General features: G+C 65.7%; 54 protein-coding genes, 1 pseudogene and 1 riboswitch (1 of these 56 cut by a window edge). Of the genes and pseudogenes, 29 read left to right on the top strand and 26 right to left on the bottom strand.

Features of this window, described 5'->3' with window-relative positions; genetic code table 11:
* The 7 genes from ACQR10_RS00275 to soxX all read right to left on the bottom strand — a co-directional run.
* Positions 1–9 carry the 5' end (the start) of an MBL fold metallo-hydrolase gene (locus ACQR10_RS00275; protein ID WP_316179393.1) on the bottom strand. It extends 1029 nt beyond the left edge of the window, so 9 of the gene's 1038 nt are visible here — the first part of the coding sequence; its start codon is at positions 7–9; the stop codon falls past the left edge of the window.
* Between the two features lie 105 nt (positions 10–114).
* Positions 115–1866: a thiosulfohydrolase SoxB gene (soxB, locus tag ACQR10_RS00270; protein ID WP_316179395.1), complete on the bottom strand. Its 1752-nt coding sequence runs from the start codon at positions 1864–1866 to the stop codon at positions 115–117.
* A 137-nt stretch (positions 1867–2003) separates the two neighbouring features.
* The gene (locus tag ACQR10_RS00265) at positions 2004–2306 is read right to left on the bottom strand and encodes a hypothetical protein (RefSeq protein WP_315801652.1); all 303 of its coding nucleotides are present in this window, start codon (positions 2304–2306) and stop codon (positions 2004–2006) included.
* Between the two features lie 23 nt (positions 2307–2329).
* Positions 2330–3178 carry a sulfur oxidation c-type cytochrome SoxA gene (gene soxA, locus ACQR10_RS00260; RefSeq protein WP_316179398.1) on the bottom strand — a complete coding sequence of 283 codons (849 nt, stop codon included), beginning with the start codon at positions 3176–3178 and terminating at the stop codon, positions 2330–2332.
* Positions 3175–3486: a thiosulfate oxidation carrier complex protein SoxZ gene (gene soxZ / locus ACQR10_RS00255; RefSeq protein WP_315801650.1), complete on the bottom strand. Its 312-nt coding sequence runs from the start codon at positions 3484–3486 to the stop codon at positions 3175–3177. Before soxZ ends, soxA begins: the two co-directional genes overlap by 4 nt.
* A gap of 15 nt (positions 3487–3501) precedes the next feature.
* Positions 3502–3996 (bottom strand): thiosulfate oxidation carrier protein SoxY, encoded by a 495-nt coding sequence (soxY, locus tag ACQR10_RS00250; protein ID WP_316179399.1) that lies wholly within the window; start codon positions 3994–3996, stop codon positions 3502–3504.
* An 18-nt stretch (positions 3997–4014) separates the two neighbouring features.
* Positions 4015–4308: a sulfur oxidation c-type cytochrome SoxX gene (gene soxX / locus ACQR10_RS00245; protein WP_316218746.1), complete on the bottom strand. Its 294-nt coding sequence runs from the start codon at positions 4306–4308 to the stop codon at positions 4015–4017.
* Between the two features lie 188 nt (positions 4309–4496).
* Here soxX and ACQR10_RS00240 point away from each other — a divergent pair, with 188 nt between their 5' ends.
* On the top strand, positions 4497–5171 hold the full coding sequence (locus ACQR10_RS00240) for a DUF938 domain-containing protein (RefSeq protein ID WP_316218722.1): 675 nt from the start codon (positions 4497–4499) through the stop codon (positions 5169–5171).
* Positions 5172–5371: 200 nt separating this feature from the next.
* Here the strand turns inward: ACQR10_RS00240 and ACQR10_RS00235 are convergent, their stop codons facing one another.
* On the bottom strand, positions 5372–7438 hold the full coding sequence (locus ACQR10_RS00235; RefSeq protein ID WP_316218723.1) for a prolyl oligopeptidase family serine peptidase: 2067 nt from the start codon (positions 7436–7438) through the stop codon (positions 5372–5374).
* A 209-nt stretch (positions 7439–7647) separates the two neighbouring features.
* Here ACQR10_RS00235 and ACQR10_RS00230 point away from each other — a divergent pair, with 209 nt between their 5' ends.
* Positions 7648–8877, top strand: a complete 1230-nt coding sequence (locus ACQR10_RS00230) for an MFS transporter (protein WP_316218724.1) — start codon at positions 7648–7650, stop codon at positions 8875–8877.
* A gap of 107 nt (positions 8878–8984) precedes the next feature.
* Here the strand turns inward: ACQR10_RS00230 and ACQR10_RS00225 are convergent, their stop codons facing one another.
* Positions 8985–9530: a carboxymuconolactone decarboxylase family protein gene (locus ACQR10_RS00225; RefSeq protein ID WP_316218725.1), complete on the bottom strand. Its 546-nt coding sequence runs from the start codon at positions 9528–9530 to the stop codon at positions 8985–8987.
* A 153-nt stretch (positions 9531–9683) separates the two neighbouring features.
* Between ACQR10_RS00225 and ACQR10_RS00220 the strand changes: the two genes are divergently transcribed.
* Together ACQR10_RS00220 and ACQR10_RS00215 are read left to right on the top strand one after the other, a co-directional pair.
* Positions 9684–10868, top strand: coding sequence for an acyl-CoA dehydrogenase family protein (locus tag ACQR10_RS00220; protein WP_316218726.1), 1185 nt, complete (start codon positions 9684–9686; stop codon positions 10866–10868).
* 145 nt (positions 10869–11013) lie between these two features.
* Entirely contained in the window at positions 11014–12153 is a 1140-nt protein-coding gene (locus ACQR10_RS00215; protein ID WP_316218727.1) for an acyl-CoA dehydrogenase family protein, read from the top strand.
* Positions 12154–12466: 313 nt separating this feature from the next.
* Here ACQR10_RS00215 and ACQR10_RS00210 read toward each other — a convergent pair whose 3' ends face one another.
* The 10 genes from ACQR10_RS00210 to ACQR10_RS00165 form a co-directional block, all read right to left on the bottom strand.
* Positions 12467–12922: a fasciclin domain-containing protein gene (locus ACQR10_RS00210; RefSeq protein ID WP_316218747.1), complete on the bottom strand. Its 456-nt coding sequence runs from the start codon at positions 12920–12922 to the stop codon at positions 12467–12469.
* Positions 12923–13818: 896 nt separating this feature from the next.
* The gene (locus ACQR10_RS00205; protein ID WP_315801642.1) at positions 13819–14856 is read right to left on the bottom strand and encodes an amino acid ABC transporter substrate-binding protein; all 1038 of its coding nucleotides are present in this window, start codon (positions 14854–14856) and stop codon (positions 13819–13821) included.
* A gap of 66 nt (positions 14857–14922) precedes the next feature.
* The gene (locus ACQR10_RS00200) at positions 14923–15516 is read right to left on the bottom strand and encodes a L,D-transpeptidase (RefSeq protein ID WP_316218728.1); all 594 of its coding nucleotides are present in this window, start codon (positions 15514–15516) and stop codon (positions 14923–14925) included.
* 111 nt (positions 15517–15627) lie between these two features.
* Positions 15628–15753 (bottom strand): DUF2474 family protein, encoded by a 126-nt coding sequence (locus ACQR10_RS00195; RefSeq protein ID WP_315801641.1) that lies wholly within the window; start codon positions 15751–15753, stop codon positions 15628–15630.
* Positions 15753–16763, bottom strand: coding sequence for a cytochrome d ubiquinol oxidase subunit II (gene cydB, locus ACQR10_RS00190; protein ID WP_315801640.1), 1011 nt, complete (start codon positions 16761–16763; stop codon positions 15753–15755). The genes ACQR10_RS00195 and cydB overlap by 1 nt, the downstream gene beginning before the upstream one ends.
* On the bottom strand, positions 16760–18166 hold the full coding sequence (locus ACQR10_RS00185; protein WP_315801639.1) for a cytochrome ubiquinol oxidase subunit I: 1407 nt from the start codon (positions 18164–18166) through the stop codon (positions 16760–16762). The genes cydB and ACQR10_RS00185 overlap by 4 nt, the downstream gene beginning before the upstream one ends.
* Positions 18167–18535: 369 nt before the next feature.
* On the bottom strand, positions 18536–19147 hold the full coding sequence (locus tag ACQR10_RS00180) for a sigma-70 family RNA polymerase sigma factor (RefSeq protein ID WP_315801638.1): 612 nt from the start codon (positions 19145–19147) through the stop codon (positions 18536–18538).
* Between the two features lie 231 nt (positions 19148–19378).
* Complete coding sequence (locus ACQR10_RS00175; RefSeq protein WP_315801637.1) at positions 19379–20122, bottom strand: response regulator; 744 nt, start codon at positions 20120–20122, stop codon at positions 19379–19381.
* Positions 20119–21864 (bottom strand): ATP-binding response regulator, encoded by a 1746-nt coding sequence (locus tag ACQR10_RS00170; RefSeq protein WP_316182052.1) that lies wholly within the window; start codon positions 21862–21864, stop codon positions 20119–20121. The genes ACQR10_RS00175 and ACQR10_RS00170 overlap by 4 nt, the downstream gene beginning before the upstream one ends.
* Positions 21834–23819: a sensor histidine kinase gene (locus ACQR10_RS00165; protein WP_409997902.1), complete on the bottom strand. Its 1986-nt coding sequence runs from the start codon at positions 23817–23819 to the stop codon at positions 21834–21836. The genes ACQR10_RS00170 and ACQR10_RS00165 overlap by 31 nt, the downstream gene beginning before the upstream one ends.
* Positions 23820–24338: 519 nt before the next feature.
* Between ACQR10_RS00165 and ugpB the strand changes: the two genes are divergently transcribed.
* The 10 genes from ugpB (at position 24339) to ACQR10_RS00115 (ending at position 35264) form a co-directional block, all read left to right on the top strand.
* Positions 24339–25664 (top strand): sn-glycerol-3-phosphate ABC transporter substrate-binding protein UgpB, encoded by a 1326-nt coding sequence (gene ugpB / locus ACQR10_RS00160; protein ID WP_434863657.1) that lies wholly within the window; start codon positions 24339–24341, stop codon positions 25662–25664.
* Between the two features lie 27 nt (positions 25665–25691).
* Positions 25692–26645, top strand: a complete 954-nt coding sequence (locus tag ACQR10_RS00155; RefSeq protein WP_434863656.1) for an aminoglycoside phosphotransferase family protein — start codon at positions 25692–25694, stop codon at positions 26643–26645.
* Between the two features lie 213 nt (positions 26646–26858).
* Positions 26859–28481, top strand: a complete 1623-nt coding sequence (locus tag ACQR10_RS00150) for an ABC transporter substrate-binding protein (RefSeq protein ID WP_434911734.1) — start codon at positions 26859–26861, stop codon at positions 28479–28481.
* 196 nt (positions 28482–28677) lie between these two features.
* Positions 28678–29691 carry an ABC transporter permease gene (locus ACQR10_RS00145; RefSeq protein ID WP_434863654.1) on the top strand — a complete coding sequence of 338 codons (1014 nt, stop codon included), beginning with the start codon at positions 28678–28680 and terminating at the stop codon, positions 29689–29691.
* The gene (locus ACQR10_RS00140; RefSeq protein ID WP_434863653.1) at positions 29688–30587 is read left to right on the top strand and encodes an ABC transporter permease; all 900 of its coding nucleotides are present in this window, start codon (positions 29688–29690) and stop codon (positions 30585–30587) included. The genes ACQR10_RS00145 and ACQR10_RS00140 overlap by 4 nt, the downstream gene beginning before the upstream one ends.
* A 138-nt stretch (positions 30588–30725) precedes the next feature.
* Positions 30726–32540, top strand: coding sequence for a dipeptide ABC transporter ATP-binding protein (locus ACQR10_RS00135; RefSeq protein WP_434863652.1), 1815 nt, complete (start codon positions 30726–30728; stop codon positions 32538–32540).
* A 26-nt stretch (positions 32541–32566) separates the two neighbouring features.
* Positions 32567–32746 (top strand): DUF4089 domain-containing protein, encoded by a 180-nt coding sequence (locus ACQR10_RS00130; protein ID WP_315801629.1) that lies wholly within the window; start codon positions 32567–32569, stop codon positions 32744–32746.
* A gap of 10 nt (positions 32747–32756) precedes the next feature.
* Positions 32757–34157, top strand: coding sequence for an AtzE family amidohydrolase (locus tag ACQR10_RS00125; protein WP_316237367.1), 1401 nt, complete (start codon positions 32757–32759; stop codon positions 34155–34157).
* Positions 34138–34530: an oxalurate catabolism protein HpxZ gene (hpxZ, locus tag ACQR10_RS00120; protein WP_316182039.1), complete on the top strand. Its 393-nt coding sequence runs from the start codon at positions 34138–34140 to the stop codon at positions 34528–34530. The genes ACQR10_RS00125 and hpxZ overlap by 20 nt, the downstream gene beginning before the upstream one ends.
* Positions 34531–34532: 2 nt before the next feature.
* Positions 34533–35264: a GntR family transcriptional regulator gene (locus ACQR10_RS00115; RefSeq protein WP_315801626.1), complete on the top strand. Its 732-nt coding sequence runs from the start codon at positions 34533–34535 to the stop codon at positions 35262–35264.
* A gap of 175 nt (positions 35265–35439) precedes the next feature.
* On the opposite strand, the gene atzF is transcribed toward ACQR10_RS00115, so the two are convergent.
* From atzF to ACQR10_RS00100, 3 genes are all read right to left on the bottom strand, one after another.
* A complete protein-coding gene (gene atzF, locus ACQR10_RS00110) occupies positions 35440–37227 on the bottom strand; it encodes an allophanate hydrolase (protein ID WP_434848376.1) in 1788 nt (595 codons plus the stop codon).
* A gap of 247 nt (positions 37228–37474) precedes the next feature.
* Positions 37475–38017, bottom strand: coding sequence for a DUF805 domain-containing protein (locus tag ACQR10_RS00105; RefSeq protein ID WP_316218736.1), 543 nt, complete (start codon positions 38015–38017; stop codon positions 37475–37477).
* A 343-nt stretch (positions 38018–38360) separates the two neighbouring features.
* Complete coding sequence (locus tag ACQR10_RS00100; protein ID WP_315801623.1) at positions 38361–38867, bottom strand: MarR family winged helix-turn-helix transcriptional regulator; 507 nt, start codon at positions 38865–38867, stop codon at positions 38361–38363.
* 77 nt (positions 38868–38944) lie between these two features.
* Here ACQR10_RS00100 and ACQR10_RS00095 point away from each other — a divergent pair, with 77 nt between their 5' ends.
* From ACQR10_RS00095 to ACQR10_RS00055, 9 genes are all read left to right on the top strand, one after another.
* On the top strand, positions 38945–40180 hold the full coding sequence (locus ACQR10_RS00095; RefSeq protein ID WP_434848375.1) for a cytochrome P450: 1236 nt from the start codon (positions 38945–38947) through the stop codon (positions 40178–40180).
* Between the two features lie 8 nt (positions 40181–40188).
* The gene (locus ACQR10_RS00090; RefSeq protein WP_315801621.1) at positions 40189–40512 is read left to right on the top strand and encodes a 2Fe-2S iron-sulfur cluster-binding protein; all 324 of its coding nucleotides are present in this window, start codon (positions 40189–40191) and stop codon (positions 40510–40512) included.
* A gap of 46 nt (positions 40513–40558) precedes the next feature.
* Entirely contained in the window at positions 40559–41779 is a 1221-nt protein-coding gene (locus ACQR10_RS00085) for an ABC transporter substrate-binding protein (RefSeq protein ID WP_434848374.1), read from the top strand.
* Between the two features lie 263 nt (positions 41780–42042).
* A complete protein-coding gene (locus ACQR10_RS00080) occupies positions 42043–43212 on the top strand; it encodes an ABC transporter substrate-binding protein (protein ID WP_315801619.1) in 1170 nt (389 codons plus the stop codon).
* A gap of 145 nt (positions 43213–43357) precedes the next feature.
* Positions 43358–44275, top strand: a complete 918-nt coding sequence (locus ACQR10_RS00075) for a branched-chain amino acid ABC transporter permease (protein ID WP_315801618.1) — start codon at positions 43358–43360, stop codon at positions 44273–44275.
* Positions 44272–45219 carry a branched-chain amino acid ABC transporter permease gene (locus ACQR10_RS00070; protein ID WP_434848373.1) on the top strand — a complete coding sequence of 316 codons (948 nt, stop codon included), beginning with the start codon at positions 44272–44274 and terminating at the stop codon, positions 45217–45219. The genes ACQR10_RS00075 and ACQR10_RS00070 overlap by 4 nt, the downstream gene beginning before the upstream one ends.
* Entirely contained in the window at positions 45212–45982 is a 771-nt protein-coding gene (locus ACQR10_RS00065) for an ABC transporter ATP-binding protein (protein WP_434838128.1), read from the top strand. Before ACQR10_RS00070 ends, ACQR10_RS00065 begins: the two co-directional genes overlap by 8 nt.
* Before the next feature lie 16 nt (positions 45983–45998).
* Complete coding sequence (locus tag ACQR10_RS00060) at positions 45999–46703, top strand: ABC transporter ATP-binding protein (protein ID WP_315801771.1); 705 nt, start codon at positions 45999–46001, stop codon at positions 46701–46703.
* 38 nt (positions 46704–46741) lie between these two features.
* Positions 46742–47041, top strand: a complete 300-nt coding sequence (locus tag ACQR10_RS00055) for a hypothetical protein (protein WP_434838126.1) — start codon at positions 46742–46744, stop codon at positions 47039–47041.
* 33 nt (positions 47042–47074) lie between these two features.
* Here the strand turns inward: ACQR10_RS00055 and ACQR10_RS00050 are convergent, their stop codons facing one another.
* On the bottom strand, positions 47075–47437 hold the full coding sequence (locus ACQR10_RS00050; protein ID WP_316182025.1) for a hypothetical protein: 363 nt from the start codon (positions 47435–47437) through the stop codon (positions 47075–47077).
* 218 nt (positions 47438–47655) lie between these two features.
* Positions 47656–47757: riboswitch (guanidine-I (ykkC/yxkD leader) on the top strand.
* Positions 47758–47831: 74 nt separating this feature from the next.
* On the opposite strand from ACQR10_RS00050, the gene ACQR10_RS00045 reads away from it, so the two are divergent.
* The 5 genes and pseudogenes from ACQR10_RS00045 to ACQR10_RS00025 all read left to right on the top strand — a co-directional run.
* The gene (locus tag ACQR10_RS00045) at positions 47832–48902 is read left to right on the top strand and encodes a putative urea ABC transporter substrate-binding protein (RefSeq protein ID WP_434847335.1); all 1071 of its coding nucleotides are present in this window, start codon (positions 47832–47834) and stop codon (positions 48900–48902) included.
* Between the two features lie 146 nt (positions 48903–49048).
* Positions 49049–49870, top strand: coding sequence for an ABC transporter permease (locus ACQR10_RS00040; protein WP_315801612.1), 822 nt, complete (start codon positions 49049–49051; stop codon positions 49868–49870).
* The gene (locus tag ACQR10_RS00035; protein ID WP_315801611.1) at positions 49870–50643 is read left to right on the top strand and encodes an ABC transporter ATP-binding protein; all 774 of its coding nucleotides are present in this window, start codon (positions 49870–49872) and stop codon (positions 50641–50643) included. The genes ACQR10_RS00040 and ACQR10_RS00035 overlap by 1 nt, the downstream gene beginning before the upstream one ends.
* Before the next feature lie 40 nt (positions 50644–50683).
* A complete protein-coding gene (locus tag ACQR10_RS00030; protein ID WP_315801610.1) occupies positions 50684–51889 on the top strand; it encodes an arginase family protein in 1206 nt (401 codons plus the stop codon).
* Between the two features lie 143 nt (positions 51890–52032).
* Positions 52033–52401, top strand: a pseudogene (locus tag ACQR10_RS00025) (hypothetical protein); the annotation flags it as partial.
* A 2-nt stretch (positions 52402–52403) separates the two neighbouring features.
* Here ACQR10_RS00025 and ACQR10_RS00020 read toward each other — a convergent pair.
* The 3 genes from ACQR10_RS00020 to ACQR10_RS00010 all read right to left on the bottom strand — a co-directional run bounded on the left by ACQR10_RS00020 (position 52404) and on the right by ACQR10_RS00010 (position 54064).
* On the bottom strand, positions 52404–52661 hold the full coding sequence (locus ACQR10_RS00020; protein WP_316182020.1) for a hypothetical protein: 258 nt from the start codon (positions 52659–52661) through the stop codon (positions 52404–52406).
* 4 nt (positions 52662–52665) lie between these two features.
* The gene (locus tag ACQR10_RS00015) at positions 52666–53016 is read right to left on the bottom strand and encodes a PilZ domain-containing protein (protein ID WP_315801608.1); all 351 of its coding nucleotides are present in this window, start codon (positions 53014–53016) and stop codon (positions 52666–52668) included.
* 127 nt (positions 53017–53143) lie between these two features.
* Positions 53144–54064 carry a helix-turn-helix transcriptional regulator gene (locus ACQR10_RS00010; RefSeq protein ID WP_316218744.1) on the bottom strand — a complete coding sequence of 307 codons (921 nt, stop codon included), beginning with the start codon at positions 54062–54064 and terminating at the stop codon, positions 53144–53146.
* A 109-nt stretch (positions 54065–54173) separates the two neighbouring features.
* Here ACQR10_RS00010 and ACQR10_RS00005 point away from each other — a divergent pair, with 109 nt between their 5' ends.
* A complete protein-coding gene (locus ACQR10_RS00005; protein WP_316218745.1) occupies positions 54174–55712 on the top strand; it encodes a benzoate-CoA ligase family protein in 1539 nt (512 codons plus the stop codon).
* Positions 55713–55837 lie beyond the last annotated feature (125 nt).

Raw genomic sequence — 55837 nt, 5'->3', positions numbered from 1 at the left:
GAAGATCATCGGCGCCTCCTTTCGATCAGGATCGTCGTGGCATTAGCACGATCGGCCCGATGTCACCAATGCGGCGGACGCTCGGCAGGCCGGATTGCACCGCGCCATCCGCGGTCACGATTGCGATGCAAATCCGGGATTGCCGTCGACGCCCGAGAGCGTGACCTTGTTGGTTCCGACCAGCACCAGCTGACCGTCGCGCAGGTGGTTGGCGACCACGTCCCACACCGGCTTGCCGTCTTGCGCGTTCATCGAGGCCCAGCCGGCGACCTTGTAGCTCTTGCGCGCGTCGAGCGGGCGGCCATCGTCGCGCGTGAGATCGGAGATGCGGCGGCCGATCGGCTCGGCGGGCGCGCAGCGGTAGGACAGCCCGCCGGTGCGCACCATGTCGCCGCCCTGCTGCAGGTAGGGATCGGCGTTGAACAGATTGTCGCAGACGTCCTCGAGCACGTCTTTGATCTCTGCGCCGGTCATCCGCTGCACATAGGTCTCGGGATAGGTGATGGCGGTCTGCGCCAGCACGTCCTCCAGCAGGATGGACTGGTTGGCGAGCAAGGTCGGACCCCAGCGGAATCCGGGTGACAGCGCAATCTCGGCGTCGAGCTCGCGGCGCAGCGCCGCGCAGATCAGGTCGTCGGTCGCGCCTTCGAAATTGCCGCGCCGGTACAGCAGCCGGTCCGATGTTGCGAGCTTCTCGCTCCAGGCCGCGACCTGCGGCTGCTGCGTCTGGTCGATCAGCGCCTGCATCGCGGGATCGGGCTTCAGCAGCTCCGAGTAGATGGGCAGCAGCCGATAGCGTGCATCGGCGACGCGGCCCTTGCCGACATCGAGATCGAGCACGGCGAGAAATTTGCCGTTCGAGCCGGCATTGGTGACCAAGGTCGCGCCCTTGGCGTTGCTGACCGCGACCGGTTGCGGAACCGCGTCATGGGTATGGCCGCCGAGGATGACGTCGATGCCGGTGACGCGGCTCGCGAGCTTGAGGTCGACATCCATGCCGTTATGCGACAGCAGGATCACGGCATCGACCTTGTCGGCGCCGCGCAGGCCATCGACCAGCTTCTGCAACTCCTCCTCGCGGATGCCGAACGTCCAGTCCGGCGTGAAGCGGCGCGGATGCGCGATCGGCACGTAGGGGAAAGCCTGGCCGATCACGGCAATGCGGGCGCCGCCGATCTCCTTGATGGTGGCCGGCTTGAACACGCGCCCCGATCCGGGATCGAATGCCTTGGCGTCGTTGAACGCGGCCTCCTCGGTCAGGAACACATTCTGCGCCAGGAACTCGCCCTTGAAGCGGGCGAGGTTGGCGCGCAGCGCCTCCTCGCCATAGGTGAACTCCCAATGCCCGGTCATCGCGTCGATGCCGAGCAGATTGGCCGCGCTCACCATGTCGGCGCCGCGCATCGCATTGGCGAGGCCGGTGCCCTGCCAGAGATCGCCGCCATCGAGCAGCACCGAGCGATGGTCGCCGGCATCGGCGCGCAGCTTGTCGACCAGCGTCTTCAGATGCGCGAAGCCGCCCATCCGGCCGAAGCGGACGGCGTATTTCTCGAACTCGAACGAGGTGAAGGCATAAGCCTCCGCGCTGTCGGGCCGGATGCCGTAGCGGTCGAGGAAGGCGCGCTCGACCAGATGCGGCGGCCGTCCCCACATCTCGCCGATGCCGAGATTGACGCTGGGCTCGCGGAACAACAGCGGCCGCAGCTGCGCATGCGTGTCCGTGATGTGCAGGATGCGCGCGTTGCCGAATTTCTCGATGTCGTACAGGCTGACGGTGTCGGCGGCGGTCGCGCTGCGCAGCAGCGCCGGCGCGGCGATGGCCGCGACAGCCGATACTTTCAGAAAATCCCGGCGCCGCATCGTCATGGCCAGCGTTCTAGATCATGATGCGATTCCATGGAATCGCATCATGATCCATCCCTTTGTGTGAGCATGATCTCCGCGCAAACGCCTTCGGCGGTTGTCGCGAGGGAGAACCGGTTGCCACGTCTCCGGATCATGCTCTAGCGGATCTCCATGTCCTTCCAGCGCTGCTTCTCGCTGGTGGCCTGGACGATCGAGGCCTTGGCGAGCGCCTCGGCCTCCTGCGCCGATTTCAGCGCAGAATCGAAATTGCCGGAATCCGCTGCCTTCTTCGCAGCGGTGAGTGCGGCCTGGGTCACGGTCCATTGGTTGCGCAGACGTCCGGCTTCCTTGTTGGCGCTCTCGGCCGCCGCGACCGCCGCGAGATAGTCGGCCTCCGACGCGGCCCGCGCGGAGCCGGCGCCGACCGCGGATACCATCATGGCGAACACGATCTTTTTCATGGCGCCTGCTGTCGTGACATTTTTCATGGCCGCGCTCCCGGTCCTGAAACCGGCAGGCCGTTCGACACGTAGGACAGATAATATTCGAGGTTGCGGTATTCGTCCGACTGCGGCTCCAGCGGCACGGCGCGGGTCTGGCTGTTGCAAGTGACGAAGCGCCGGCTGATCGTGCCCATGCCGCTCCATTCCGAGCGGTAGATCGGCATCGCGTTGAGGATGCCGAGCGCCGGCGCCAGGATCTCGGCGCGGATGCGCTCGCCCGGGCTCTGCACATGGCAGCTCGCGCAGGAGAAATTCAGCTGGCCGCGGCGGGTGTAGAAATATTCCTTGCCCTTCTCGAACGCCTCGAGCGCCCGCGGGTCATCGGGGATCTTGATGTCGAAGCGCTTGCCGCGCGAGGTGAACGCCATGTAGGCGGTCAGCGAGGCCATCTCGTCCTTGACGTAGGAGTAGGGCTGCTCGCCATTGGCCTCGCGGCAGCGGTTCAGCGCCAGCTCCAGCGTGATGACCTTGCCTTCCTTGTCGTCGAAATAGGGATAGTTCTGGCGGATGCCGATGCCGCCGTTCGGGAAGCAGTCGGCATAGGTCTTGCCGTTCTTGAACGGCTTGGCGAACATCTCCTTGCCGGCGTCGAGCGCGAACTCGTAAGGAGGGAACTCCTCTTTCTCTTCCCATTGCTTGCGCATGTCGGCGTTCATCGAATACGGCCCGTTGACGAAATCATCGAACGCCACCTTCGGGAACTTCTTGACGAAGTAATCCTGGAACGCCTTGGCGTCGGCGGCCGGGTTCGGCTTGTCCGCGGCCGCGGCGCCGCAGGCGCCGAGAGCGAGCGCGGCCGCGACAGTCAGCGCGAGGCACGGCGCCCTCATTGGATCGTCGCCGTCAGGCTGTCGGTCGCGCCCTTGCTGTCGACCCAGCTCACCTTGAGCTCGTCGCCCTTGGCCGCGCCCTTGAAGGCGAACTTGACATAGGGGTCCTTCGAGACCGCGGTGCCCCAATCGGCCAGGAACACCGTCTTGTCCTTGTGCACGAAGGTGACCTGCTGGATGTAGTGCGCCGGGATCAGCTCTCCCTTGGCGTCCTTGACCAGGCCCGTATCCATCGGGTGCTGGATCAGGGTCTGGACCTCGGCGATGTCGCCGTTCAGGACGGCGCGGACGCGGATGCTCGATGCCATGATGATCTCCTGACCTTAGCCGCCGCAGCCGCCGACGGTGACCTTGACCTCCTTGGTCGCGCTGTAGAGCTTGCCGCCGGATTCGACGAGCGCGATCACGTTGGAGGTCTTGGCCATCTTGAGCCGGTTCGCCACCGCGGGCACGGTGCCGTCGGGGATGTGGTACGACGCCGCCAGCGCGAACGGATTCTCGCTGACGATGAAAGCGATCGAGGTGACGTTCGGCAGCGTGGTCGTCACCGCGATCGGCACCACGCCGCCGTTCTCGGCGATCTCCGGCGCGTCGAGCTTGATCTTGTCGGACGCTTCGTGGTCGCGGCCGTACAGCGCCTTGACCGCGTCGCCCGCGTTCTTCTGCTTGAAGGCGTCTTCCGGATATTTGTTATCGTTGGTCGCCGCGAAGGCGGGCGCGGCGTGCAGCACGGCGTTGCCGAGGCCGATCAGCGCGACGAGGCCGGCGCCCTTCAGGAACAGGCGGCGGTGGGCCAACGGGCCGAACGAGGCAGTCATGGCGGTCTCCAAACGGAATCAGAGGGTCTGCAGGAAATCGACGATGGCGCTGATTTCCTGCTCGGTCAGGATGCGGTTGCGGCCGAACGGCGGCATCACCGTCAGCGGATTGCGCCTGGTCTCGTCGTTGAGAATCGCGATCAGCTCGGCGCGGTCGTATCTCGCCTTGAGGTTCTCCAGCTTCGGGCCGATCGAGCCCGTCAGGTCGCCGCCCTTGATCTCGTGGCAGGTCAGGCAGTTGCCCTTGCCGCGGTCGAAGGCGAGCTTTTGGCCGTCGGCGGCACCGGACTGGGCGTGAGCGGCCATGGACATGGCGAGCGAGAGCCCCATCGCCAGGGCGGTACGCAGGACAGGTGTGATCAAGGTGGAATTCCGACGTCTCGGTGATCTCGGTAATATAGGAGCTGCAAAGCATAAAGACCATCGGCTGACAATGCAGCTATGGTGGCCGCCGCAACGCGGTTAACGAAGGCCGTTCATCTGGCGCCGGGAGAGTGGGCATGGCGGAGTATGTCGTGGAGTTCGGCCGGGACGGCCGGCCGGTGGAACCGGACGGACGGCTCGACGCGGCCGCGTTCCATCGCAACCACCAGCCGATCTGGGCGGTGCTGGGACGGCTGCTGGCGGGCAAGACCGGCGACGTGCTGGAGGCGGGCAGCGGCACCGGCCAGCATGTCGTGCATTTCGCCTCCCAGCGCCCGGACCTGACGTGGTGGCCGAGCGATCTCAACGCCAACCACCTCGCCAGCATCGCGGCGTGGCGCCGGCATGCCGGGCGGTCCAACATCCGCGACGCCCAGCGCATCGACCTGTCCGATCCCGGCTGGCCGGCGGCGTTCCGCGCCGCGGGCGGGCCTTCGCAGCTCGCCGCGATCTTCTGTGCCAATGTGATTCACATCGCGCCCTGGGCGGTGGCGGAGGGATTGTTCGCCGGCGCCGGGCAGGCGCTGTCGGCGGACGGCGTGCTGGTGCTCTACGGCCCGTTCAAGCGTGACGGCAAGCACACCGCGGTCAGCAATGCCGTGTTCGACACCTCCCTGCGCGAGCGCGATCCGGACTGGGGCGTGCGCGACATCACCGATCTCGACGCGCTCGCCGCGCGCAATGGCCTCGCCTTGCGCGAGACGGTGGAGATGCCGGCCAACAACATGATCCTGGTGTTCGGTCGGACGTAGTGAGTTGTCGACGGCGCTGCTCCGAATTCCGCCGTCGTCCCGGCGAACGCCGGGACCCATAGCCACAGGGTCCAGTTGTGACGCGAGATCGGCGTGACATCTGCCCTCGCGACAAACTCCTGCCGCGGAGTATGGGTCCCGGCGTTCGCCGGGACGACAGCGGTGGGTGGGGCCGGCAGCACGGTAACGGAGCGTAGGCGCTACGCCATCTCCAGCCCCACATGCCGCGCCAGGAACCGGGTGCCCAGCGTGATGAAGCTGGCGCGCTCGCGGTTGTCGGTGCCATAGCCATGGCCGCCGGCGGCGGGTTCGTAGAACCACGCGTCGTAGCCCATGGCCTGCAGCTTGGCGGTCATCTTGCGGGCGTGGCCGGGATGGACGCGGTCGTCGCGCCGCGTGGTCGCGATCAGGATCGGCGGATAGGGCTGCCCGGGCGTGGCGGTGTGATAGGCCGAATAGGTCTGCAGCCAGCTCCAATCCGCGTCCTGGTCGGGATCGCCATATTCGGCGATCCAGCTCGCGCCGGCGAGCAGCTTGGTATAGCGGCGCATGTCGATCAGCGGGATGGTGCAGAACAAGGCGCCGAAGCGCTCGGGGTAGCGCACCAGCATGTTGGTGATCAGGATGCCGCCATTGGAGCCGCCTTGCGCCGCGATGCGCTTCGGCACCGTGACGCCGCGGCGGACGAGATCGGCGGCGACCGCGGCGAAATCATCATGCGCGAGCCGCTTGCCGGCATAGCGGCCGGCGTCGTGCCAGGCTGTGCCGAACTCGCCGCCGCCGCGGATGTTGGCCTCGACCAGGGTGCCGCCGCGCTCGAGCCACAGCTTGCCCAGTGCCGCATTGTAGGCCGGACGCAGCGTGTGACCGAAGCCGCCATAGGCGCTCATGTGCACCGGCGCGTCGCCGGTCAGCTCGGCCGGTCCGGTCTGGGTGTAGGGAATGCGCTCGCCATCCACCGAGATCGCCTCGTGCCGTGTGACGACGTGCCCCTCGGCGCTGAAGGTGCGAGGCGCCTGCTTCAGGATCACGGGTGCAGCGAAGCCCTCGATCAGTTGCAGCGACGGCGGCGTCAGCGGATCCTGGACGTTGGCGAGCAGGTCGCCGTTGCTTTCCGCCTCGTCGGTGTCGAGGCGCCAGACGTCCACCGTCGCGATCTCCGGCAGGCCGGGCAGCCGCTCACAGCTCCACGCCTCCCGTGACGGCGTCCACACCTCGAACCTGGCCCTGAGCTCGTCGAGGATCGACAGCACCAGCCGGCCGCCGGCCCAGGACAGGCCCTGCAGCGCGCGTCGCGGCGCGGGCTCGAACACGCGGGTGAAATCGCGGCGCCCGGCAAGGAATGCCGACAGCCGGAGACCGAGCACCACGTCCGCAGGATGGGTGACCTCGCCGAGGCTCCAGGGCTGGCGCAGCTTGATGGCCATCCAGTCGCCATGCGCCGACATCCAGCAGTCGGTCGGCAGATCGAGCCTGGTCCGCGCGCCGCTGCCGTCGCCGAGCCAGAGATGCTGGTTGAAGAAGTCGATGCCCTCGGCGAACCACACCCGTGCCGGCGCGACGCTGCGATCGACGCCGACATGCACCCATGTCGACTGGCTGCCTTCGGCGCTGAAGATCACCTCCGCCTGCTCGACCGGCTGGCCGCGCCGCCAGCGCCGCACCGTCCGGGCGTAGCCGGACGGCGTCGCCATGCCCGGGCCGAACGCGCTCGCCAGCAGCAGCGTGTCGGCATCGAGCCAGGCGGCGCTGCCCTTGGCCTCCGAGAGCGTGAAGCCGCCCGTGACAAAGCGCTTCGCCGCGAGGTCGAACTCGCGCAGCACCACGGCGTCGCTGCCGCCGCGTGACAGGCTCAGGATGGCGTGCTCATGGGCCGGCGGCAGGCTCGAGACTCCGTTCAGCGCCCAGTCCTCGCCTTCGTCGGCGGCGAGTCGGTCGATGTCGAGCAGGTCATCCCATTGCGGTTGCGCCTTGCGGAACTCCGTCAGCGTCGTACGCCGCCACAAGCCGCGCGGATGCGCCGCGTCCTTCCACTGATTGTACAGCAGCCCGCCGCGTCGGCTCACGAACGGGATGTTGTCGGGCCGGTCCAGAATGGCAGCTAGTGCGTCGCGGTCGCGTGCGAAGGCCGCATCGCCGAACGCGGCGAGCGTGCGCTGGTTCTGCGCCGCGACGAAGGCGAGCGCGCGCTCGCCGTCGATCTCCTCGAGCCACAGATACGGATCGTCATCGGGCGCCGCGATGGTCGGACGATCGTCGATTGACATGGCTCAAGCTCCGCGGGCGCCGTTGACGCGAGAATACCGTCGGCTTGATTAGCCGGGCGGGTCGGGAGTGTCGAATCACGCTCGGTGGCGCGGCCGCTGCCGCATGGCTTGTCTCCGTTCGCGCCCGTTGCCTCGGGCGCGTGCTTCCCCCAATAGTGCGGCTGAACCAGCAAGGCGAAGCGTGCGCGCCACGCCCCCGGATACCTGAGATGATCGATCTGACCGTGAGCGAAGACACTTCCGATGATGCCCGCGCTCGCCGCAACGTGGCGCGGCTCGCGGCCGCCCAGGCGCTGACCGGCGCCAACTCGGCCGTGATCTTCGCGACCGGCGCGATCGTCGGCGTCACCATTGCCCCGAACATCGGGCTCGCGACGGTGCCGATCTCGATGTACGTCGTCGGCCTCGCCGCCGGCACCCTGCCGACCGGCGCGATCTCGCGGCGCTATGGCCGCCGGGCGGCCTTCCTCATCGGTACCGGCTGCGGCGCCGTCACCGGCGTGCTCGGCTGCCTCGCGATTCTGCGCGGCTCGTTCGCACTGTTCTGCCTGGCGACGTTCCTCGGCGGCCTCTATGGCGCGGTCGCGCAATCCTATCGCTTCGCCGCTGCCGACGGCGCCAGCGCCGCGTTCCGGCCCAAGGCGGTGTCGTGGGTGATGGCAGGCGGCATCTTCGCCGGTCTGCTCGGTCCACAGCTCGTGCAATGGACCATGGACGTCTGGCAGCCCTATCTGTTCGCGTTCAGCTATCTGATCCAGGCGGCGGTCGCGCTGGTCGCGATGGGGATCGTGGCCGGCGTCGATCTGCCGAAGCCTGAAGCTGCCGATCTGCATGGCGGCCGGCCGCTGTCCGAGATCGTGCGCCAGCCGCGCTTCATCGCAGCCGCGCTGTGCGGCACCATCGCCTATCCGGTGATGAACCTGGTGATGACCTCGGCGCCGCTGGCGATGCAGATGTGCGGGCTGACGGTGTCGGATTCCAATTTCGGCCTGCAATGGCACATCGTCGCGATGTACGGCCCGAGCTTCTTCACGGGATCGCTGATCGCGCGCTTCGGTGCGCCGGCCATCGTCGCGCTGGGCCTGGGGCTCGAAGCGGTCGCGGCCGTCATCGGCCTCTCGGGCCTGACCGCGATGCACTTCTGGGCCACACTGGTCATGCTCGGCGTCGGCTGGAATTTCGGCTTCGTCGGCGCCTCCGCGCTGGTGCTGGAGACGCATACGTCCGCCGAGCGCAACAAGGTGCAGGCCTTCAACGATTTCCTGATCTTCGGCCTGATGGCGCTGGGCTCGTTCTCCTCGGGCCAGTTGCTCGCCCATTTCGGCTGGTCGGCGGTCAACATGGTGGTGTTCCCGCCGGTGCTGCTGGGCTTGTGCGTGCTTGCGCTGGTGTGGTCGTCGAAGCGGCGCGAGGCAGCGGGTGTGGCGGAGCGGGGATGAGCTGAGCATCAGTTGAGCGGCGATCTCAGTGCACTCCCCTCCCCGCAAGGGGGAGGGGAGTGCACCGGCATCGTGGCGACAGCGGCGCATCGCAGCTCACGCGCTTCTTACTTCAACTCCGACACCTCGCCCTCCGGCAGATCGAACTCGAACGTGTTCAGCGTCATCGAGACCATCGTGTAGTAGCCGCACAGGCCGATGATCTCGACGACGCCGCGCTCGCCGAGCGTTGCTATCGCATCCTTGTAGAGCGCATCCGTCAGCCCATGGCCCTCTTGCAGCGACTTGGCGACGTCGTAGATCACTTTCGCCTTGGGATCGGAGAACTCCGGCGTGCGGCGGTCGCGGATGGCGTCGATGATCTTGATGTCCAATCCGCCCTGAAGCGCGAGGCGCTTGTGCGCGTACCATTCGTAGTGCGCGGTCCAGTGCCGGGCCGTCACTAGGATCGCGATCTCCGACAATGCTGCGGGAAATACCGTGTCGTAGCGCAGGAAGGCGCCGAGCCGTGTTGCATGCCGCGCCATCTCGGGACTGTTGAGCCAGGCCATCATCGGCGGCGGCGGCGAGCCGCGCTTGCTGGCGATCGACTCGTCGTAGGTCTGGCGCTGGTCGGCGCTCATTTCGCCAGGCGAAAGAAGTTTCAGGCGCATGTTCGTTTCCTCGTATTTCACGCGGCGGCATCATGACCATAGAACGCCCGGCAAGGCGAGGGTGCCCGCGGCGACATCGATGTTGAATTCCGCCAAGCGCTGAGGTTAGGTCTTGCCAACGACAGCAATCATGGAAACGCGTGAGGACCTGGCATGGCCGATCTCGACACATTCCGCCGCGAAACGCGGGCCTGGCTGGAGGCCAATTGTCCGCCGGAGATGCGCCGGCCGATGACCTCCGAGGAGGATACGTTCTGGGGCGGCCGCAATGCGAAATTCTCCTCCGAGCCGCAGCGCATCTGGTTTGAGCGCATGCGCGACAAGGGCTGGACCGTGCCGCACTGGCCGAAAGAATACGGCGGCGGCGGCCTCGACGGCGAGGAGGCCAAGATCGTGCGCCAGGAGATGGCCGCGATCGGCGCGCGTGCCCCGATCACCTCGTTCGGCATCTCGATGCTCGGGCCGGCGCTGCTGAAATACGGCACGGACGAACAGAAACGCGAGCATTTGCCGAAGATCACCGCCGGCCTCATCCGCTGGTGCCAGGGCTATTCCGAGCCGAACGCCGGCTCCGATCTCGCCTCGCTGCAGACCCGCGCCGAAAACGACGGCGACGACTACATCATCAACGGTCAGAAGATCTGGACCTCCTACGCCAACTACGCCGACTGGATCTTCTGCCTGGTGCGCACCGACCCCGCAGCGAAGAAGCACGACGGCATCAGCTTCATCCTGTTCGACATGACGTCGAAGGGCGTGTCGACCAAGCCGATCCTGCTGATCTCCGGCCGCTCACCGTTCTGCGAGACCTTCTTCGACAATGTCCGCGTGCCCAAGGCCAATGTGCTCGGCACCGTCAATCGTGGCTGGGACGTCGCGAAGTACCTGCTGCAGCACGAGCGCGCGATGATCTCCGGCATGGGCGAGCGCGGCGGCAGCCGGCCGCTCGGCCAGGTCGCGGCGGATAGCGTCGGCAGCGACGCGCAGGGCCGCCTCGACGACGCGTTGCTGCGCGCCGACATCGCCACCTTCGACGTCGACGAGGCCGCGCTGGCGGCCGCCGCCGAGCGCATGGTCGATCTCGCCAAGGCGGGGCAGGGCCATCCGGCGTTCTCCTCGGCGATGAAGTATTACGGCACGGAGCTCAACAAGCGCCGGTATGAGCTCCTGATGTCGGCCGGCGGCATCGACGCGCTCGAATGGGAGAGCGAACGCTCCCATGAAGGCGCCCGCCCGCGCGCCTGGCTCCGCACCAAGGCCAACTCGATCGAAGGCGGCACCTCCGAGGTCATGCTCGGCATCGTCGCCAAGCGCATCCTCGATCTGCCGGGGGCGTAGTTCATCACTCTCTCCGTCATGGCCGGGCTTGACCCGGCCATCCACGTCTTTCCTCGTGACGTGAGACATGGATGCCCGGGTCAAGCCCGGGCATGACGAGTGGAGAGAGCCCGCATCCAACAAACAAAATTCTTGGAAACACCCCATGCCTCTCCTCCTCACCGAAGAACAATCCATGCTGCGCGACAGCGCGCGCGGGCTGATCAACGACAAGGCGCCGGTGTCGCACCTGCGCAAGCTGCGCGACGTCAGAGACGAGACCGGCTTCTCCAGGGAGCTCTGGGCCACCTTCGCCGAGATGGGCTTTGCCGGCCTGCTCGTGCCGGAAGAGCACGGCGGCTCCGGCCTCGGCGCGGTCGAAGCCGGCGTCGTGATGGAGGAGATCGGCCGCACCTTGATGCCGTCGCCGTTTTTCGCCACTGCCGTGCTGTCAGCCTCGGCGCTCACCCGCGCCGGCTCGGCCGCCCAGAAGTCGGAGTATCTGCCGAAGATCGCCAATGGCGCGCTGCTCGCCGCGCTAGCGTTGGACGAGGGTGCGAAACATCGTCCGCTGCACACAACGCTGCAGGCCGCGCGCTCCGGCAACGGCTTCAAGCTCAGCGGCGCCAAGGCGATGGTGGTCGACGGCCATGTCGCCGATCTCCTGCTGGTCGTCGGCCGCAGCGCCGGCGCGCCCGGCGAGCGCGATGGCCTCACGCTGTTCCTGGTCGATCCCAAGGCCAAGGGCGTGGCGATCGAGCGCACCATCATGGTCGACGCGCACAACGCCGCGCGCATCAACTTTGACAACGTCGAGGTGACCGCCGATCACGTGCTCGGCGAGGTCGATGGGGGCGCTGCCACGCTCAGCGCCGTGCTCGATCTCGGCCGCGGCGCGGTTGCCTCCGAGATGGTGGGACTGAGCGAGGAAGTGTTCGGCCGCACCGTTGCCTATCTCAAGGAGCGCAAGCAGTTCGGCAAGGCGATCGGCGAATTTCAGGCGCTGCAGCATCGTGCCGCGCAGCTCTACATTGAGATCGAGATCACGCGCGCCGCCGTGCTGAAGGCGCTGCAGGCGCTCGATGCCGATCCTGCCGGCGCGCCGGCGGCCGTGGCGGTCGCCAAGGCGCGCGCCGGCACGACCGCGACCCGCGCCGTCCAGGAGGGCGTGCAGATGCATGGCGGCATGGGCATGACCGACCAGTTCGACGTCGGCTTCTTCATGAAGCGCGCCCGCGTCTGCGAGGAGATGCTCGGCGACGCCAACTACCACGCGGCGCAATTGGCGCAGCTGAGGGGGTACTGAATAAGGCTGCGCTCGCGAGACGTCACTCTCTCCACAGGTACGGCCCAACTCGTGCCACACCCAGCGCCGTCGTCCCGGCGAACGCCGGGACCCATAACCACAGGATGACGTGGTGACCCGCGCTGGCAGCTTCAGCCTTCGCCAAATCCCGGACGGTGGCTATGGGTCCCGGCTCAAGGCCGGGACGACACCGATGTTGTTGGGACGATATCGGCCCTCATCGGCCATTTGCGTCCCCGCGATCTTCAACGTCGCGATCTCAGAGATCACTGACAAAGAGCGCGCCATCAACCGATGGCGCGCCCTCGTCGCATCAATGATGCATCGCCGACTTCGCCGGTGGCAGCAGCACCTTGTCGATGACGTGGATGACGCCGTTCGAGGCCATGACGTCGGCCTGCACCACATGCGCGTCGTTGACCTGCACGCCGAAGAAGGTGCCGTCGACGTCGACCTTCTGGCCCTGCGCGGTCTTCACGCTGAGCTTCTTGCCGGCGACGTCGCCGGCCTTCACCGCGCCGGGAATCACGTGGTACTTGAGGATCGCGGCGAGCTTGGCCTTGTTCTTCGGCTTGAGCAGATCCTCGACGGTGCCCGGCGGCAGCGCGGCGAACGCCGCGTCCGTCGGGGCGAACACGGTGAACGGGCCCTTGCTCTTCAGCACCGGCACGACGCCTGCGGCCTTGGCGGCCGCCACCAGCGTCTTGAACTGGCCTGCACCGACGGCAGTGTCGACGATATCGGCTGCACGAGCGGCGGTGGCGGACATGGAGAGCGCGCCCAGCATCAACGCGCCGGCCACGAACGAACGGATTCCCAGCGTCATTCGAATTTTTCCCTGTGAACTGAACTAATGAGTTGGCTGATGCGCAAAAGGGATTTGCGGCCCCTGTTCGCCCTGTCCTCCAGGTCGCATCACCCCGACCGGATTGGTCAGGCTCGTTACGATCGCTGCGTTCGGATGGATTTGAGGATGAGTTCACGAACTCGTGAGCCGCCTCTGAGGCCTGCAGGGCAGTGCGTCCGAGAGCCATGAATCCGCGGGACTAATTGCTTTGTAGGAGCATCCGCATTGCCCGTCGTGCCATTTTGTCGCAACCCGACGGGCGTTGTGTCGTCGGGCAAATCAGCCGCACATTTACCGCCGTCACGGCCCGCAAGAGGGACGCTTCGCGATCGTTACGAAACGTGGGCCGGCGACGCGATGGACGCATCGGATCGCAGCGCGCGAGATCGCGCCGACGAACGATGACGATGCGGACGTAAAAGCGCGTGGTCCTGGCGCCCCGATGCTGGCGTCAAGTCGATGGGAGTGATCCCGAACGACGACGGTGGCTAACAGGCCGGACACCGGGGAGAGCGCGCCATAAGCGTTAACACCATCGCGCAGGGAAGGCCGGGTTGTCCCGGCTGAGCCTGTGGTTCTGCCGCCTGCATTTTTTTCGCAGGCGGACCGCAGGTGCCAGTCGGCACCTGGCCTTCCCTGCGCCCTCGATTTACGGAGGGTGGAGATTTGGCAAAGCTCGGGCGCGAGAGGCGTCGCGAGAAGGTTACGTCATGCTCCGTCATTGCGAGCGAAGCGAAGCAATCCAGAGTCTCTCTGACAATCCTGGATCGCTTCGTCGCGTTGCTCCTCGCGATGACGGCGAGGGGGAGCGGAAACCCCTACCTGATCGGCGGTGCGTACTGGACGCCGCCGGCGTTCCAGAGCTGGTTCATGCCGCGCGGGATCTTCAGCTTGGACTCGCTGCCGACATTGCGCTCATAGACCTCGCCGTAATTGCCGACGTGACGGATCACGCGCGCCGCCCAATCCTTCGTCAGCCCGAGGTCCTCGCCGTAGCTGCCCTCGTTGCCGACCAGCCGCATCACGTCCGGCTTCTTCGACTTCAGCGCCTCGTCGATGTTCTTGGAGGTGACGCCGAGCTCCTCGGCATTGATCATCGCGTACAGCGTCCACTTGACGATCATCATCCAGTCGTCGTCGCGCTGGCGCACCACGGGCGCGAGCGGCTCCTTGGAGATCAGGTCGGGCAGGATGTCGTGATCGGCGGGCTTCGACAGCGTCAGTCGCAGCGCGTAGAGCTGCGAGACGTCGGCGGTGAAGGTGTCGCACTTGCCGCTGTCATACGCCTTGATGACGTCGTCGAGCTTCGAAAACTTCACCTCCTCATACTTCATGTTGTTGGTGCGGAAATAGTCGCCGAGGTTGAGCGCGTTGGTGGTGGAATCCTGCACGCAGACCTTGCTGCCGTTGAGGTCGAGCGCCGTCTCCAGCTTGCGCGACCGCGGCACCATGAAGCCCTGGCCGTCGTAATAGGCGACTGCGGGGAAATACAGGTCGTAGTTCTGCTCGCGCGCCATCGACCAGGTGGTGTTGCGCGAGAGGATGTCGACCTTGCGGCTCTGCAGCTCCTTGAAGCGCTCACTGGCGTCGAGCGGCACGAACTTCGCCTTCTTCGGATCATCGAAGATCGCGGCGGCCACGGCGCGGCAGAAGTCGACGTCGAAGCCGCTCCAATTGCCCTTGTCATCGGGAATCGAGAAGCCGGGCAGGCCGGCATTGACGCCGCACAGCACCTCGCCGCGGCGGATGGTCCGCTTCAGCGTGCGGGTGTCGTACATCTCATAGGTGACGGCGAGCGCCGCGACGAGGACGGCGACGGCGAGCCCGATCAGCAGGCCGCCTCGGAAAGTGCGCATGGTCAATCTCTTTCAAAAAATGTCAGGACGAAGCGATGGCTGAATGTCCGGCGGCGGGCGCCGCCGTCACAGTTCCGGCTTCTGCCGCACCACGACCTTGGTGCCGACCGGCACGCGGTCGAACAGGTCGGCGACATCGGCATTCACCAGGCGGAAGCAGCCCGAGGAAATCTTGCTGCCGATCGTCCAGGGCTGGTTGGTGCCGTGGATGCGGTATACGGTGGTGCCCAGATACATCGCGCGCGCGCCCAGCGGATTGCCAGGGCCGCCGGCCATGAAGCGCGGCAGATAGGGCTGGCGCTGGATCATCTCGGGCGGCGGCGTCCAATCCGGCCACTCGGCCTTCTTGGTGATCGACAGCAGCCCCTGCCACTGGAAGCCGTCACGGCCGACGCCGATGCCGTAGCGGATGGCACGTCCGCCCGGCTGCACGAGATAGAGGTGGCGTTCGGCGGTGGACACGATGATGGTGCCCGGCGGCTCGGTGGTGCGGAAATAGACCACCTGCTTGCGCCATTCGGGATCGAGCTCGTAGCCGTCATCGGCGACGAGGCCGGGCTGATCGCCGGGGTCCTCGGACTGGGCAAAACTATGCGATGTGGGCAGTGCCAGCGCAATGATGGCGCTGGCCGCACACAGCAGGCGACGGAAACTCGGCATTCAAAGCTCTCCTCGACGGACCCCTGCGAAGCTTGCCCGATCAAATCCACCCGCCAAATTTCAGGAGCATATTCGCAGCAAAGTCAAGGTGAGCGCAGGGCGCACCCGCTGTCATCCGAGCTTCATCCAGAGCCGCAGCAGGAAGGCCACCGCGCCGACGGTCGCCACGCCGGCGAGCCACAGCGCAACGAACCAGGCGAGGCGCTTCGCGAGTGGGGCAGGCTGCTCGGAGGGCATCAATGATAGCCGCTGTCGTGCCCGACCTTGCCGCGAAACACCCAATAGGCCCAGCCGGTGTAGGCGAGGATCAGCGGCACCAGCACCAGCACGCCCGGCAGCATGATCAATTGGCTGCGTTCGGGTGCTGCCGCCTGCCAGATCGTGATGCTCTGCGGCACGACGTAGGGATACATGCTGATGCCGAGGCCGGCGTAGGACAGCAAGAACAGCGCGAGCGCGAGAAAGAACGGCCAGCCATCGCGCTTCTGGGCGAGGTTCTTCATCATCAGCACGGTGACGCCAATGACGGCGAGCGGCACCGGCGCGGTGAGAATGATCGCCGGCCACCTGAACCAGCGGTCCGAATATTGAATGGTGAGCAGCGGCGTCCACAGGCTGACGGCGGCAATGGCGAGCAGCATCGCGAACAGCAGGACCCAGCTGATGCGGTAGGCCTTGTCGCGCAGGTCGCCCTCGGTCTTGAGGATCAGCCAGGTGGCGCCGAGCAGCGCATAGCCGATCACGAGCGAGACGCCGGTGAGCAGGCTGAACGGCGTCAGCCAGTCCCACCAGCCGCCGGCATAGTTACGTCCCTCGACATGCACGCCCTGCAGGATGGCGCCGAGCGCGATGCCCTGCGCCAGTGTCGCGACCCAGGAGCCGCCGGCAAAGGCGATGTCCCACAGATTGCGCTGGGCGCGGGTGCGCCAGCGGAATTCGAAGGCGACGCCGCGGAAGATCAGGCCGACCAGCATCGCGATCAGCGGCGCATACAGCGCGGGCATCAGGATCGCATAAGCGAGCGGGAACGCGGCCATCAGGCCACCGCCGCCGAGCACCAGCCAGGTCTCGTTGCCGTCCCACACCGGCGCCACGGTGTTGGTGATGACGTCGCGGTCCTGCCTGCCGGGAAACAGCGGGAACAGGATGCCCAAGCCGAGATCGAAGCCGTCCATCACGACGTAGATGAACACGGCGAGCGCGATGATGAACGCCCAGAGGGTGGCGAGATCGACGGTGACGCTCATGATCCGACGGCTCCCTGCACGACACCGGCGGCCGGCGTGATGCCGGCGGTGCGGACCGGCTGCTCGCTGCTCGGGCCCGGCTCGCCGGGATGCGGCGGCTCAGCCATCAGGCGCAGGATGTACATCACGCCGGCGGCAAAGATGATGAAATACACGACGATGAAGGCGAGCAGCGACGTGCCGACGGCCGGGGCGGCGAGCGGCGACACGGAATCCGCGGTGCGCAGCAGCCCGTACACCGTGAACGGCTGGCGGCCGGTCTCGGTGGTGATCCAGCCGGCCATGACGGCGATGAACCCCGCCGGTCCCATCGCAATCGCGAAGCGGTGCAGGCCGCGGTTGATGTACAGCCGGCCGCGCCAGCGCTCCCACAGGCTGAACCCGCCGAGCGCCAACATCAGCAGGCCCAGGCCGACCATGATGCGGAACGACCAGAACGTGATCGGCACCGGCGGCCAGTCCTGCCGCGGCACGGTGTCGAGCCCGGCCATCGGAGCGTCGATCTGGTGCTTGAGGATCAGCGAGCCGAACTTGGGGATGCCGAGCGCCCATTTCAGCTCGCCCTTGGCCTGGTCGGGCCAGCCGAACAGGTACAGCGGCGCGCCGTCCTTGTGGCTCTCGAAATGGCCTTCCATGGCCATGATCTTCACCGGCTGGTGCTCGAGCGTGTTGAGCCCATGCTGATCGCCGACCAGGATCTGCAGCGGCGCCACCAGGGCGGCCATCCACATCGCCATCGAGAACATCACGCGCGGGCCCGGCAGGTGCGGATTGCGCAGCAGATGCCAGGCGCCGACCGCGCCGACCACGAGCGAGGTGGTGAGATAGGCCGCCAGCACCATGTGGACGAGGCGATAGGGGAAGGACGGGTTGAAGATCACCGCGAGCCAGTCGACCGAGACGAACTGGCCGTCGGCGTTGACCGCGTAGCCCGCCGGCGTCTGCATCCAAGAATTGGCGGAGAGGATCCAGAATGCCGAGATCAGCGTGCCCACTGCGACCATCAGGGTGGCGAGGAAATGCAGCTTCGGGCCGACGCGCTTCAGGCCGAACAGCATGACGCCGAGGAAGCCGGCCTCGAGGAAGAAGGCGGTCAGCACCTCATAGGCCATCAGCGGGCCGATCACCGGGCCGACCTTGTCGGAATACACCGACCAGTTGGTGCCGAACTGGTAGGACATCACGATGCCGGAGACGACACCCATGGCAAACGCGATGGCGAAGATCTTGAGCCAGTAATTGAAGACGTTGAGATAGACGTCGCGTCCGGTCCACAGCCACAGCGCCTCGAGCACGGCGAGGTAGGACGCGAGCCCGATCGAGAAGGCGGGGAAGATGATGTGGAAGGTGACCGTGAAGGCGAACTGCGCGCGCGCCAGCTCAACCGCATCCAAACCGAACATCAGCACCGTCCGTCATTGCCACGGGGCTTGTAGCATCGCCCCATGACGGAAGATTGCACCGGCAACGCACGATATCAAATGGTCAAATCGCCCTATTGGCGGCGTGAGCGATCCCAAACGACGAAGACCCGGCAGGGGCATCCGCCGGGTCTTCGGAGCAACCTTGGAAGGTGGAGGTAACCTTGAATTTGCTCGCTCCAAACCGAGATCAGCTGGGGGACTGAGGCTCGGCTGATGGATAACGTTCTAGCGGCCGAAATTTTCCAGGTGATTTCGCCGATTGTTTCAATTGTTTCGTTCGGCGATTTTCTCGATGTCGTCGTCACGGGAACCCGCCGGGACCTTGGTCCCGACGAGAATGAAGGTGAATCAGGCGGCGAGGCTGTGCACGCCGGCGCCGCGCAGCAGTTCGGCGAGGTGCTTGCGGGCGTAGAACATGCGGGTCTTCACCGTGCTCTGGGGGATGCCGATGATCTGGCCGACCTCCTCCACGGACTTCTCGTGGTAGTAGATCAGGGTGATGATCTCGCGATGCGCCGGCGACAGCTTGGCGACGCAGGCGCGCAGGATGGCGCTGGTCGTCGAACGCTCGAGCGACGTTTCCGGCGTGTCGGAGTCGTCGGCGATCTCGCGCACCTCGTCCTGGTCGATGTCCTCGAAGCGGCGCTGGCGCAGTGCGGTCAGCGCCTTGAAGCGGGCGATCGAGAGCAGCCAGGTCGAGACCTGCGAGCGGCCCTCGAACTGCTTGGCGGTGCGCCAGACGTCCAGGAACACCTGGCTGACGAGGTCCTCGGCGATCGTGGTGTCGCGCACGATGCGCAGGATGAAGCGATAGACCCGCACATTGTGGCGCGCATAAAGCGTGTGCATCGCGGTGCGATCGCCATCGGCAATGCTCTCCAGGAGCATGTCGTCCGTGGTCGCCTGGGCTGCGATGATGCCCTGGCTGGCTGCGGAATTGATGGCAACGACGTTCTGCATGGCACTCTCCCGTTCCGCCGCCCCCTTGCGGCGTTTCGACGGGATGGATTGTTAAGGAGCGCCCGTTTCGGGACGTCTGCACGAAAACAGGAAAATGGTTTCGTGCGCCTGCGGAAATGTTTCGTCGCGCCGCACATCGCGAAACAGTCGTGGCGGAATTGTGCCTTATTCCAATTTGCGGAACGAAATGCGGGCGAACAGGTCGCTCCGGCTGCCGCCGGCTGGCCCGCTTCAGGCCTTGTCGCCGGCCGGGGAAAACAGGTAGCCGCCGCCGCGAATGGTCCGGATCACGGCCGGTTTGGTCGGATCGGGCTCGATCTTGCGGCGGATCCGCATGATTCGCAGGTCCACGGCGCGGTCGAAGGCCTCGGCATCGCGGGCATTGGCGAGCTCCAGCAGCCGCTCGCGCGACAGCACCCGCTTCGGGTTGGCGGCGAACACTTTGAGCAGGCCGTACTCGGAAGCCGTCAGCGGATGCTCGTTGCCTTCGTCGTCGCGCAGCGCCTGGGCATCGAGATCCAGCCATTTGGTGCCGAACCGCACCAATTGCGGGTTTTTGGCCTGGGCCGGAGCGGTCTCCGTGACGGCCGCCGCAGCCTTGGCTGGACCGCTGCGGCGCAGCACGGAGCGGATCCGGGCCATCAATTCACGCAATTCGCACGGCTTGGCGACGTAATCGTCGGCCCCGAGCTCGAGCCCGACCACGCGGTCGATCGGGCTGGCGGTGGCCGTCAGCATGATCACGGGGATGTTGGTGCGGCCCTTGAGATCGCGGATGATCGACAATCCGTCCTCTTCGGGCATGTTGAGGTCGAGCACGACGAGATCGGCCGGGCCGGTTTCGATGGCGCTGCGCAGGCTCTTGCCGCCATCGCACAAGGTCACGGTGAAGCCGTGCATCTTGAGGTAATCACCCACCATTTCGCGGGCGGGCGCCTCGTCGTCGACGATGATGATGTGCTGGCTCTGACTCATGACAATTCGGCCGCCGGCAGTGTGATGGTGAAGGTCGATCCGGATCCCGGCCCTTCGCTCCTGGCCGTCACCTCGCCACCATGCATGTCGACGATGCGTTTGACAATCGACAGGCCGAGCCCGGTCGAGCTCTCGCCCGCGGTCGGTTTGGCCGACAGCCGCTGGAACCGGCCGAACAGCCGGCCGAGATCCTCCGGCGAGAGGCCAGCGCCCTGGTCGGTGATGCCGATGATGGTGTTGTCGCCATCGTCCGAGGCATTCACGATGATCCTGCCGCCGATCGGGCTGTACTTGATGGCGTTGCTCAAGAGATTGTCGATCGCTTCGCGGATCCGGTCGATGTCGCACATCGTCGACAGCAGCGTCGGCGCCGAGACCTCGATGACCTGTTGCTTGTTGAGGGCGAGCGGCTGGTTGGCCTCGACCACCTCGTGGATCAGGGCTGTGATGTCGACCGGCTCGCGGCGGATGGTGATGTCGAAGGCGTCGGCCATCGCATCCGAGATCAGATGGTCGACCATCGAGGTCAGCCGCTTGGCGGCATCACGGATATGTCCGACCTGGCTGGTGATGCCCTCGGCGGATGCACCGGTTGCGATCAACTCGGTCAGCATTTCCGTGCGGCCGAGAATGACGCCCAGCGGATTCTTCAGGTCATGGGCGACGGTGCCGAGAATCTCGTTCTTGAAGCCGTTGGCGCGCTGCAGCCGCAGCCATTGCGCCGACAGCCGCCGGTTGGCCTGCATCAGCGCGCGGGTGCGCTGGGCGACGCGGTCCTCGAGCTGGGTGTTGGCCTCATGCAGCTGCTGATAGAGGATCACGTTGTCGAAGGCGATCGACAGCCGGCTGGAGAAGATCTCGACCAGCGAGCGGTCGGTCTCGGACAGCGGCCGCTCCGCCTGCAGCAGCACCACGACCTCGCGCCCCGAGCCGGTGCGGACATAGAGCACGGTGCGATGGTCGGCGAATTCGTTGCTGCGCTGCCTGAAGGCGGCCTCGACCATGTCGCGCAGGTCGGGATCGAGCGAGCGCGAGGTGACGGCGCCGGAGAAGCGGCTGTAGCAGCCGGAGCCGGCCAGCACCGAGAAATCCTCGGTCTGGCTGCCGTCGTCGCGCAGCACCAGGATCCCGGCGCAATCGACGTTGAGCAGCGACGCGATCTGGGTCAGCACGCCCTCGGCCAGCCGCTGCATCGACTTGAAATCATACAGCGTCGAGGCGGCGTCGATGATGATCTCCAGGCCGCGCCTTGTCTGCACCATGCGCTCGAGCTGCTGGTAGCTGCGCAGCGCTGCCGTCAGCGAGGTGAACAGCTTGTCGGCGGTGAGCTCGGTCTTGGCCTTGTAGTCGTTGATGTCGTACTGGACGATGACGCGCCGCTCCGGCGCCTGGCCGGGCTGTCCGGTCCGCAGGATGATGCGGACGGTCTCGTTCTTGATCTCGTTGCGGATGTATTCGACGAGCTCGAGCCCGGCGACGTCGGTCTCCATGATGACGTCGAGCAGCACCGCTGCGACGTCGGTGTGCTCCCGCATCAGGGCGCGGCCCTCGGCCGCCGAATAGGCGGAGAGGATTTCCAGCCCCTGGCCGTTCAGGCTGTAGTCCGACAACGCAAAGCGGGTACCTTCGTGCACGGCATGGTCGTCGTCGATGACGGCGATCTTCCATTTCCGGGCCGAACGGTCGTCCTCGTCGAAACCGGTATCCTCGATCAGTTGGAGGACATCGTCCTGTTCGGCCATTGCGTCGTTCCGTCACCCATTGCTGTCTCGGCGCCGCCCTTGGCGACCCGCGGCATGATAATCCGAAAGGTGGTGCCTTGTCCCTCGCGGGATTCCAGCATCATGCGGCCGCCAAGCTGCTGCGTCACCAGATTGTAGACGATATGCAGCCCGAGCCCCGTTCCCCCTTCGTTGCGGCGTGTCGTGAAGAACGGATCGAAGGCCTGGCGCTGCACGTCGGGGGTCATGCCGGCCCCGTTATCGGCGAAAATGATCTCGATGTCATCCGCGCCGCGCGGCCGCGCCGTGATCGAGATGGTGCCCGCGCGGCCGTCGGCAAAGGCATGGTTGACGGCGTTGAGGAACAGGTTGGTGAGAATCTGACCGTAGAATCCGGGATAGCCGTCGATGAAGAGCCCTTCGGGGACGTCGACCGCCAGCGTGATCGGCGCGCGCTTGAGCACCGGCTTGAGGCTGGTGATGATCTGATCGGTCGCCTCGCTCAGGACGAAGGTCCGTCGCTCCGCATGGGAGCGGTCGACCGCGACCTGCTTGAACGACTGGATCAACTCGCCGGCGCGCTGCAGATTGGCGACCAGCTGCTCCGATGCATCGCGCGAGGTGCGCACGAACTCCTCCAGCTGCGACCGGCGCAGGCCGCCTTCGGGCGACCGCAGCGCCGCCTCGAACATCTCGACCCGGCGCGCGAAGCTGGAGGCCACCGTCAGGCTGATGCCGATCGGATTGTTCACCTCGTGGGCGACGCCGGCGACCAGCCCGCCCAGCGCCGCCAACCGCTCGGCATCGATCAGGTTGCGCTGTGCGGCGCTCAGTTCGAGCAGGGCGCTCTCGGCCTCTTCCTTCGCGGCGCGGAGCTCGTCCTCGGTCTTGCGCTTGGCGATCGCGTTCTCGCGGAAGGTCTCGACGGCGCGGGCCATCGCGCCGACCTCGTCGCGCGCCTCGGTGCCTTGGACCTCGCGGTCGTAGTCGCCCAGCATGATCGCGCGCATCGAGGCCATGATCTGCTGCAGCGGCAGCCGGATCGACAAGGCGATCAGCACGCCGGCGGACAGGATGACTCCCAGGAAGATCACCGCGATCGAGAGGACGCGGCGGGAGATGTCCTTCAACGTCCGATCGAACGTCGCCTGCGCCTTCTGCTCGTGCTGGCGCATCTTCACCGACAGGCCGTCGATGGCGCCGATGGTCTCGGCCTGGCTCGCATCGATGGTGTTGCGCAGCAGCTCGGTGCGGTTGGTGAGCTGATCGGTGAGCTTGGAGAATCCCGCGCGCAGCGCCGCGGTCCGGGCCGACAGCCGCTGCAGCGCCAGGCGCTGCAGATCATTGTCCGCAAGGCTCGACATCACCGGAATGGTCTTCTCGATCGTCTCCGTGTTGCGGCGCGCGTCGTCGGCGGAGGCGGGCGCGAGCGACAGATAGTAGGAATTGGCCGCGACCAGCATGGCGGTGAACGCCTCGCGCGATTTGCCGAGCGAGGGCCAGATCTGCGCGTCGCGATGGCCGGTCGCGCCTTCGATCACCGAATACAGCCCGGCGATGTCGCGGGCGGGGCCGAGAACCTCTTCCTCGTAGGTCTTGGAGATCGTCGCCTGCAGGCTGCGCAGCTCGCCGAAGCCGTCCAGAAAGCGCACGGTGACGCGCTCCAGCTCCTCGACCGATCCCGACAGCATCGGGTCGGTCGAGGCGCGCGTCGTCAGCGTCCCGAGCACGGCCTCGCGCAGCAGCAGGATCTCGGCGAACAGCTCCGGGCTCGGCTGATTGATGTAGCGATGGATGAGGTTATGCAGCCGGCTGGTCTCGCTTTCGAGCAGGGCCAGGACCTTGTCGGATTCGCGGACCTGGCGGACGTCGTCCCAGGCCGTGCCGAGCACCGTCGCGCCATTCCAGATCAGCGCCGCCAGAACGATGACGACCGCCGAGTTCAGCGCGGCGATCGAGAGGATGCGCCAGCGGATCGGAACCGCCCGCAGCGCGCGCACGATTCGTGCCCGCCCCAGGACCGCCAGGCTGAGCGGCCGCGCGACGGATTTCCGCTGCTCGGATCGCGCCACGATCGCTACCTCGGACCGGGCTTACGGAACCGGCCTGCGCGCGATCCGCCGCGGGCACCCGGATTTGTATGCTGCGGCGCATTTAACCGCGCCGCGGAGTACGGGAGGCGTAAAAGGGACGAGCGGTACCGCGCGCCCGCCTCAGCGCGCATCAGCACCGGCGTGACGTCCACTCTCGAGATCGACGAAAGATGGGCGCGGTACACAGGCAACACTTTCCCCTTGATGATGAGGTCGGCCCGGATGTGAAAAGGTTCAATGCTCTCCCGAACAGGTGCTATAAGTCCATTCTGACGTCAAAGCGATACGCGTCAATGGTTTGTTGATAGTTTGTTGCAGCCTTGGGTTGCTGGACCCGGTTTTTCGGTCCGATTGCGATCTCAGCCCGGGCCTATTCATTCATCGAATTGGAGTTGCCTCCCGGTGACGGTCCTTCTGCGTTCTGTTTCGTTTGCAACCCTGCTCTGGACGGTTGTTGGCGCAAGCACGGCCCAGGCCGCGACCGAGATCGCGTGGTGGCATGCGATGTCGGGCGAGCTCGGCAGGCAGGTCGACAGGCTGGCCGCCGACTTCAATGCTTCGCAGTCCGACTATCGCATCGTGCCGAGCTACAAGGGCAGCTATACGGAGACCGTGACGGCGGCCATCTTCGCATTCCGCTCGCGCAGCCAGCCGGCGATCGTGCAGGTCAACGAGATCGCGACCGCGACGATGACGGCGGCCAAGGGCGCGATCTACCCGGTCTACGAGCTGATGCGCGACGAGCAGGAGAGCTTTTCGCCGTCGGCCTATCTGCCCGCCATCGCCGGCACCTATGCCGACGCTGACGGCAACATGCTGTCGTTTCCGTTCAACGCCTCCACGCCCATCCTCTACTACAACAAGGATCAGTTTCGCGCAGCCGGGCTCGATCCGGGCGCGGCGCCGAAGGCCTGGCCCGAGCTCGGCAAGGCCGCCCGGCGGCTGCGCGACAATGGCGTTGCCTGCGGCTTCACGACGTCGTGGCCGGCCTGGATCAACGTGGAGAATTTCTCCGCCTTCCACAATCTGCCGATCGCCACGCGGGCCAACGGCTTTGCCGGACTGGACGCCGTGCTGACATTCAACAATCCACAGGTGATTCGGCACATCGCCCAGCTCGCGGAATGGCAGAAGAGCAAGGTCTTCGACTATGGCGGCCGCGGCCAGGCAGCCGAGCCGCGTTTCCAGAAGGGCGAGTGCGGCATCTTCATCGGCTCCTCGGCGACGCGCGCCGACATCAAGGCGAATTCGAAGTTCGAGGTCGGCTACGGTATGATGCCGTACTGGCCCGATATTGCGGGCGCGCCGCAGAATTCGATCATCGGCGGCGCGACGCTGTGGGTGCTCCGCGACCGTCCGGCGGCCGAGTATAAGGGCGTGGCCAAGTTCTTCGCCTATCTGTCGCGGCCCGATGTTCAGGCCGCCTGGCACCAGAATACGGGCTATCTGCCGATCACGCAGGCGGCCTTCGATCTGACAGGCGCGCAGGGCTTCTACGACCGCAATCCAGGCGCGGCGATCTCGATCGAGCAGGTGACGCTCAATCCGCCCACGGAAAATTCGCGCGGCCTGCGGCTCGGCTCATTCGTGCTGATCCGTGATGCCATCGAGGACGAGATGGAGCAGGCCTTCAGCGGCCGCAAACCGGCGCAGACGGCGCTCGATGCCGCCGTCGAGCGCGGCAACCGTCTGCTGCGCCAGTTCGAGCGCGCGAGCCCGGATCGCTGATGACGGCGTTGCACGAGTGAGCCACTGATGGGCCGATTGCCGGACATCACTGCGGGCGCCGAGCTGCGTGGCCTTCGCGCTGATGTCGCGGCATGGCTGCCGGTGGCGCGCGATATCGTGCGCCACCACGGTTGCGAGCATCCGGGCCTCGCTCCCTTTGCAGCCGGCACCAACCTCGTCGCGGGAATCGGCGGCGAGCTGATCCTGAAACTGTTTCCTCCGTTCCATCGGCGCCAGTTTCTGTCCGAGCGGAGTACGCTGCGCGTGCTCGCCGGACGCTTGAAGCAGGTCGCCACGCCTGAGTTGCTGCACGAAGGTGACCGGGACGGCTGGACCTATCTGATCATGACGCGGCTCGACGGCATTCCGGCCGCGGAGGTCTGGCCCGGGCTCGACGAGCGCGGGAAGCAATCCTTGCTGAGAGACGTCGGAGAGCTGATTGCGGAGGTGCAGCTTGTGCCCCCTGGCGAACTGCTCGCGATCGGCCCGCGCTGGTCCGACTTCCTGCAAGGGCAGTTCGCAGGCTGCCGCGCCCGCCATCAGCGGCTCGGTCTGCCGGAGGCGCTGCTTGCCGGCCTGGATGATCTCCTGCGCGACGCCGCCGCGCTGCTGCCTCCGGACCCACGGCCCGTCATCCTGACCGGCGAATACATTCCGGAGAACTTTCTCGTCTCTCGCCATGGTGACGGCTGGCGCATCAGCGGTCTGTTCGATTTCGGCGACGTCATGGCCGGCTTCGGTGAATACGACCTGCTCGGGCCGAGCGCCTTCATGGCCGCGGGCCATCCCGGCCGCGTGCGCGCGTTGTTCCACGGCTACGGATTCGCGCCGGCCGACGTCACCTGGCAGCTCAAGCGGCGGCTGCTGGCCTTGATGCTGCTGCATCAGGCCAGCGATCCTGTCCGGCACATCTGCATCCCGGATTGGCCCAGCAGGATCCGCAACTTCGATCAGCTTCAGGCGCTGATCTGGCCGGACTGATGTCCCGGTGTCCCGTCTGCGTAAATCGGTCGCACGGCGTATTGAGAGACTATAATTTGTGCAAATTCGCACTTATGTATGCAATTCTGCATGGAGGTGACGCGACGTTTGAGGTCGTGAGACCCGCAATTTCAACGGCTTAGTCGATCGTGAGGCTTGGCACGAAGCTTGCGATCATTGTTCCCGCCGGTCGTATTCTGGTGGGAGCATTTGATGAAGCGTCGCGATTTTCTGAAATCCGTGTCCGGTCTGGCTGCGGGGGCCGCGCTGCCAATGGCGCCGGCGATCATGTCGTCGGCCAAGGCCGATGCGCGGTCCGAGACGCTGCTCATCGTCTCCGAGGGCGGTCCAAACAACCTCGACATCCACGGCGTCGGCACCAACGTGCCCGGCTATGAGGTCTCGTGGAATTGCTACGACCGCCTGATCAGCCACGAGATGAAGAGCGGCCCGGGCGGCGTGCCGTATTACGACCGCGACAAGTTCAAGCCCGAGCTGGCCGAGGACATGACCATCGGCGACATGTCCGCCACCTTCAAGCTCCGCAAGAACGCCAAATTCCACGACGGCACGCCGGTCACCGCCAAGGACGTGAAGTGGTCGCTCGATCGCGCCGTCAGCGTCGGCGGCTTTCCGACTTTCCAGATGAGCGCGGGCTCGCTGGCCAAGCCGGAGCAGTTCGTCATCGTTGACGACCACACGGTGCGGGTCGATTTCCTGAAGAAGGATCGGCTGACGATCCCAGATCTCGCCGTCATCGTACCCTGCGTCGTGAACTCCGAACTGGTGAAGAAGAACGCCACCGACAAGGATCCGTGGGGGCTCGAATACACCAAGCAGCAGACCGCGGGCTCCGGCGCCTACAAGGTGACGAAGTGGACCGCCGGTACCGAAGTGATCATGGAGCGCAACGACGACTGGGTGTGCGGTCCGCTACCCAAGATCAAGCGCGTGATCTGGCGCATGGTGCCGCAGGCCGGCAACCGGCGCGCGCTGCTCGAGCGCGGAGATGCCGACATCTCCTATGAGCTGCCGAACAAGGACTTCCAGGAGATGAAGTCGAACGGCAAGCACACCGTGATCTCATTGCCGATCTCCAACGGTATCCAATATATCGGCATGAACGTGACCAAGCCGCCGTTCGATAATCCCAAGGTTCGGCAGGCGCTCGCCTATGCAATGCCCTATCAGAAGATCATCGATGCCGTGATGTTCGGCCTGGCCAATCCGATGTTCGGTGCGCCAGCCGACAAGGCGACCGAGGTGGCGTGGCCGCAGCCGACCAAGTACTTCACCGACATGGAGAAGGCAAAAGCGCTGCTGGCGGAAGCAGGCTACCCCAACAGCTTCGAGACCACGATCTCCTTCGACCTCAATTTCGCGCAGGTCAACGAGCCCTTGTGCGTGTTGGTGCAGGAGAGCCTCGCCCAGCTCGGCATCAAGACCACCATCAACAAGGTGCCCGGCGCCAACTGGCGTACCGAGCTGAACAAGAAGGAGATGCCGCTCTTCACCAACATCTTCTCGGGCTGGCTCGATTACCCCGAGTACTTCTTCTACTGGTGCTATCACGGCAACAATTCCGTGTTCAACACGATGAGCTACAAGTCGCCGGAGATGGACAAGCTCATCAACGGCGCGCGTGATGCGGCCGCGGTGGGCGACAAGGCGACCTATGATGCCGATGTGAAGGGCTTTGTCGACCTCGCCTTCGCCGAGGTGCCGCGCATCCCGCTGTATCAGCCGTTCGTCAACGTCGCGATGCAGAAGAACATCTCAGGCTATCAGTACTGGTTCCACCGTCGGCTGGATTATCGCGCGCTGGTGAAGGGATGAGCTGCGTGAGCTGCCTTGGTTATGTGAGCCGAGCTCTCTCACTCCCTCCCCCCTTGTGGGGGAGGGGCGGGGAGGGGGGTAACCCCACCCACCGTCGCCGCGGCTCACCCCCCACCCCAGCCCTCCCCCACAAGGGGGGAGGGAGCAGACTGCGTATTGTCGTGGGAGCGGTGGAAAATCCGGCGAGGCCTTGGCCATGCTGATGCTCATCGCCAAGCGCCTCGCGTTCGCGATCCCCTCGCTGATCGGCGTCGTGATCGTTACCTTCCTGCTCACCCGCGCCTTGCCCGGCGATCCCGCCGCGTACTTTGCCGGACCTGCCGCCACCAAGGAGGCCGTCGAGCAGATCCGCAAGAAGCTCGGCTTCGACAAGCCGCTGATCGAGCAGTTCTTCCGCTACACCGTCGATCTCGCCCATGGCGACCTCGGCAGTTCGCTGACCACGGGCCAGCCGGTCGCCAGCGAGATCCGCAACCGCCTGCCGGCCTCGGCCGAGCTGACACTGCTCGGCCTCTTGGTTTCGGTCGCGATCGCGCTGCCGCTCGGCGTGCTCGCGGCGACGCGGCCGGGGTCGTGGATCGACCATACCTGCCGTATCGTCACGACCGCGGGCGTCTCGCTGCCGGTGTTCTTCACCGGGCTGGTGCTGGTGTATGTGTTCTACTTCCGGCTCGGCTGGTCGCCGGCGCCGCTCGGCCGGCTCGACGTGTTTTATAGCGCGCCGGATCCCGTGACCGGCTTCTACCTCATCGATACGCTGATCGCGCGTGACGGTGAGGCGTTCCGCTCGGCGCTGAACCAGTTGATTCTGCCCGCCGCGACGCTGGCGATCTTCTCGCTGGCGCCGATCGCGCGCATGACGCGCGCCTCGATGCTCTCGGTTCTGTCGTCGGAATTCGTGCGCACGGCGCGCGCCTCGGGGCTGTCGCCCTCGACCGTCACCGTGACCTACGCGTTCCGCAACGCCATGCTTCCGGTCATCACCACGCTGTCGATGGTGTTCTCCTTCCTGCTCGGCGCCAACGTGCTGGTGGAGAAGGTGTTCGCCTGGCCCGGCATCGGCTCCTACGCGGTCGAGGCGCTGATCGCCTCCGACTTCGCGCCGGTGCAGGGCTTCGTGCTGACAATGGCCGTGATGTACGTCGTCCTGAACCTCGTCATCGACATTCTCTATGGCGTCATCGACCCCCGTGTGAGGCTGGAAGGATGAGCACCGTCGCGCCGACCATCGAGCCCGCTGTCTCCGCCCGCACCTCCGGTCTCATGGCCCTGATCGGGCACACGCGCTATGTGCTGGCCGAGAACAAGGTCACGGGCTTCGCCTTCGGGCTTCTGGTCGTGATCCTGTTTGCTGCGATCTTCGGCCCGTGGATCGTGCCGTATGATCCGTTGGCCAGCGACACGGCGTCGGCGCTGAAGCCGCCGTCGGCGGCGCATTGGTTCGGCACCGATCAGCTCGGCCGCGACATCTTCAGCCGCGTTGTGGTCGCGACCCGGCTCGACACCTTCATCGCGGTCGCATCAGTGGCGCTGGTGTTCTTCATGGGCGGACTTGCCGGCGTCGCCGCCGGCTTCTTCGGCGGCTGGACCGATCGCATCGTCGGCCGCGTTGCCGATACGATCATGGCGTTCCCGCTGTTCGTGCTGGCCATGGGCATCGTCGCGGCGCTCGGCAACACCGTGCAGAACATCATCATCGCCACCGCGATCGTGAACTTCCCGCTCTATGCGCGCGTCGCTCGGGCCGAGGCCAATGTCCGCCGCAACGCCGGCTTCGTGCAGGCGGCGCGGCTGTCGGGCAACAGCGAGATGCGCATCCTGCTCGGCCACATCCTGCCGAACATCATGCCGATCATGATCGTGCAGATGTCGCTGACCATGGGCTACGCCATCCTCAATGCCGCCGGCCTGTCCTTCATCGGCCTTGGTGTGCGGCCGCCGACGGCGGAATGGGGCATCATGGTCGCAGAGGGTGCCTCGTTCATGGTGTCGGGCGAATGGTGGATCGCGCTGTTTCCGGGTCTCGCGCTGATGATCGCGGTGTTCTGCTTCAATCTGCTCGGCGATGGCCTGCGCGACATCGTCGATCCGCAGCGCAGGACGTAATGGGATGAGGGTGTCCCAACAAAACTCCGTCACTGCCGGGCTTGACCCGGCAATCCATCCCCTCAAGCGAGACTTCGTCGGTCTGATGGATGCGCGGGTCAAGCCCGCGCATGACGATGGGAATACGCGGAGCCACACATGACCGCCCAGCCGCTGCTCGACGTCCGTGATCTCACGGTCGAATTCTCCACCCGGCGCGGCGTCGTCAAGGCGGTGCAGCATGTCGATATCTCCGTCGCCAAGGGCGAGACGCTCGCGATCGTCGGCGAGTCCGGCTCGGGCAAGTCGGTGACGTCGTATGCGGTGATGCGCATCCTCGATCGCGCCGGGCGCATTGCCGAGGGATCGGTGATGTTCTCCGGCGTCGACGTCAGGGCGGCCGAGGAAAGCGCGATGCGCGATCTGCGCGGGCGCGAGATCTCGATGATCTTTCAGAACCCGCGCGCGGCCCTCAACCCGATCCGCAAGGTGGGCCAGCAGATCGAGGACGTGCTGAAACAGCACGCCCAGGCGGCCGCAACCGATCGCGCCGAGAAGGCCATAGCTGCGCTCGAGCAGGTCAAGATCGCGCGCCCGCGCGAGCGCTACCACGCCTATCCGTTCGAATTGTCCGGCGGCATGTGCCAGCGCGTCGTCATCGCGCTGGCGCTGGCCTGCAACCCGCAGCTCCTGATCGCCGACGAGCCGACCACCGGCCTCGACGTCACCACGCAGAAGGCGGTGATGGACCTGGTCGTCGAGCTCACCAAGAGCCGGGGCATGTCGACGATCCTGATCACGCATGATCTCGGTCTCGCCGCGGCCTATTGCGATCGCGTGGTGGTGATGGAGAAGGGCCGGGTGGTCGAGACCGCCAAGGCCGCCGACATCTTCGCCAACCCGCAGCATCCCTACACGCGCAAGCTGATGCGCGCGACGCCGCGCCTCGGCGTGTCGCTGCGGGATCTGCTGCCGGAGGAGGAGGCGCTGGCGGCGCCTAATACTCTCTCCGTCATGGCCGGGCTTGACCCGGCCATCCATCCCACTTCGCAGGACTCGCTCCAGGCGATGGACCCCCGGGGCAAGCCCGGGGGTGACGAGCGGAGTGGGGAGGGCGAGCGGAGTGCGGGTAGCGTTCGGCCGCTCCTGCTCGTCGACAAACTGGTCAAGGAATATCCGCGCCAGGGCGCTACCGCGACACTGTCAAAGCTGTTCGGACGGAGGCCGGCGGTCGAGCCGGAGGTGTTCCGCGCGGTCGACGGCATCAGCTTCACGGTCGGTCATGGCGAGAGCGTTGGCCTGGTCGGCGAATCCGGCTGCGGCAAATCGACCACGTCGATGATGGTGATGCGGCTGCTCGACCAGACGTCGGGCCGCATCAGCTTCGATGGTGAGGAGATCGGCAACATCCTGCCGCAGGCGTTTGCCCGGCTGCCGCTGCGCAGCCGGATCCAGATGGTGTTCCAGGATCCGACCGATAGCCTCAACCCGCGCTTCACCGCGGCGCGCGCCATCGCCGATCCAGTCCTGCAGCTCGGCGATATCAGGGGCCGCGACGCGCTTCGTGCGCGCTGCGAGGAGCTCGCGACCATGGTCGGTCTGCCGCTCAACCTGCTCGACCGCTTCCCGCATCAATTGTCCGGCGGCCAAAAGGCCCGCGTCGGCATCGCGCGCGCCATCGCACTGCACCCGAAGCTCGTCATCCTCGACGAGCCCACGGCGGCGCTCGACGTCTCCGTGCAGGCGGTCGTGCTCAATCTGCTGCAGGACCTCAAGCAGCAGTTAGGTATGAGCTATCTGTTCGTCTCCCATGATTTGAATGTCGTGCGGCTGTTGTGCGATCGTGTGATCGTGATGCGGTCGGGTCGAATCGTCGAGGAAGGCAACTCCGAACGTGTGCTAGGTGATCCGCAGGATGCCTATACGCGGGAGTTGTTGACGGCGATTCCGCACCCGCCATTGCCGGCGCATTGAGCGTGAAAGCTTGAAGGGAAAAGCTGATGGCGGAGCCATTGGACGACTACATCGACGCAGTCGGGCGTGCATTGGCCCTGCCGATCGAGGACGCGTGGCGCCCGGCGATCCGGGCCAATCTCGAGGTCTCGCTGAGGATGGCGAAGCTGGTCGACGAATTCTCCCTGCCCGACGAAGCCGAGCCTGCCAGTGTCTTCACCGCTTAGTTCTCCCGAGATGACCGCGAGCGCCGTCGCCGCCGCGGTCGCCGCCGGCAAGCTCACCGCCGTCGAGGCGACCGACGCCGCGCTGGCGCGGATCATGGCCCGCGATGGTGTGCTCAATTCGTTTACCGACGTCACCGCCGAGCGGGCGCTCGCGAAGGCCCGCGCCGTGGATGCCGACATTGCGGCCGGGAAGCCGGTTGGTCCGCTCGCCGGCGTGCCGTTCGCGGTGAAGAACCTGTTCGATGTCGAGGGGCTGCCGACCCGCGCCGGCTCCAGGATCAACCGCGATCGCACCCCGGCGACACGCGATGCGACGCTGATCGCGCGCATGGAAGCCGCCGGCGCCGTCCTGGTCGGTGCGCTCAACATGGGCGAATACGCCTACGACTTCACCGGCGAGAACGTCCATGACGGTCCGTCGCGCAATCCGCACGATCCGACGCGGATGAGCGGCGGTTCGTCCGGCGGCTCGGGCAGCGCTGTCGGCGGCGGCCTGGTGCCGATTGCGCTCGGCTCCGATACCAACGGCTCGATCCGCGTGCCGTCGTCGTTCTGCGGCATCTTCGGCCTCAAGCCGACCTACGGCCGGCTGTCGCGGGCGCGCTCGTTTCCGTTCGTCATGAGCCTGGATCATCTCGGTCCGTTCGCACGCTCGGTCGAGGATCTCGCGCTCGCCTATGACGTGATGCAGGGGCCAGATGCGGACGACGCCGCGTGCACCGCGCGTGCGCCGGAGCCGGTCTCCGGCCAGCTCTCGCAAGGCATCGGCAGTCTGCGCATCGCCCTTGCCGGAGGGCACTTCCAGACGAATCTGTTTCCTGAAGCCGCCGAAGCGGTCGCTCGTGTCGCGGCTGCGCTAGAGGTCACCGAGGTGGTCGAGGTGCCCGAAGCGGCGCGCGCCCGCGCCGCGGCTTATGTCATCAGCACCACCGAGGGCGCCTCGCTGCATCTCGACCGGCTGCGCACGCGCGCGGGTGATTTCGATCCGGCGGTGCGCGACCGCCTGATTGCGGGTGCGATGATTCCGGCGCCGATGGTGGACCGCGCGCAGAAATTCCGCCGCTGGTATCGCGGCAAGGTGCTCGAACTCTTCAAGTCTGTCGACGTGCTGATCGCGCCCGCAACGCCCTGCGTTGCGCCCAGGCTCGGGCAGGCGACCTTCGTGCTCGACGGCGTCGAGCTGCCGGTGCGCGCCAATATCGGCATTCACACGCAGCCGATCTCGTTCATCGGGCTCCCCGTCGTCGCCGTTCCGATTCCGCTCGAGCCGATGCCCATCGGCGTGCAGATCATCGCGGCGCCCTGGTGCGAACATGTCGCATTGCGTGTGGCCCACGCCTTGCAACAGCTTGGCGTCGCCGCTGCGCCGGCCCCGAGAGGAGTTCTGGAGAATGGAAGTCGATCTGCCTGACGTCGTCGCGGAAGTCAGCGCGCAGTTCCAGCGCTACGAACAGGCGCTGGTCCGCAACGACGTCGCCGTGCTCGACGAGCTGTTCAAGCAGGACTCCCGCACGCTGCGCTACGGCATCGGCGAGAACCTCTACGGCTACAGCGAGATCGCGGCGTTTCGCGCCGCGCGCTCGCCGGCTGGACTGATGCGGCGGACCGCGCGCACCGTGATCACCACCTACGGCCGTGACGCCGCGGTCGCCTCGACGCTGTTCTATCGTGACACCGCGCCCGGCAAGGTCGGACGCCAGATGCAGACCTGGGTCCGGTTTCCGGAAGGCTGGAAGATCGTCGCCGCCCATGTCAGCATCATCGACGAAGCAAAGGGCGGCTGAAGATGAGCCTGGACGATCTACCGCCGCGAACGCGCCAGCGGCCCGCCCGCGAGTCCGAGATCAAGCGCATCGACCGCGCGCCGCCCGCGGTCGCGAAGATCACGCGCGCGGAGGAGCTGCGCCTGCAACTCGCCGACGATATCGTGCGCGGCGCGCTGGCGCCGGGGGCGCCGCTGGACGAGACCGAGATCGCCAAGCGCTTCAACGTCTCGCGCACGCCGGTGCGCGAGGCGCTGCGTCAATTGGCGACGTCGGGGCTGATCGAGGCGCGTGCGCATCGCGGCGCCGTCGTGGCGCGGCCCTCGGCCGACCGCCTCACCGGCATGTTCGAGGCGATGGCCGAGCTCGAGGGCCTGTGCGCCGGTCTCGCGGCGCAGCGCATGACGCCAGTCGAGCGGCAGCGGCTGGAAGCCATCCACGAGGAGCTGCGCAATCTCAGCCACGCCGGCAATCCCGAGCGCTTCCACGAGGTGAACGAGCGCTTCCACAACGCGATCTATGCCGGCGCGCACAATGCCTACATCGCCGAGATCACCCTGGCGACGCGGGTGCGGGTGCAGCCGTTTCGCCGCGCTCAGTTCCGCAATCTCGGCCGCCTTGCCAAGTCGCATGCCGAGCACGACCGCGTTGTCGTCGCCATCCTGCGCGGCGACAAGGCCGGCGCGGCGAACGCGATGCGCGCCCATATCGAGCTGGTGCGCGGCGAGTACGAGATCTACGCGGTGTCGGTGTAGGTTTTCATTCGAGCGGTAGGGTGGGCAAAGCAGCCGCCGTTCGGCGGCAGCGTGCCCACCGTCCCACGGCGAGCTGATCACCAGCGGCATGGTGGGCACGGCGCCGCTGCTATCTCGCTCGGCGAGAGCGTGTGAACGCGCCTTTGCCCACCCTACGATTTTGCGCGTGGAGCCGTCAGTCCTTCTGCGCCATATACGCGCGCCAGCCGCCGAACTCGGAGATGTCGCGCGCACCGTCGAGCGCGGCGGGCTCGACGAGGAATCCTTTGGCGGTGCGGCCATCCGCCAGCCGGATGGTGCCGATCGACAGTGGCGGCGGGATCAGGTTGACGAATTGGCCGAAGCCGGCGGCCGACAGCGCCCAGATCTCGACCGCCATGGCGCTGCCCTTGCCATCGTCGATGCGCAGCATGCCGGGCTTGGGCGGCGTGGTCGACAGCGCATAGAGCTTGTAGTCCGGCGCGGTGGTCGTCGCCTCGAGCAGACGCCCGCCGAGGCTGGTCAGTTCGTGGTTCAATGCCATGCCCGAGAGATGCGCGCCGACGACGACGATGGCGATCTCGTCGCCATGCAGTGACGGTGACACAGGCGCGAGCGGCGGCAGCGGGATCGACTTGGCGCCGACCGGCAGCGCCGTGTCGGCATGAAAGGCGCGCCCGAGGCTGGCGAGCGCCGCATCGCGCGCGGCCGGCGCGAGCAGCGTGATGCCGAACGGAATGCCGTCGCTGCGCATGGCGGCAGGCACGGCGAGCCCGCAAAGATCGAGCAGGTTGACGAAATTGGTGTAGGTGCCGAGCCGGCTGTTGAGCTCGATCGGGTTGGCGAGCACGTCCGCGGTGGTGTAGGCGGTCGGTGCCGTCGGCAGCACCAGCGCGTCGACGTCTGCGAACGTGCGCTCCGCCACCTTCCGCAGCCCCTGCAGACGATACAGCGCGGCAAACGTGTCGGCCGCGCTACCGCGCGCGCCGCCGATGGTGATCTCGCGCGTCACCGGATGGATCGCGTCGGGATCGGAGGCGAGGAGATCGCGGATCACGAGATAGCGCTCGGCAACCCACGGGCCTTCGTAGAGCAGCCGCGCGGTCTCATAGAACGGCTCGAGGTCGAATTCGACGAGCTCGGCGCCGAGCTTGGCGAAGCGTGCGGCCGCGGCGGCATAGGCTGCTTCGGCGGCCTTGTCGCCGAAGAAGATCAACTGGCCCGAACGGGGAATGCCGAGCTTCACGCCCTTCGGAAAGGCCGTCACAGCGGCCACGGGGCGGTCGCGCGAAAACGGATCGAGCGGATCGGGCGCTGCCATCACCGACAGCGCCGCGACCGCGTCGTCGACCGTGAGCGAGAACACCGAGATGCAGTCGAGCGTGCGGCACGCCGGCACCAGGCCCGTGGTCGAGATCATGCCCAGACTCGGCTTCAGCCCGACGATGTTGTTGAGCATCGCCGGCACGCGGCCCGAGCCGGCCGTATCCGTCCCGAGCGACAGCGGCACGAGACCGGCCGAGACGGCCACGGCAGAGCCGGAGCTCGATCCGCCCGGCACGAGGTCGGCGCGCACAGGGTTCTTCGGAATGCCATAGGGCGAGCGCACGCCGACGAGGCCGGTGGCGAACTGGTCGAGATTGGTCTTGCCGACGATGATCGCGCCGGCCGCGCGCAGCCGCCCCACCGCGGTGGAATCGCGAGATGGCGTGTACGCGAAGGCCGGGCAGGCGGCGGTGGTCGGCAGCCCCGCCACGTCGATGTTGTCCTTCACTGCGACGGGCACGCCGTAGAGCGGCAGCGATCTGTCCTTGTCGGCGAGGGCTTCGGCCTCCGCGAGCGCGTCCTTCTCGCCGCGCAGGCTGATGAAGATGGCGGGGTCGTTGTGCGCGCGAATCCGGGCGTAACAGCGCGCGATCGTGTCGCTTGGCTTTGTCAGGCCGGCGCGATGGGCGGCGACGATCTCGGCAATGGTCTCGGTCACGCGGCGCTCCGCGTCTCGTCCGAGCCCCAACTCTGGCCTGCCATTCTATTGCGCTCCGCTTCGCCAATCCTGCTGCGAACGTAGCAAGCCATGTGCCATTGTGTACACGGCTGGGATGCGGGCCCGACAAGGGAAAAATCTTGAAAGTCAGTAAGTTGGTATGCCGTCCGACAAGCCGTTGGGCGATCGGACACGGTTGCCGAAGGCGATTTGCCTAATTGATGGGCAGGTTGGGCGCCGGCGCCACCTAGTACCCGCGCCGCTCGGCCTCCCCGCCGGTGATGCGCGCGAGCCGTGCCTCGGTGGCCGAGCCCGTGCCACGGGCTGTCCGGAGCGATGCAGACGGCGGGCGGCTCACGGTGGCTCCCGACGACGGTGCGTCGTCAGCCCCACTGGGGAAGAACAGCAGCGCCACGCTCAGGCCGAGATTGACCAGCGCGCCAACCCACGTGCCGTGGTGCGATGATGTCGCCGCGTATTCGGGAAACCGGCCGGCGATCACGTAGTCCAGCACCATGACGGCAATCCAGGCCGGGATCACGCAGACCGGGTCCCAGCCGATGTCGCGGAAGCGCATCGCCTGCAGCATCAGGTTCGCGACCAGGCAAAGGCCAATCAGCACCATGATCGGCAAGCTCACCGTCAGCGCCGACGTCTGCGGGGCGAGCGCGGCAAGGCCGACGGCCACAACCACGATCAGGACCACCGAAACCAGCGCAAGACCGAGCGAGGCGAGAAAATATTGCAGACGGCCGAGACGCGCATTGAAACCGAAAATGAACCCCAACATCCGCTACTCCCCGCAGGCCGAGCCGCAATCGAGGGCGCGGCCGACATGGCATATCAGGCTGAAATTGCCGCCCGCCTTCGCCGATAATTAGAATTGCATCGATCGCGTGCGACGGCGCTTTCGCGCTGCGACATCCCGCGGCCGAAAATATATCGTTGCTAAAGCAACTAATCTGTGGAACGATCGACCCGATCAGCAATGAGGCGCGGAATGATCCGCGTCTTGAAGAAGGGACGGGAACGTGATGCGCAGCCTGCTCGACGCAGGCGCGGCCGCTTGCGCGCGCGCCAACAGATTGCCGCAGCGGACAGGGCGGCCGCTCGGTGGTGGCCGCCGACGTGGCTCAGCTCGCGCCCGTGACGGCGTCGAGATTGTCGTGGATCCGGCGCAGCAGGGTGATCAGGACTTCCCGCTCATCCTTGTCGAGACAAGCGAGCAGACGCCGCTCGCGTTCCAGCGCGGCGACGATGACCTTGTCGTGCGTCGCGCGGCCCTTGGCCGTCAACGAAATCGAATGGCTACGGCCATCCGCCGGATCGTTGCGGATCGCGATCAGGCCGCGGCCCTTCATCAGCGCCAGGGTGCGGCTGACCGGCCCCTTGTCGAAGCCGATCACGCTGCAGATGCGCGAGGCCGGGATGCCCGGCTCGATCGCCAGCAGCGACATGATCCGCCATTCGGTGACGTTGACGCCGAAATTGCCCTGATAGAACGCGGTGGCGCTGTTCGACAGCTTGTTGGCGATGAAGGTGATGAAGGCCGGCACATAGCGGTCGAGATCGAGCGTGAGGCCGTGCCCCTCAGGCTCGCGCGGCGGCGCTTTGCGCGGCGTCCCGGATTTCTCGCTCATGATCCCCAGCGTCCATGCATCGCCACTCATACGGATACGAAAAGCCGCATGACAAGGCCAAACTTCGGGAGCTCCGCATGAACCCAACAGGTCTTTCCCCCGCTGCCGGCGTGGCGCCGGCCATCCCGCACCTCGCCATCGATCCGTTCTCATATGAATTCTTCGACGATCCCTATCCGGCGCATCAGGAGATGCGCGAGGCCGGCCCCGTCGTCCATCTGGACGCGTGGAACGTCTACGGCGTCGCCCGCTATGCCGAGGTCTATGCCGTCCTCAACGATCCCCAGACATTCTGCTCCAGCCGCGGCGTGGGATTGAGCGACTTCGCCAAGGAAAAGCCGTGGCGGCCGCCGAGCCTGATCCTCGAGGCGGATCCGCCTGCGCATACGCGCACCCGCGCCGTGCTGAGCAAGGTGCTGTCGCCGGCCGTCATGAAGCGGCTGCGCGACGGCTTCATGGCGGCGGCCGAGGCCAAGATCGACGAGCTCGTAGGCCGGAGCTCGTTCGACGCGATTCCGGATCTCGCGGAGGGCTATCCGCTGTCGGTGTTCCCCGATGCGCTTGGGCTGAAGCCGGAGGGGCGCGAGCATCTCATTCCCTATGCGAGCCTGGTGTTCAACGCCTTCGGTCCGCCGAATGAGCTGCGACAGCAGGCGATCGAGCGCTCGGCGCCGCACCAGGCCTATGTCACGGAGCAGTGCCAGCGCGACAATCTCACGCCCGGCGGCTTCGGCGCCTGCATCCATGCCTTCAGTGACACCGGTGAGATCACGCCGGCCGAGGCGCCATTGCTCGTGCGCTCGCTGCTGTCGGCCGGCCTCGACACCACGGTCTATGGCATCGGCGCCGCGGTCTATTGTCTTGCCCGCTTTCCAGACCAATGGGCGCGGCTGCGCGCCGATCCGTCGCTGGCGCGCAACGCGTTCGAGGAGGCCGTGCGCTTCGAAAGCCCGGTGCAGACCTTCTTCCGCACCACCACGCGGGACGTCGAGCTTGGCGGTGTCGTCATTCCCGAAGGCGAGAAGGTGCTGATGTTCTTAGGTGCCGCCAATCGTGATCCCCGCCGCTGGGAGCAGCCGGACAGCTACGACGTCACTCGAAAAGTCTCAGGTCACGTGGGCTTCGGCTCGGGCATCCACATGTGCGTCGGTCAGTTGGTTGCGCGCCTCGAAGGCGAGGCGGTGCTGACGGCGCTTGCGCGCAAGGTCGGGAGCATCACGATGAGCGGCCAGCCGAGGCGCCGCTACAACAACACGCTGCGCGGGCTGGAGAGCCTGCCGGTGACGTTCACTCCAGCCTGCACTCCAGCCTGAGTCTTGCCATGACGACGATCACTTTCCTTCATCCCGACAACCGCAGCGAAAGCGTGGAGGCCGAGGACGGCGCCAGCGTCATGCTCGCGGCGCTGACCCACGGCATCGATGGCATCGTCGCCGAATGCGGCGGCAATGCCGTCTGCGCCACCTGCCACGTCTATGTCGACGACGCCTGGACAGCGAGGCTCGATCCGGTCTCCGACGACGAGGATGCGCTGCTCGATGGCACGGCGGCGGAGCGGCTGCCGAACAGCCGCCTGTCCTGCCAGATCAAGGTGCAGCCGGCGCTGGCCGGTCTGGTCGTGCGTATCCCGGACAAGCAGAGCTGACGGCTTCGACAACAATCAAAACAAGCAACACATGGGGAAGGAACACATGAAGCAGATCAGGACCTGTGCGCTCGCGCTGGCCGCATCATTGGGCGTCTTTGCCGGAGCATCCGCCGGCGAGATCTCAGACAACGTCGTGCGCGTGGGCGTGCTCAACGACATCTCCGGCATCTTCCAGGACACCAACGGCATGGGCTCGGTCGAGGCCGCGCGCATGGCGGCGGAGGATTTCAACGGCGGCGGCAAAGGCATCAAGGTCGAGATCGTCTATGCCGATCACCAGAACAAGGCCGATGTCGGCTCGGCGATCACGCGGAAATGGCTCGATGTCGACAAGGTCGATGCCGTCGTCGACGTGCCCAACTCGGCCGTCGGCCTCACGGTCAACGAGCTGCTGCGCAACAGCCGCATGACTTTCCTGGCCTCGTCGACCGCAAGCTCCGATCTCACCGGCAAGGCGTGCTCGCCCAACACCATCCAGTGGGTCAACGACGCCTGGGCGACCGGCAACACCACGGCGGCCGCGATGATGGGCCGTGGCGGCAAGGACTGGTATTTCATCACGGTCAACTACGCGCTCGGCCAGGGCATCGAGGCGGAGGCCACCAACTACATCGAGAAGCACGGCGGCAAGGTGCTGGGCTCGGCGAAGCATCCGCTCGGTACGACGGACTTCGCCTCGTTCCTGCTGCAAGCGCAGGGCTCCAAGGCGAAAGTCATCGGGTTGGCGAACGCTGGCGGCGACACCATCAACGCGGTCAAGCAGGCGTCCGAGTTCGGCATCCAGCAGGGCGGTCAGTCGCTGGTCGCGTTCCTGCTCTTCATCAACGACATCCACGGCATGGGCTTGAAGGCGGCGCAGGGCCTGCAACTGCTCGAAGCGTTCTACTGGGACATGGACGACGACACCCGCGCCTTCGCCAAGCGCTTCGCGGCGCGCCCCGGCATGAACGGCAAGATGCCGAGCGGCAACCAGGCCGGCGTCTATGCCTCGACGCTTGCCTACCTCAATGCGGTTGCGGCCACCGGCAGCGACGATGCCAAGGACGTCGTTCCGCAGATGAAGACGGTGAAGGGCAAGGACAAGCTGTTTGGCGACACCATGATCCGCGCCGACGGCCGCGTGGTGCATCCGATGTATCTGTTCGAGGTGAAGAAGCCGGAGGAGTCGAAATATCCGTACGACTACTATCGTCTGGTCTCGACGATCCCGGCCGAGCAGGCGTTTCGTCCGATCGCTGAAGGTGGTTGCGCGCTGGTGAAGTGACGCTCTTTGCGGGTGCCATGACGAGCATCCCAGCCGGCCGTGTCATGCTGACGCGGCCGGCTTCTGCTGTGCTGCAGTATCCTTAACAAGCACTATAGTTCTTGCCTTTGCCCGTTTCCGGGAATTATGGTGCATGGGCCGATCGCGCGCAGGATGAGCACCGCGCGACGGATGCTGCGGCGAAACGCCGCCGCTGGTCGTGCTGCTGCGTAGCGGCGACGAAACAACGATAAGAACGAATTTGTTTGAGGGGAGGGAAGACCATGAAGAGCTTCTGGCTGGCGAGCGCCGCGGCACTGCTGTTTTCGAGCACGGCCTTTGCCGGCGACACCATCAAGATCGGCTTCGTCTCGACGTTCAGCGGTCCGACCGCCGTGATCGGCAACGACATGCGCAACTCGTTCGAGCTCGCGCTCGACCATCTCGGCCGCAAGATCGACGGCAAGCCGGTCGAGGTGATCTACGAGGACGACCAGCAGAAGCCTGACGTCGGCAAGCAGAAGACCGAGAAGCTGGTGCAGTCCGACAAGGTGGACTTCATCGTCGGCTACATCTGGTCGAACGTGCTCTTGGCCTCGCTGAAGACCGCGGTGGATTCCCAGACCTTCCTGATCTCGGCCAATGCCGGCCCGTCGCAGCTCGCCGGCGAATTGTGCTCGCCTTACGTGTTCTCGACCTCCTGGCAGAACGACCAGACCCCCGCCGCGATGGGCCTCTACATGAACCAGAAGGGCGTCAAGTCGGTATTCCTGATCGGCCCGAACTATGCCGCCGGCAAGGACATGCTGGCCGGCGTGAAGAGCACCTTCAAGGGCCAGGTCGTCGGCGAGGAATATACGGTGTGGCCGAGCCAGCTCGACTTCTCCGCCGAGCTCTCCAAGGCGCGCGCCTCCGGCGCCGAGTCGATCTTCGTGTTCTATCCAGGTGCGGCCGGCGTGCAGTTCCTCAATCAATACGCGCAGGCCGGGCTCAAGGAGAAGATGCCGCTCTACACCGCCTTCACCGTCGACGAATTGTCGCTGCCGCTGCAGAAGGACAATGCGATCGGCGTGCCCGGCGCCCAGGAATGGGTCAACGACCTGCCGAACGAGCAGAACAAGAAGTTCGTCGCCGACTACCGCAAGAAATACACCGGCCTGCGTCCGACCTATTACGGCGCCCAGGCCTATGACGCGGCCCAGCTGATCAACAGCGCCGTGGTTGCGGTCAAGGGCGACACGTCCAAGAAGGACGCGATGAAGGCCGAGATGGAGAAGGCCAACTTCAAGTCGCTGCGCGGCTCCTTCAAATTCGGCAACAACCACATCCCGATCCAGAACTTCTACCTGCAGGACGTGGTCAAGGACACCGACGGCCAGCTCTCGTTGAAGACGGTCGCCACCATCGTCGAGAACGACCAGGACCGCTTCCACGACAAGTGCCCGATGAAGTGAGCGAAAAGAATTCCGAGCCAGCGGCCGAAACAGGCCTGGAATTTGCTTGAAGCTTAAAACATCTCCGGCCTAAGATCGGGACGGACATGGCGGCAGCGCCTGGAACGGGTTCTGCCGCCGTCTTTTTAAGCGTGAAGTGAGGGGCATGCTTCTCGTCGTCGAACAATTCCTGAATGGGCTGCAGTTCGGACTGCTGCTGTTCCTGCTGGCCGCCGGCCTGACGCTGGTGTTCGGCATCATGGACTTCGTGAACCTCGCCCACGGCTCGCTCTACATGATGGGCGCCTATTTCGCAGCGACGTTCGTGGCCTGGACTGGCAGCTTCGTGCTCGGTGCGGTCATGGCGCTCGGAGCCACGCTTCTGCTCGGCATCGTGCTCGAATTCACGGCACTGCGCCATCTCTATGGGCGTGATCACCTTGACCATGTGCTCGCGACGTTCGGCCTGATCCTCTTCTTCAACGAGGCCGTCCGGCTGATCTGGGGCCCGGCGGGACTGGCGCTGCCGCTGCCGTCCTGGCTCGCCTTCCCGGTCACGATCCTGCCCGGCATCCAATATCCCGCCTATCGGCTCGCCATCATCGTCGTGGCGCTCCTGGTGGCGCTGCTGCTCTATCTCGGGGTGATGCGGACGCGGATCGGCATGCTGATCCGCGCCGGCGCCTCCAACCGCGAGATGATCGGTGCGCTCGGCATCAACATCAAGCTGCTCTATACGCTGGTGTTCGGCCTCGGCGCCGCGCTCGCGGGCCTCGCCGGGCTGATGCAGGCGCCGATCCTGACCGTGCAGATCGGCATGGGCGAGAACATCCTGATCCTTGCCTTCGTCGTGATCGTGATCGGCGGCATCGGCTCGATCCGCGGCGCCTTCATCGCCGCGATCATGATCGGCCTGATCGACACGATGGGCCGCGCCTTCCTGCCAAACCTGTTGCGCCAGGTGCTGAACTCGGCGGCGGCGTCCACGGCGGCGCCGGCGATGTCGTCGATGCTGATCTATCTCCTGATGGCGATCGTGCTGGTGGCGCGGCCTGAAGGTCTGTTTCCGGCCAACCGCAGATGAAATCACAGCTCAACGTCTCAAGCCTCGTGGCCGCACTCGTCGTGGCCGGCCTGGTGCTGCTGCCGGTCTATTCCAACCTCTCCGGCAACATTTTCATCCTCACGCTGTTCACCCGCATCGTGATCCTGGCGCTGGCGGCCGTCAGCCTCAACCTCATCATGGGCTATGGCGGCATGATGAGCTTCGGCCATGCCGCCTATCTCGGCATCGGCGGCTACGCCGTCGGCATCCTGGCGCAGGAAGGCATCGGCTCCGGCTGGGCGCAGTTCGCGGTGGCGATCGCGGTGTCGGCGCTCTATGCGCTGGTGATCGGTGCGCTTTCCCTGCGCACCCGCGGCGTCTATTTCATCATGATCACGCTGGCTTTTGCGCAGATGGCCTACTACGTCGCGTCCGGCCTCGCCCGTTACGGCGGGGATGATGGGCTCACCGTCTACAAGCGCAGCGATTTCGGTGGCCTGATCAACCTCGGCAACCGCGTGCAGTTCTATTATCTCTGCCTGTTCTGCCTGCTTGCCGTCGTGGTGCTGATCTGGCGCATCGTCAATTCGCGCTTCGGCCTCGTGCTGCAGGGCCTGCGCTCCAACGAGCAGCGCATGCAGGCGATCGGCTTTCCGTCGAAGCGGTACAAGCTGGCGTGCTTCGTCATCGCCGGCATGCTGTGCGGCCTGTCCGGTGCGCTGCTTGCCAACAATACCGATTTCGTCAGCCCTGCCGTGATGTACTGGACCCGCTCCGGCGATCTCATGGTGATGGTCATCCTCGGCGGCATGGGCACCCTGATGGGGCCGGTCGTCGGCGCGGTGGTGTTCCTGGTGCTGGAGGAGGTGCTGTCGCAGATCACCGAATATTGGGCGCTGATCATGGGGCCGCTGCTGCTCCTGATCGTGCTGTTCGGCCGCGGCGGCATCATGGGCATGCTCGGGAGGTTGAACCGTGGCTGAGCCGCTGCTTCGCGTCGACAATCTCGTGCGCCGGTTCGGCGGCATCGTCGCCACCGATCACGTCTGCCTGGACGTTGCCAAGGGCGAGATCCACGCCATCATCGGGCCGAACGGCGCCGGCAAGACCACGCTGATCAGCCAGCTCACCGGCCACCTGGCGCCGCATGCGGGGCGCATTTTCTTAGGTGGCCGCGACATCTCGCATTTCCCCGCCTATAAGCGCAGCGCACTGGGGCTGGCGCGTTCGTTCCAGATCACCTCGCTGCTGACCGACTTCACCGCGGCCGACAATGTCGCGCTGGCGGCGCAAGCCCATGACGGCAAGCACTCGTTCCGTTTCTTCGCAGCCGCGCGCAAGGACAAGCCGCTGCGCGCCGCCGCGCACGCCGCGCTGGAGCGCGTCGGTCTCGGCCATCGCGCCGACGTGCTGGTCTCGAAGCTCAGCCATGGCGAGCAGCGCGAGCTGGAGCTCGCGGTCGCGCTCGCGACCAAGCCGCAGCTCCTGCTGCTCGATGAGCCGATGGCCGGCTTGGGGGTGACCGAGTCGCAGCGCATGGTGAAGCTGCTCAATGAGCTGCGCGACGAGGTCTCGATCGTGCTGGTCGAGCACGACATGGAGGCGGTGTTCGCGCTCGCCGACCGCATCTCGGTGCTGGTCTATGGCCGCATCATCGCCTCGGGCAAGCCGGACGAGATCCGGCAGAACGAGGAGGTCAAGCGCGCCTATCTCGGCGATCAGCATGTGGTGGTCGGCCATGGTTGATCTGGGGACAAGCGCCATGCTGCTCGAGGTCGACGGCATCGAGACCTGTTACGGCCTGAGTCAGGTCTTGTTCGGCCTGTCGCTGGCGATCCGTCCCGGCGAGATGGTCTCGCTGATGGGCCGCAACGGCATGGGCAAGACCACCACGATCCGATCGATCATGGGCCTGACCCAGGCGCGCGCCGGCCTGATCCGCTTCAGCGGCCAGGAGACGCGAAAGCTGCCGTCCTACAGGATCGCCCAGCTCGGCATCGGCCTGGTGCCGGAGGGACGGCAGATCTTTCCGAATCTGACCGTCACCGAGAATCTCGTAGCGGCTTCGGCCAACCGGCTCGGCGCGTCCGATCCTTGGACGCTCGACAAGATCCACGCGCTGTTTCCGCGGCTCGCCGAACGCGGCAGCAACATGGGCAACCAGCTCTCCGGCGGCGAGCAGCAGATGCTGGCGATCGGCCGGGCGCTGATGACCAACCCAAAACTCCTCATTCTCGACGAGGCGACCGAGGGGCTGGCGCCGTTGATCCGCGAGGAGATCTGGAACTGCCTGTCGCTGCTGAAATCGCGCGGGCAGTCGATCCTGGTGATCGACAAGAATGTCGAGCATCTGACCCGCATCTGCGACCGCCACTATATCATCGAGCGTGGCCGCACGGTGTGGCACGGCACATCGGACCAACTGATGGCCGAGCCGGAGCTGCAGCACCGTTATCTCGGTATCTGAGGGCGGAGCGCTGCCGGCTATGACGACGTGGAAGCGGATTGACTCAAATCAAGATCGCGTCGCGCGAGGGGCGTAGATTTCATAGTCGTGCTGGCATGCGCCGATTTTTCGCATTGAGGCGCGGCGTGGACGGGATTATTCTTCAGGGTAGTACTTTGTTTCACCCTTTACCAAAGGTTGAGCAAATGCGTGCGCCTCATCTCCGAATCGAAGCACCGAAAAAGGCCGCGGCCAGTCTGCGCAGCTTCTGGTCTGCTCATTCCGACCTCGAGACGGCGCTTTGTCTCGCCTTCATGCTGATCGTCGGAATCATCGTCAAGATGACGCCGCCAACCTAGGCGCCGCCGATCTGCGCATCGCCGCCTCCGCGCTCAGCGGTCGAACGGGATGTACTTCTGGTATTCCTTCGGCACCCGGCTGCGATAGCGCGAGGGCACCTTGCCGCTGCGCAGGGAGTCTTCGACTTCCTGCCGGGTGGTCTTGGTACGCTTCTTCTTTTTCGTGGCGGCCGCATCGGCGGCCGGCTTTGTCTCGGCCGGCTTTTCGGTCGTGGCTGCCGGCGCCGGAGCAGGTGCCGCCGCGGCAGGGGAGGGACTTGGCGTCGGAGAGGGAGTTGCGGCGGGAGCAGGCTGGGCCGGCGCATCCGCTGCCGGTGCGCTCTGCGCCATGGCCGCTCCGGACGCAAGACTCACGACCAGCATGCTTGCCATTGCGATCCCTGACAACTTGATCATGACAACGAGACTCCCAACACAGCACCGGACGTGCCGACCTGATGAGGTCGTTCGCGCTCGGCCACCGGTTCATGCCACTGATGAATGGCCGCCGAGCGCCGACGATCCTCATCGCCTAAGATGAATTCGTGATGCCGTCTTTTTGAGCATATGCTGTGATTTGTTCCGTTGAATCGCAAGCATTTTCCGTGGCACGCGGATTGCTCTTCCAGTTGCTCAGAGTTGGCAGCTAGGGTTCCGGTTCTCGGTCGAGAACGCTGGTCCGAGAGCAGCCGCCAGGGGAGAGCCCTGGTGCACGGCGGGATAAAAACCCGGGAGACCTCAGTGGCCGCGCTTGGCAGGCACGAGGTTCTTCATGCCAGTCCGCGGTCAGAAAACCGATGAGGGACTGGACATGTTCAAAGCGCGAAATCTGTTTGTTGCCCTGCTCGCGGCATCGACGCTGGCGACCGCGTCGCTGTCACCAGCGTCAGCCGAGAAGAAGAAGGAATTCAACATCGCCTGGACGATCTATGTCGGCTGGATGCCGTGGCCCTATGCGGCCGAGTCCGGGATCGTCAAGAAGTGGGCCGACAAATACGGCATCACGATCAAGGTCACGCAGATCAACGACTACGTCGAATCGATCAACCAGTATACCGCCGGCAAGTTCGACGGCGTCACCGTCACCAACATGGATGCGCTGACCATCCCCGCTGCCGGCGGCGTCGACACGTCGGCCATCATCATGGGCGACTACTCCAACGGCAATGACGGCGTCGTGCTCAAGAAGGGCAAGACCATGGCCGACATCAAGGGCCAGAAGGTCAACCTCGTCGAGCTCTCGGTGTCGCATTATCTGCTGGCGCGCGGTCTCGAGACCGCGAAGCTGTCCGAGAAGAACATCAAGACGGTCAACACCTCGGACGCCGACATCGTCGCCGCCGCGAAGTCGCCGGACACGACGGCCGTGGTCACCTGGAATCCGCAGCTGCTGGAGGTGAAGGCCGAGCCTGGCGCGACGCTGGTGTTCGACTCCAGCAAGATCCCCGGCGAGATCGAGGATCTCATGGTCGTCAACAGTGCGACGCTCAAGGACAATCCCGAGCTAGGCAAGGCGCTGGTCGGCATCTGGTACGAGACCATCGCGCTGATGAAGGACCAGAGCGAGAAGGGTAAGGCCGCGCGCGAGGCGATGGCCAAGCTGTCGGGCACCGATCTCGCCGGTTTCGAGACCCAGCTCAAGACCACGTTCATGTATTATGAGCCGAAGGACGCGCTCGCCTTCGTGACCGGAGCGGAATTGCCGAAGATCATGGATCTCGTGCGCACCTTCTGCTTCGATCACAACCTGCTTGGCGAGAACGTGAAGTCGAAGGACGCGGTCGGCATCTCCACGCCAACGAAGACGCTGGGCGCGGCCGGCAATGTCAAGCTGCGCTTCGATCCGACCTTCATGAAGATGGCCGCCGACGGGAAGCTCTGAGCCGTCTGTCCGCTGCGCAACTCGTGTCACCCCTCACCCTGAGGAGCTTGCGTCAGCAAGCGTCTCGAAGGGTGAGGCCGAGGTGGGCCTCATGGTTCGAGACGGCGCTGCGCGCCTCCTCACCATGAGGAGTTAGGGAGCCATCCATGACGCGTGCGATGAACGTCGTCCCGAACCGGGGCAGCCGGCTGTTGCTGGCGCTGCTGCCGTTCCTGCTGATCGCGCTGATCTACGTGGTGGGGTCGGCACAGCGGCGTGCGGACAATCCGGACGACAAGCTGCTGCCGCCGGTCTCCGAGATGGTCGCGACCTCGAAGCGGCTCGCGACCGAGCCGGATCGTCGCTCCGGCGACTACGTGCTGTGGTCGGACACGGCCGCGAGCCTGCAGCGGCTCGCGCTCGGGCTCGGCATTGCCGCCGTCATCGGCCTCGTGCTCGGACTCGCCATCGGCTTGCTTCCGATCGCCGGCGCCGGCTTCGGCACGCTGATTGCGGTACTGTCGATGATCCCGCCGATGGCGGTGCTGCCGGTTCTGTTCATCGTGTTCGGCCTCGGCGAGCTGTCCAAGGTGGTGCTGATCATCATCGGCGTTACGCCGACCCTGGTGCGCGACCTCTCGCTCGAGGTGCAGAACATGCCGCGCGAGCAGCTGATCAAGGCGCAGACCCTGGGCGCCTCGACCTGGCAGGTCGCGATCCGCGTCGTGCTGCCGCAGATCATGCCGCGGCTGATCCAGGGACTGCGGCTGATGATCGGTCCGGCCTTTCTGTTTCTGATCTCGGCCGAGGCGATCGCCTCCGATGTCGGGCTCGGCTACCGCATCTTCCTGGTCCGGCGCTATCTGTCGATGGACGTGATCCTGCCTTACGTCGTCTGGATCACGCTGCTCGCCTACATCTTCGACTATGCGCTGGTCTGGTTCGGACGGCGCGCCTTTCCCTGGGCCTATGCGCGAGGGAGCCGCTGATGAGCACGCTGTCCTTCCGCAACGTCTGGGTCGAATATGGCAACCAGGTCGTGCTCGAGCGCATCAATCTCGAAATCGCCTCCGGCACCTTCCTGTCGATCGTCGGCCCTTCAGGTGCAGGCAAGAGCACCTTCCTGCGCCTGATCCTCGGCCAGGAGAGGCCGACCCAGGGCGCGGTGCTGCTCGATGGACAGCCGTTTCCGGCCGAGCCGGGGCCGGACCGCGGCATCGTGTTCCAGCGCTACTCGGTGTTCCCGCATCTGACCGTGCTCGGCAACGTGCTGCTCGGCTATGAGCTTGCCGGCAGCCCGTTCACGGCGCGGCTGTTCGGGTCGGCGCGCAAGGAGGCGATGGAGAAGAGCCGCGCGCTGATCGAGGCCGTCGGCCTGGCCGAGCATCGCGACAAATATCCGAGCGCGCTGTCCGGCGGCATGCAGCAGCGGCTGGCGATCGCGCAGGCACTGGCGAAGCAGCCGCGCGTGCTGCTGCTCGACGAGCCCTTTGGCGCGCTCGATCCCGGCACCCGTGCGCAGATGCATGGGCTGATCAAGCCGTTGTGGCGCGAGCACAACATGACCATCGTGATGGTCACCCACGATATCAAGGAGGCGTTCGGCCTCGCCACCCGGCTGATCGCGCTCGACCGCCCGCGCAAGGATCCGCAGGCGCCCGAGCGCTTCGGCGCGCGCATCACCTACGACCTCGATCTCACCCGCGACAGCGCCGTGCCGGTGCTCGGATTCATCCGCGCCAGCCTGCAGGCGGCGCAATAGTCAGTTCAAGAAACGTCGAAAGAAACGAAGGAGAGTCTCCATGTCATTCCCACTCATGCGCCGGTCGCACCGCGCCGGATTGCACGCGCAGCGCCGGCTCATGCGGCGTCACCATCCGGACTTCGACAAGATGGCGACGCAAGGCTGGCAGGCGCTGGAGGCCGAGGGCAGGCTGCCGAGCAACGGCTGGCGCAGGGAGAAGCAATGGGCGCTCGACATGGGTTTGCCCGGCGCCGACACGCTGACGGATCGCGAGATCCCGACCTTTGCGCGCGGCGAGCTGCCGCATTTCGCCGGGATCAACACCTTCATGAAAGCGCCGTATGTCGAGAACGTCCGCGACGTCGGCAAATACGACGCCGCGGTGATCGGCATCCCCTTCGATTCCGGCACCACCTATCGGCCCGGCACCCGCTTCGGGCCGCAGGGCATCCGCCGCATCTCCGCGCTGTACACGCCCTACAACTACGAGCTCGGCGTCGACCTGCGCGAGCAGATGACCCTGTGCGATGCCGGCGACGTCTTCACCATCCCCGCCAACCTTGAAAAGAGTTTTGACCAGATCAGCCGCGGCGTCGCGCATGTGTTCTCGTCCGGGGCGCTGCCGATCATGCTCGGCGGCGACCATTCGATCGGCTTCCCCTGCGTTCGCGGCATCGCGCAGTGCACCGACAAGCGCATCGGCATCATCCATTTCGACCGCCACATCGACATCCAGGAGAAGGATCTCGACGAGCGCATGCACACCACGCCCTGGTACTGGGCGACCAACCTGCCGAACGTGTCGCCGACCAATCTGGTGCAGCTCGGCATCGGCGGCTGGCAGGTGCCGCGCGAGGGCGTCGAGGTCGCGCGCAAGCGCAACACCAACGTGCTGACCATCGCCGACATCGAGAAGATCGGCCTGGAGAAGACCGCCGAGATCGCGCTGGAATTGGCCTGGAAGGATGCCGACGCGGTCTACATCTCGTTCGACGTCGATTCCATCGATTGCGGCTTCGTGCCGGGCACCGGCTGGCCGGAGCCCGGCGGCTTCCTGCCGCGCGAGGCGCTGAAGCTGCTCGGCCTCGTCGCCGCCGAGGGCCTGTGCGGGCTCGAAGTGGTCGAGGTCTCGCCACCCTACGACACCTCGGACATCACCGCGCTGATCGGCGTGCGCGTCGTCGTCGAGGCGCTCGGCTCGATGGTCGCCCACGGCAAGCTCGGCAGCCACAAGTCCATCATCAACAAGCCGGTCAGCTTCTGAGGCTCGCGATGCGTCATCATCACCACCATCATGGCCATCATCATCACGATCATGGCCATGCGCATGATCATGATCACCACCATGACCACGATCACCCCCCGCACGGTCCCGGTCACAACCATCCCCACGGCGGCCGCTCGCCGGTACAGTGGCAGACGCCGCATCAACCGGACGGCGCCAAGCCCGCCGCGGCGGCCGAACCGGATCTCGACAAGGTCGAGGCTGCCTTTGTCGACGGCTTCATCGCCGCGCCGGATCCGACCAGCTTCCTGCGGCTGGCGCGGGTTCCGTTCGAGATCCTGCGCGACGGCACGAGCCTCAAGCTGCTGCGCGTCGAGATCGACGCGCTGACCGATGTCGGCAGCCTGACGCCGCATCTCGGCGGCGGCACCTTCCGCTACGATCCGCTGCCGTCGAACTTCGTCTCCCGCCGCCGCCGGTTGCGCTTCGTCTATTTCGATGGCGCCAGCCTCAAGCCGCTCACCTACGCGGAGCTGCGGGAAATGGAATGAGCTTACCGCAGCGGCGTTCGCTTGAGCGCCGCTGCGAGGGCCTCGAAGCGGTCGACGACCTCCGGCAGCACGTAGGATCGCACGGTGGACGCCGCTGCGACGCCGATCAGCAGCACGATGACATATTGAGCGGCGAGCAGGAGGGCGACGCGCCGCAGCCATGCCAGCCGCGGCCGGCGCTCGGCAGCGCGAGCGGGGCTCTGCGGCGCATCGGGAGCTGCAAGCAGCAGGTCGTCTCGGTCTCGCGAGACCTCGGACATCAGCTCAGTACCCCGACAGAATCTGTTCGAGGCGGGATTTGAGCCGCTTGTTGGTGCGTTCGCGGTCGCGCAGCGTCCGAGCCCATTCCAGCGAGACGACCTCGCTCTCCTTGTCGAAGGCGAGGCCGGCGCCGGCACCGTCGCGCCACACCATGCGGGCCGGCCGCGACCATCCGCGCCGTTCGATCGTGACGTCGACGCGGTCGGGCAGCAGCACGCTCCCTTCCAACTCGATCTTGATGCCGCGGTTGTTGAAGTTGCGCACGACGCAGGCGAGCGTCGAGCAGCCGGCGTTGAATGTCAGAACGCCGCCATAGTAGACGCGTTGGCGGGCCTCGTTGCGACGGTTGTCCATGACACGTCCTCCAGTCACTTAACGATCTATTAAGCAATCGGAGGGTGTGTGGCCACCATCGGCGGTATGAAAATGACGGCGGTGGTTAACGCATGCCGGGATGTGCCGGCATTGACGTTGCGCGCGTTCACCCTCGCGCAAACATCCTGGCCTCTTTGGCGATGACCGGCTTCACAGCTTCCCCCAGCCGCGCGGCGGCCGCGTCGACCGACAGGCCCGCTGTATCCACGACGGCGTTGGCCCTTGCGTACAGCGGCTCGCGGCTGGCGAGGATGTTGCGCAGCTCGGCCATCGCCGAGCGGTCGTCGGCCATCGGGCGGAGGTCGCCCTGCTTGCGCACGCGCCCCATGTGCTCCTCCGGCTCGGCCTTCAGCCAGATCGTGTAGAACGAGGTCAGGATCAGGTCGAAGGTCACCGGTTCGGAGACGATGCCGCCGCCGGTCGCCAGCACCATCGGCTCCTTGCGCGCCAGCAGCTGCACCAGGGCGGCCTGCTCCATGCGGCGAAAGCCTTCCTGGCCGTAGAGCGCGATGATCTCGGCAACCGAAAGCCCGTTCTGCCGCTCGATCTCCTTGTTCAGCTCGACGAAGCTCCAGCCGATCCGCTCCGCCAGCATCTTGCCGAGCGTCGACTTGCCGGCACCGCGCAGGCCGATCAGCGCAATGCCCGAGAACGAACGCCGCAGCGGCGCCGATGCGCCGCCGGCAAGCAGCTCCTTGACCTCGGCGATCTGGCTCGGGCTCGCCTTCTTCAGGAGATCGCGAATGACTGGCCAGTCCGGCGATGGCTCGCCGCCGGGGATGATGTCGTCGAGCGGCGCGTTGATCGCGTTGGCGATGCGGCGCAGCAGCACGATCGAGACATTGCCCTTGCCGCTCTCGAGCTGGGCGATGTAGCGCTCGGAAATCCCGGAGACCTCGGCCAGCACCTTGCGAGACATGCCGGCGAGGCCGCGCATCCGCCGCACCCGCTGGCCCAGCTGGTCAAGGAAATCCGTCTCGGCCGCGGACTGGCCGTCGTCGCGCGGGGCATCGCTGTGTGGCGTCATATCCCTGAGGTACTCTTTTGAGCAGGAAACATAATGCCGGGGAGGATTGACAGCAAGCGATGTTGGTGGCCTTGTATGAATTATAATTCAAAAATCCGGGGAGAATGCCGTGAAGTCGTACAATGCGGTATCGTGGTTGCTTGACCGCAATGTCGAGGCGGGGCGCGGCGACAAGCTCGCCTACACGGACACGGTCTCCGAGCTGACCTATCGCGGTTTGCAGCAGCAGACCTGCCGCGTCGCCAACATGCTGCGTCGCCTTGGCGTCCGCCGCGAGGAGCGCGTGGCGATGATCATGCTCGATACGGTGGATTTCCCCGCGGTGTTTCTTGGCGCCATGCGCGCGGGCATCGTCCCGGTGCCGCTCAACACGCTGCTGACCTCGGAGCAATACGCCTATGTGCTGGCCGACTGCCGCGCCCGCGTGCTGTTCGTGTCCGAGGCGCTGTATCCGGTGGTGAAGGACATTGTCGGCCGGATGCCCGATCTCGATTGCGTCGTGGTCTCCGGCGCCAATGCCTTCGGCCACAAGCTGCTCACCGAGGAGCTCGCGCGCGAGAGCGATCAGTTCGACACGGTCGCCACCCACGAGGACGAGCCGGCGTTCTGGCTATATTCGTCGGGCTCGACCGGCATGCCCAAGGGCGTGCGCCATCTGCACGGCAATCTCGCCGCGACGGCGGAGACCTATGCCAGCCAGGTGCTCGGCATCCGCGAGAGCGATGTCTGTCTGTCAGCCGCAAAGCTGTTCTTCGCCTACGGCCTCGGCAATGCGCTGACCTTCCCGCTGTCGGTCGGCGCGACCACGATCCTCAACTCCGAGCGGCCGACGCCGGCGCTGATGTTCAAGCTGCTCAATCGCTACAATCCGACCATCTTCTACGGCGTGCCGACCTTGTTCGCCGCGATGCTGCACGATGAATCGCTGCGTCATGAGAAGGCCGGCAGCGCTCTGCGCATCTGCACTTCGGCCGGCGAGGCGCTGCCGGAATCGGTCGGCAATGCCTGGAAGGCGCGGTTCGGCGTCGACATTCTCGATGGCGTCGGCTCGACCGAGCTGCTGCACATCTTCCTGTCCAACGTGCCCGGGGACATCAAATACGGCTCATCGGGCCGCCCCGTGCCGGGCTATCAGGTTCGTCTTGTCAACGAGGCCGGTGAGGGCGTGCCGGACGGCGAGGTCGGCGAGATGCTGGTGCATGCGCCGTCCGCCGGCGAGGGCTATTGGAATCAGCGCCACAAGACCCGCTCGACGTTCGAGGGCTATTGGACGCGCACCGGCGACAAATATGTCCGCGACGCCGATGGACGCTACACCTTCTGCGGCCGCTCCGACGACATGTTCAAGGTCTCCGGCATCTGGGTGTCGCCGTTCGAGGTCGAGAGCGCCCTGATTACGCATCCCTCCGTGCTGGAAGCCGCCGTGGTGCCGGAAGCCGATCAGGAAGGCCTGCTGAAGCCGAAGGCCTATGTCGTGCTGCGCCCGAGCGTCGATCGCTCGACCCTGCACGAGGCACTGAAGGAGCACGTCAAGCAGAAGATCGGCCCGTGGAAATATCCGCGCTGGATCGAGGTGGTGGAATCCTTGCCGAAAACCGCAACCGGCAAGATCCAGCGCTTCAAGCTGCGCGAGGGGGCGAACCAATAGTTGGTCTTCCTGCCCGTAAGTAGGCCCTGCTTTTAGTTGTCGTCATGGCCGGGCTTGACCCACGGCTGTCCGGTTCAGCTTCCGCATATTGCGAGGCTCAACTGTTGTGGGTTTTTGGCAAGTTG

The sequence above is a fragment of the Bradyrhizobium sp. HKCCYLRH2060 genome (genome assembly GCF_051168135.1).
GTDB lineage: Bacteria > Pseudomonadota > Alphaproteobacteria > Rhizobiales > Xanthobacteraceae > Bradyrhizobium.
This window is presented reverse-complemented; position numbering and strand designations above follow the sequence as displayed.

Excerpts from the sequence above, each read along its gene's own strand:
- ACQR10_RS00070 (WP_434848373.1), top strand. The coding sequence starts at position 44,272 with ATGAAATCACAGCTCAACGTCTCAAGCCTCGTGGCCGCACTCGTCGTG.
- ACQR10_RS00140 (WP_434863653.1), top strand. The coding sequence starts at position 29,688 with ATGAGCACCGTCGCGCCGACCATCGAGCCCGCTGTCTCCGCCCGCACC.
- ACQR10_RS00235 (WP_316218723.1), bottom strand. The coding sequence starts at position 7,438 with ATGTCAATCGACGATCGTCCGACCATCGCGGCGCCCGATGACGATCCG.
- ACQR10_RS00265 (WP_315801652.1), bottom strand. The coding sequence starts at position 2,306 with ATGAAAAAGATCGTGTTCGCCATGATGGTATCCGCGGTCGGCGCCGGC.
- ACQR10_RS00085 (WP_434848374.1), top strand. The coding sequence starts at position 40,559 with ATGAAGCAGATCAGGACCTGTGCGCTCGCGCTGGCCGCATCATTGGGC.
- ACQR10_RS00020 (WP_316182020.1), bottom strand. The coding sequence starts at position 52,661 with ATGTCCGAGGTCTCGCGAGACCGAGACGACCTGCTGCTTGCAGCTCCC.
- ACQR10_RS00075 (WP_315801618.1), top strand. The coding sequence starts at position 43,358 with ATGCTTCTCGTCGTCGAACAATTCCTGAATGGGCTGCAGTTCGGACTG.
- soxA (WP_316179398.1), bottom strand. The coding sequence starts at position 3,178 with ATGAGGGCGCCGTGCCTCGCGCTGACTGTCGCGGCCGCGCTCGCTCTC.
- ACQR10_RS00185 (WP_315801639.1), bottom strand. The coding sequence starts at position 18,166 with ATGTTCGGTTTGGATGCGGTTGAGCTGGCGCGCGCGCAGTTCGCCTTC.
- ACQR10_RS00200 (WP_316218728.1), bottom strand. The coding sequence starts at position 15,516 with ATGCCGAGTTTCCGTCGCCTGCTGTGTGCGGCCAGCGCCATCATTGCG.
- hpxZ (WP_316182039.1), top strand. The coding sequence starts at position 34,138 with ATGGAAGTCGATCTGCCTGACGTCGTCGCGGAAGTCAGCGCGCAGTTC.
- ACQR10_RS00125 (WP_316237367.1), top strand. The coding sequence starts at position 32,757 with ATGACCGCGAGCGCCGTCGCCGCCGCGGTCGCCGCCGGCAAGCTCACC.
- ACQR10_RS00105 (WP_316218736.1), bottom strand. The coding sequence starts at position 38,017 with ATGTTGGGGTTCATTTTCGGTTTCAATGCGCGTCTCGGCCGTCTGCAA.
- cydB (WP_315801640.1), bottom strand. The coding sequence starts at position 16,763 with ATGAGCGTCACCGTCGATCTCGCCACCCTCTGGGCGTTCATCATCGCG.
- ACQR10_RS00050 (WP_316182025.1), bottom strand. The coding sequence starts at position 47,437 with ATGATCAAGTTGTCAGGGATCGCAATGGCAAGCATGCTGGTCGTGAGT.
- ACQR10_RS00035 (WP_315801611.1), top strand. The coding sequence starts at position 49,870 with ATGAGCACGCTGTCCTTCCGCAACGTCTGGGTCGAATATGGCAACCAG.
- ACQR10_RS00095 (WP_434848375.1), top strand. The coding sequence starts at position 38,945 with ATGAACCCAACAGGTCTTTCCCCCGCTGCCGGCGTGGCGCCGGCCATC.
- ACQR10_RS00155 (WP_434863656.1), top strand. The coding sequence starts at position 25,692 with ATGGGCCGATTGCCGGACATCACTGCGGGCGCCGAGCTGCGTGGCCTT.
- ACQR10_RS00010 (WP_316218744.1), bottom strand. The coding sequence starts at position 54,064 with ATGACGCCACACAGCGATGCCCCGCGCGACGACGGCCAGTCCGCGGCC.
- soxX (WP_316218746.1), bottom strand. The coding sequence starts at position 4,308 with ATGTCCATGGCCGCTCACGCCCAGTCCGGTGCCGCCGACGGCCAAAAG.
- soxZ (WP_315801650.1), bottom strand. The coding sequence starts at position 3,486 with ATGGCATCGAGCATCCGCGTCCGCGCCGTCCTGAACGGCGACATCGCC.
- ACQR10_RS00145 (WP_434863654.1), top strand. The coding sequence starts at position 28,678 with ATGCTGATGCTCATCGCCAAGCGCCTCGCGTTCGCGATCCCCTCGCTG.
- ACQR10_RS00240 (WP_316218722.1), top strand. The coding sequence starts at position 4,497 with ATGGCGGAGTATGTCGTGGAGTTCGGCCGGGACGGCCGGCCGGTGGAA.
- ACQR10_RS00170 (WP_316182052.1), bottom strand. The coding sequence starts at position 21,864 with ATGGCCGAACAGGACGATGTCCTCCAACTGATCGAGGATACCGGTTTC.
- ACQR10_RS00205 (WP_315801642.1), bottom strand. The coding sequence starts at position 14,856 with ATGCGCACTTTCCGAGGCGGCCTGCTGATCGGGCTCGCCGTCGCCGTC.
- ACQR10_RS00225 (WP_316218725.1), bottom strand. The coding sequence starts at position 9,530 with ATGCGCCTGAAACTTCTTTCGCCTGGCGAAATGAGCGCCGACCAGCGC.
- ACQR10_RS00175 (WP_315801637.1), bottom strand. The coding sequence starts at position 20,122 with ATGAGTCAGAGCCAGCACATCATCATCGTCGACGACGAGGCGCCCGCC.
- ACQR10_RS00015 (WP_315801608.1), bottom strand. The coding sequence starts at position 53,016 with ATGGACAACCGTCGCAACGAGGCCCGCCAACGCGTCTACTATGGCGGC.
- ACQR10_RS00100 (WP_315801623.1), bottom strand. The coding sequence starts at position 38,867 with ATGAGCGAGAAATCCGGGACGCCGCGCAAAGCGCCGCCGCGCGAGCCT.
- ACQR10_RS00030 (WP_315801610.1), top strand. The coding sequence starts at position 50,684 with ATGTCATTCCCACTCATGCGCCGGTCGCACCGCGCCGGATTGCACGCG.
- soxY (WP_316179399.1), bottom strand. The coding sequence starts at position 3,996 with ATGACTGCCTCGTTCGGCCCGTTGGCCCACCGCCGCCTGTTCCTGAAG.
- ACQR10_RS00045 (WP_434847335.1), top strand. The coding sequence starts at position 47,832 with ATGTTCAAAGCGCGAAATCTGTTTGTTGCCCTGCTCGCGGCATCGACG.
- ACQR10_RS00080 (WP_315801619.1), top strand. The coding sequence starts at position 42,043 with ATGAAGAGCTTCTGGCTGGCGAGCGCCGCGGCACTGCTGTTTTCGAGC.
- ACQR10_RS00090 (WP_315801621.1), top strand. The coding sequence starts at position 40,189 with ATGACGACGATCACTTTCCTTCATCCCGACAACCGCAGCGAAAGCGTG.
- ACQR10_RS00195 (WP_315801641.1), bottom strand. The coding sequence starts at position 15,753 with ATGCCCTCCGAGCAGCCTGCCCCACTCGCGAAGCGCCTCGCCTGGTTC.
- ACQR10_RS00115 (WP_315801626.1), top strand. The coding sequence starts at position 34,533 with ATGAGCCTGGACGATCTACCGCCGCGAACGCGCCAGCGGCCCGCCCGC.
- ACQR10_RS00230 (WP_316218724.1), top strand. The coding sequence starts at position 7,648 with ATGATCGATCTGACCGTGAGCGAAGACACTTCCGATGATGCCCGCGCT.
- ACQR10_RS00180 (WP_315801638.1), bottom strand. The coding sequence starts at position 19,147 with ATGCAGAACGTCGTTGCCATCAATTCCGCAGCCAGCCAGGGCATCATC.
- soxB (WP_316179395.1), bottom strand. The coding sequence starts at position 1,866 with ATGACGATGCGGCGCCGGGATTTTCTGAAAGTATCGGCTGTCGCGGCC.
- ACQR10_RS00150 (WP_434911734.1), top strand. The coding sequence starts at position 26,859 with ATGAAGCGTCGCGATTTTCTGAAATCCGTGTCCGGTCTGGCTGCGGGG.
- ACQR10_RS00215 (WP_316218727.1), top strand. The coding sequence starts at position 11,014 with ATGCCTCTCCTCCTCACCGAAGAACAATCCATGCTGCGCGACAGCGCG.
- ACQR10_RS00130 (WP_315801629.1), top strand. The coding sequence starts at position 32,567 with ATGGCGGAGCCATTGGACGACTACATCGACGCAGTCGGGCGTGCATTG.
- ACQR10_RS00040 (WP_315801612.1), top strand. The coding sequence starts at position 49,049 with ATGACGCGTGCGATGAACGTCGTCCCGAACCGGGGCAGCCGGCTGTTG.
- ACQR10_RS00060 (WP_315801771.1), top strand. The coding sequence starts at position 45,999 with ATGCTGCTCGAGGTCGACGGCATCGAGACCTGTTACGGCCTGAGTCAG.
- ACQR10_RS00210 (WP_316218747.1), bottom strand. The coding sequence starts at position 12,922 with ATGTCCGCCACCGCCGCTCGTGCAGCCGATATCGTCGACACTGCCGTC.
- ACQR10_RS00220 (WP_316218726.1), top strand. The coding sequence starts at position 9,684 with ATGGCCGATCTCGACACATTCCGCCGCGAAACGCGGGCCTGGCTGGAG.
- ACQR10_RS00135 (WP_434863652.1), top strand. The coding sequence starts at position 30,726 with ATGACCGCCCAGCCGCTGCTCGACGTCCGTGATCTCACGGTCGAATTC.